Genomic DNA, 54,087 nt, shown 5'->3' with positions numbered 1-54,087 from the left:
GCTTCGACGTCGAGATCGCGCGGGCCATCGCCGAGCGCCTCGGCGTCAAAGCCCAGTTCCTCGAAGGCAAATGGGACGGGCTGATCGCCGGTCTCGATGCCAACCGCTACGATGCCGTCATCAACGAGGTCGGCATCACCGAGGCGCGCAAGGCCAAATATGACTTTTCGGATCCCTACATCGCCTCCAAGGCGGTGCTGATCGTGCGCGGCGACAACACCGACATCAAGGGTTTCGCCGATCTCAAGGGCAAGAAGGCGGCGCAGTCGCTGACCTCGAATTTCGGCAAGCTGGCTGAAACCAATGGCGCCGAGCTCGTCGGCACCGACGGCTTCGACCAGTCGATCCAGTTGCTTCTTACCGGCCGCGCCGACGCCACCATCAACGACAGCCTGTCCTTCCTCGACTTCAAGAAGCACAAGCCCGACGCCAATGTGAAGATTGCCGCCCAGGAAGAAAACGCCGACTATTCCGGCGTCATCGTGCGCAAGGGCGATCCGGAACTGGTGGCCGCCATCAATAAGGCGCTGGCCGACATCAAGGCCGACGGCACCTACAAGAAAATCGCCGACACCTATTTCGGCCAGGACGTTTCGAAGTAAAACGGCTTTCTCGTGTGGGCCGAACGCCGGCCCGCGTCGTTCATATCGCGGCGAGCTGTCTTTTGACGGCCCGCCGCTTTCGCGTGATATGAGCGACGGCAATCTGGCAAGGAGGAGCCTTCGTGCCGCACTGGCTGCAATTGATGCTGGAATCCCTGCCTACGCTGCTATGGGCTGCACTGATCTTCACCGTGCCGCTGACGCTGCTGTCGTTTGCATTCGGTCTTGTACTAGGCCTGGTTGTGGCGCTTGTCCGGCTGTTCGGTCCCAAACCGCTGGTCGCCGTGGTCCGCTTCTACGTCTGGATATTCCGCGGCACGCCGCTTCTCGTGCAACTGTTCCTTATCTTCTACGGCCTGCCATCGGTCGGCATCCTGCTCGACGCCTTTCCGGCAGCACTGATCGGCTTCACCTTGAACATCGGTGCTTATTCGTCGGAAATCATCCGCGCCGTCATCGGTTCGGTGCCGAAGGGTCAGTGGGAAGCGGCCTATTCGATCGGCATGACCTGGGCCCAGGCAATGCGGCGCACCATTCTTCCACAGGCGGGGCGCGTCGCCGTGCCGCCGCTGTCCAACACCTTCATCTCGCTGGTCAAGGACACTTCGCTCGCCGCCGCCATCACCGTGCCGGAGATGTTCCAGGCAGCGCAGCGCATCGTCGCCACCACCTATGAGCCGCTGATCCTCTATGTCGAGGCAGCGGCCCTCTATCTGATCATGAGCTCCGTGCTGTCGGCCTTGCAGGCGCGGCTGGAAACGCGGCTCAACCGTTATGGCGGCTTCCTGGAGGCGCGCGCATGATCGGCCTCACCAACATCGAAAAGCGTTTCGGCGACAATCTTGTGCTGAAGGGCGTGACCGTCACCATCGAGGAAGGCAGCGTTACGGCGCTTGTCGGACCGTCGGGCGGAGGGAAGAGCACTCTTTTGCGCTGCATCAACCTGCTCGAGCTCCCGACTTCAGGCACGGTACGGATCGGCGACGATGCACTCGAATTCCGCCCCGGCGGCAGGGTCTCGACCAGGGATATCCAGCGGCTGCGGCTGCAGACCGGCATGGTGTTCCAGAATTTCCAGCTGTTTCCGCATCGCACCGCGATCGAGAACATCATGGAGGGGCTGGTGACGGTGCTGAAATGGCCCAAGGAGAGGGCGCGCGAACGGGCGCGGGCCCTGCTCGAAAAGGTCGGCATGGCGCACAAGGCCGATGCCTGGCCGGCGACGCTGTCAGGTGGCCAGCAGCAGCGCGTGGCGATTGCCCGGGCTCTGGCGCCTTCGCCGAAAGTCCTGCTCTGCGACGAGCCGACCTCGGCACTCGATCCGGAACTGGCGCAGGAGGTGGTCGATGTGCTCGGCAAGCTCGCCAGCGAGGGCACGACCATGGCGATGGCGACGCATGATCTGCGGCTCGCCTCCAAGATCGCGCGGGAAGTGGTGTTCCTCGATGCCGGCAACATCGTCGAACAAGGCCCGGCCGCGGTGCTGTTCAGCAATCCGGAGCGCCAGCGGACCAAGCGGTTCATCGCCACGCTGAAGCACGAGGCGGAAAGGGAAGGCGGCGGCGAAGGTTAGATATGCCCGTCGCCGGTCAGCCAAAACAAAAAACCCGGCGCGAGGCCGGGTTTTTCTGAATTCGAAGACGAGAAAAGCTCAGGCGGCTTCTTCCTGCTCGGCTTCCTCGTTGTCGGCCTTAGCGCCGCGCTTCGGGCCCTTGTTGAGGTTCACCTCGATGAGGCGGACCGCTTCGGTCTCCGACATGCGGTTAACGGCCGCGATCTCGCGGGCCATGCGGTCGAGGGCCGCCTCGTAGAGCTGGCGCTCGGAATAGGACTGCTCCGGCTGGTTATCGGCGCGGTAAAGGTCACGCACCACTTCCGAGATCGAGATCAGATCGCCGGAGTTGATCTTGGCATCATATTCCTGGGCACGGCGTGACCACATGGTGCGCTTGACGCGGGCGCGGCCCTGCACGACCTTCAGCGCGCGCTCGACATAATCCTCTTCCGACAGCTTGCGCATGCCGATCGAGGTCGCCTTGGCGACCGGCACCTTGAGGCGCATCTTGTCCTTCTGGAAGTCGATGACGAACAGCTCCAGCTTGTGGCCCGCGACTTCCTGCTCATCAATCGAGACGATCTGGCCGACACCATGCGCCGGATAAACGATGTATTCGCCGGTCTTGAAACCGTGGCGCGCTGCGGTGGACTTCTTCTGCGGGGTGATCGTTGCCATTACGCCCTGAACTCCTTGTTGTGGTACCGGCATCGTGCCGGCCCGAACTCGTGCGACCGGGGTGACCGGTCCTTAGCCACACAACGATGAACTCACCGGAAAGGCCAGGACCGGCAAATCGCAACATTGCGACCGCCTGCCCCAGATCGCTCTGGTCCGGATTGAGAAATTCACCTTTCAGTGATTTGGGGCGTTTGCGCCATAAATCGACGTTGTGTCACCGGCATGTTTGGCTCATATAGCACAAAAAGTCGGAAGAATCAAGGTTTTGCTGCACGCGCGAAGGCCGCGCGCCGTCGCCGCCTGTCAAGGCAGTTAATGTATCACGTCTGTTACGCGGCGTCAGGCCGCCGCAGCCGGCAGGCTCGTCAGTCGCCTTCGCCGGGCTCCGGGGAGAAATATTTCTCGAACTTGCCAGTTTCGCCATCGAAATTTTTAGCGTCGGCCGGCGGCTCCTTCTTGGCGGTGATGTTGGGCCATTTCTCGGCATATTCGGTGTTGATCTGCAGCCATTTGTCGAGACCCGACTCGGTGTCGGGCTTGATTGCGTCGGCCGGGCATTCCGGTTCGCAGACGCCGCAATCGATGCACTCGTCCGGGTGGATGACGAGCATGTTCTCACCTTCGTAGAAGCAGTCGACCGGACAGACCTCGATGCAGTCCATGTATTTGCATTTTATGCAATTGTCGGTCACGACATAGGTCATTGGTCGGCTCCGGGACGTCCCATTTTGTTAGGCTTTTTTGGTGAGGTAACGCCTTTGTCCGCTGGTGGCAAGGGCGGCCCCTGCCAGCGGTGCCGCGGTTTCCGGAATGGAATTCCGGAAGGCCGGCAAAGCGGGCGTTCGACCTTGCTCAATCGTCGCCGAGCAGGTGGTCGGTCTGGCGGCGTTCCTTCTTCGTCGGGCGACCGCTGCCGGCCTCGCGCAACGGCGGCACCGCATCCGGAAGCGCCTCGCCCTTGGGCGCGGGGGGCGGCGACATGTCCTCGTAGAGCAGGCGGGCCTCTTCGGCCGGGCCACGCCGTACGCCGGTGCCAAGGACTTTCCAGACGAAGATCCGCCGCTCCAGCGTGATGGTCAAAACGTCGCCCGGCCGGACCGTATCGGAGGCCTGCGCTGCTTTGTCGCGATTGATGCGGACGCGTCCGGCGACGACCAGCTTGGCTGCCAGCGTGCGCGATTTTACCGCGCGCGAGAAGAACAGCCACTTGTCGATGCGCTGGCGGGCATCAGTGACCATTGGACGAGCAGCTTACTTCTTCAGCTGGTCGCGCAACGCGGCGAGCTTGGCGAAGGGCGAGTCCGGATCGAAGCGGACCGGGCGTTCCTCACGCGGCTTTGGCTGGAACGCCGGCTTTGCGCCTTGGGCGCCGCCTTTGCCGTCCTGCCGGCCAGCCTTCCAGTCGGGCCGGTTTTCGCGCCGGTCCGGGCGTTCACCTTGCGGCTTGCCGGCGCGCTGATCTGCCGCGTCGCCTTGCGGCCTGGGCTTGAACTTGCTGCGATCGAAGCGCGGCTTGCCGGCGCCGTCGCGCTGGTCGTGGCGCCCCTGACGGGCGGGCCGGTCGCCCGGCGTCGGTTGCCCGCCGGCATCTACCGGCGCATCGCTGCGGCTGTCCGGCGCAGCTTGACCATTGCGCGCGCGATTGTCCCGATGATTGTCCCGGGGGCGGTTGTCATGCTGGCGATGACGCGGGCGCTGGTCGAAACGACCCTGCCGCCATAACAGGATGGGTTTTGGCTCCTCGGCTTCTGGAGCAGCTTCGCCGGCGACGGCTCCTGCCGTCGCTGCAGGTTCGGCCGGCGATGCTTCCGTAGTGTCGGAAACCGGCGGTTCTGCCGGTGCCGCAGCCTCAGTTTCCGCCCCAGGTTCCGCCCTTGGCTCGGCCGTTGGTTCCGCAGGCGCTTCAGCAGTTGCCTCCGCGGCGGGCCGGGTCTCTTGCGTGACTTCTGCCTCAGCTTCAGGGGCTGGAGCTTCCGCGACAGGCTCTGCCGTCGCTTCGGTCACAGCTTCGGCCGCCGCCTCCGCAACAGGAGCCGCATCCGACACAGGTTCCGAAGCCTCCGCCGGCGGCTCTGCCGCGGCAGATGCTTCCGCCATCCTCGCCTGCTCGACGCGCGCAGTCTCTTCCGCCGCCTGCTTTGCAGCGGCAGCTTCACGCGCGGCATTGTCCTGTGCTTCGAGCCGCGCCTTGACCTCGGCCGCCGGTTTGGCATCGGCGCGATAGCCGAGTCCCTTCAGGATTTCTTCCATGTCGTCGGCGGTGGCGCCGAGAATCGACATCATCGGCGGCGTCACCATGAAGGACTGGCCGTCATAGGCGCCGTCGGGGCGAGGGCCGAGGCCCGGCTTCCAGTTGGTCGCCGGCCGGATCAGGTCGGCCAGCCGTTCGAGAATATCGACGCGTACAGCACGCCGGCCAAGATTGCGGTAGCCGGCAAGCTTGTAGAAGGTCTTGTCGAAGGTCGGATCGATGACCACCGAGGTGCGGCCGGAGGCCAGTGCGTGAACGACATCGCCGAAACCGGGCTTGTCCTTGCCGTCGTTTCTCAGCGCCCACAGCAGCGTTATCAGCCCGGCCGGCGCCGGCTTGATCAGCGCCGGCACGAAGACATGGTAGGCGCCGAAGCGCACGCCGAGACGGCGAAGCGCCGCGCGGCCTTCCTGGTCGAGCGATTTCATCTCGTCGGCGATGTCGCGACGGTTGATGAGACCGAAATGCTCGACGAGCTGGAAAGCAATGCCGCGGCCGATGCCGGTGATCTGCTCGGCATTCTTGAGGTCGACCAGCGGCTTCAGCAGGGATTCGATCTGGAAGTTTACGAAGCGCTCGGCGCGCGCCGCAACCTTGTCGCGTGCCGGGCCGGTGAGTTGCTCGTCGGCCAGCAGAACCAGACGCGGCTTCAAAGCGTCTTCGCCGGCGACCAGCGTGCCGATCGGCGCGCCGATCCAGCGCAGCGTGCCATCCGAACCCAGCGCGATGTCGCCATTGGCCGAGGCGCCGAAGCGCTCGGCCCGCGCCTCGAACTCGGCGGCAAGCGCCTTCTGCGCCGCCGCCCGCACCGCCTTGGCGTCTTCGCCGCCGGCGCTCTGGTCGGCGGTGAAGCGGAAACCTTGCAACTCGCCGACGTGATGGCCTTCGACGAGGACGGTTCCGGTTGGGCTGATTTCGGCTTCAGGCATCGTGTTTTCTCTAAGGCGCCGCATGAGGACGGAAGTCCTGCGGTCTACAAAACGTTTCGTCAACCGCTCATGCAGCGCATCCGACAATCTGTCTTCGATTTCGCGCGTCTTTTCCTGCCAGTGTGCCCGATCGGCCAGCCAGCCGGGCCGGTTGGAAACGAAGGTCCATGTGCGGATCTGGGCAATCCTGTGCGATAACGTGTCGATGTCGCCTTCGGTGGTGTCGGCACGGCGCACCTGCTCGGCCATGTAGTTCTCGTCGACATGGCCATGCCTGGCAAGGTCCATGTAAATGGAGGCAATCAAGTCGGCGTGCTGGGCCGGCGCGATCTTCCTGTAGTCGGGCAGCGCGCAGGCTTCCCACAGCAGCGCCACGCGCCTGGCATCGGTGGTGAGTGCCCGGACGTCCTCGTCGCGCGACAGATGCTCGAGCGCCTGTGCGTCTACTGCCGGCAGCGCGCGCGTCAGGCCTTCGACCGGGGCGTTGGTCTCAATCGACCGCTTCAGCGCATCGAGGTTGGCGAAATCGAAATGCGCGGTGCGCCACTGCAGTACTTTCACCGGGTCGAAATCATGCGCCTCGATTTTGTTGACCAGTTCATCATCCAGCGGATCGACCTGGCCGGTGACGCCGAAGGTGCCGTCGCGCAGATGCCGGCCAGCGCGGCCGGCAATCTGGCCGAGCTCGGCCGCCGTCAGGTTGCGGTACTGGTAGCCGTCGAATTTGCGATTCTGGGCGAAGGCGACGTGGTCGAGGTCGAGGTTGAGGCCCATGCCGATGGCGTCGGTGGCGACGAGGTAGTCGACGTCGCCCGACTGGAACAGCGCCACCTGGGCGTTGCGGGTGCGCGGGCTGAGTGCGCCGAGCACGACGGCGGCACCGCCCTGCTGGCGGCGGATCAGCTCGGCGATGGCATAGACCTCGTCGGCCGAAAAGGCGACGATCGCCGTGCGCCGCGGCAGGCGGGTCAGCTTCTTCGAGCCGGCATAGGCAAGGTGCGACAGGCGTGGCCGGGTCACCACCGACACGCCCCGCAGCAGGCGCTGCAGGATGCCGTGCATGGTGGCCGCGCCCAGCAGCAGCGTCTCCTGGCGGCCGCGCAGATGCAGGATGCGATCGGTGAAGATGTGTCCGCGTTCGAGATCGCCGGCGAGCTGGACCTCGTCGATGGCAACGAAGGCGGCGTCGGTCTCGCGCGGCATCGCTTCCACGGTGCAGACCGAGTATTTCGCGCCAGCCGGCTGGATCTTTTCCTCGCCGGTGATGAGCGCAACCTTATGGGCGCCGACCTTCTCGCAGACGCGCGTATAGACCTCGCGGGCAAGCAGCCTGAGCGGCAGGCCGATGACGCCGCTTTCGTGCGCCACCATGCGTTCGATGGCGAGATGGGTCTTGCCGGTGTTGGTCGGGCCGAGCACGGCCGTCACGTCTCGACCCGACAGGATCAGCGGTTCAGTGTGTTTCGGATGGATGTTCATCGGCCTGGAAATAAGGCTCTCTGCCTCGCATTGTCGGGAGCGCGCCCATATTGGCCGCGTATGACAGGCGACACATAGGGATTTCGGGCGCGAAGCGAAAGCGGAATATGCCGAGGGCAGGCCGATTGGTTGGTTCGAAGCCAGAAAATCTGTTCCCGATTAACAGTTGGAACGAGTCTGGAACGAATCAGCGACGAATCACTGACTCGCGCTGATTCAGGGTTTGTTCACGGCTACATCTGGGTTTTCTGTCGGCGTACCTCACCACATGCTGAATCACGGAAACTGGCCCGATTTATGCAAGCGGCATCCAAGCGAGCACTGCGGTTAACCTTTGCCGGCGAATGGTCGTGGCCGGCCAATCTGCTTCGCACAACGTTGTGAAATTATTGATGTTTCCTAACGCGCTTTAATCATTTCGAGGGTGTTTTCAGCTCTCGCCGTTAACGTTCCGCTCAAAGCCGGAACGAATCGGCGACGAATCAGAGATAGCCGAAGTTTCTTGGTTTGTTCACCGCAACATGTTGTGTTGTGGACAGCTTTTCCACCGAGAATCCACAGGCTGCCGGGCGGCTTTTGCACAAGCTGCGAGTTTGCCGTTAACCTTTGCGTGCCGGATTGGGGCAGCGTGCTGCATCGAGATCTTGCAACGGGAAGACCGCTATAGAAACGGGCCGTTTTGCAGGCCCGTTCGTCCAAGCGCGGATCTGTCTCAACGTAAAGACAAACGATCAGGCGACGTACTGGCCGCCATTGGCTGATATGGTCGAGCCGGTGATGAAACCGGCATCGTCGGAAGCGAGGAAGACGACGCAGCGCGCGATCTCCTCCGGCTCGCCGAGACGACCGACCGGGATGTGCGGGATGACGCGCTCGTTGAGGACCTTCTCGTCCATTGCCTTGACCATCTCGGTGGCGATGTAGCCGGGGCAAATGACGTTGACGGTGATGCCGGCGCGCGCGCCTTCCTGGGCCAGTGCCTTGGTGAAGCCGATATCGCCGGCCTTCGAGGCCGAATAATTGACCTGGCCGACCTGGCCTTTCTGGCCGTTGATCGAGGAGATGGTGATGATGCGACCGAACTTGCGGTCGCGCATGCCGCCCCACAATGGATGCGTCATGTTGAAGACGCCGGAAAGGTTGGTGTCGAGGACCTCTTTCCATTGCTCGCGGGTCATCTTGTGGAACATCGCGTCGCGAGTGATGCCGGCATTGTTGACCAGCACCGAGACGGGACCGAGATCGGCTTCGATCTGTTTGATGCCGGCGGCGCAGGCCTCGTAGTCGGCGACCGACCATTTATAGACCGGGATGCCGGTCGCGGCCTTGAACTTTGCCGCCGCTTCTTCATTGCCGGCGTAGTTTGCGGCGACCGAATAGCCGGCGCTTTTCAAGGCGACCGATATCGCCGCGCCGATGCCGCGCGACCCGCCTGTGACGATTGCAACCTTTGTCATATGTCCTCCCGGGAAATGCAGATGACTGAGCGTTGAAGCGGTGGGGTTTGCCCCCTATTCCCTACTCGCTTTGCGCCAGCATCCTATTCGTATCGCTTATCTCATCACAATGCTTCCACGCACATGGCAACACCCATGCCGCCGCCGATGCACAGCGTGGCAAGGCCTTTCTTGGCACTTCTGCGGCGCATCTCGTAGACCAGCGTGTTGAAGATGCGGGCGCCCGAGGCGCCGACCGGATGGCCGATGGCGATGGCGCCGCCATTGACGTTGACGATGGCCGGATCCCAGCCCATGTCCTTGTTGACGGCGCAGGCCTGCGCGGCAAAGGCCTCGTTGGCTTCGACCAGATCGAGGTCGCCAACCGACCAGCCGGCCTTGGCCAGCGCCTTGCGCGAGGAGGGGATCGGTCCCGTCCCCATGATCTGCGGGTCGACACCGGCGGTCGCCCAGGAAACGATACGCACCAGCGGTGTGATGCCGCGCCTTGCGGCTTCCGCTTCGGTCATCAGCACCACGGCGGCGGCGCCGTCGTTGATGCCGGAAGCATTGGCAGCCGTCACCGTGCCTTCCTTGTCGAAGGCGGGCTTGAGCTTGGTCATGGCATCGATTGTCGCGCCGTGGCGGATGTATTCATCCTGGTCGACTACGGTGTCGCCCTTCCTGCCCTTGACTGTAAAGGCAACGATCTCGTCCTTGAATTTCCCGGCTTTCTGCGCGGCCTCGGCCTTGTTCTGGGAAGCCAGTGCGAACTGGTCCTGGTCGTCGCGGGTGATCTGAAACTGGCGGGCGACGTTCTCAGCGGTGTTGCCCATATGATAGCCGTAGAAGGCATCGGTCAGGCCGTCCTTGATCATGGTGTCGATCAGCTTGAAGTCGCCCATCTTGACGCCACCGCGCAGATGTTGCGCATGCGGAGCCATCGACATCGATTCCTGGCCGCCGGCAACGATGATTTTTGCATCGCCCTGGGCGATCTGCTGCATGCCGAGCGCGATAGCGCGCAAGCCCGAGCCGCAGAGCTGGTTCAGGCCCCAGGAGGTCGCCTCCTGCGGTACGCCGGCAGCCATTGCCGCCTGCCGCGCCGGGTTCTGCCCTTGAGCCGCGGTCAGAATCTGGCCGAGAATGACCTCGTCCACCTCCTTGCCGTCGACGCCGGCACGGACCAGCGCTTCCCTGACGGCGACGGCACCCAATTCATGGGCTGGGGTGTTGGCGAAGGCGCCGTTGAAGGAGCCGACGGGCGTGCGCGCTGCACTGGCGACAACGATGGCGTTGGAAGCGGACATGTTCTTCTCCAGGCTTTCGGGGAATGATTTCGGGTGCCGTCGGGGACTTTTCTTGCCCTTTCCACAACCCGAGTCAAACCCGAAATGGGCATGGCGTCCCACTCCCGCAAGTATGCCGCCCGTCGCTGCAACGGCGGCCCGTCCGTGCTGCGCAGCATAAAATGTTCCCGCACTGCACAAACTGCTTGGATTCATGACGCTTTTGCGCATATCCTTTAAAAAGGCGCAATCGTTACCGGCGGCTTACTTAAGCTGCCCGGTGTCCGGGGAGGATGCAGATGGCCGCAAAAGACGAACCTATTGTTATCAAGAAATATGCCAATCGCCGTCTCTACAATACGGGCACCAGCACCTATGTGACGCTCGAGGATCTCGCTGAAATGGTCAAAAGAGGCGAGGACTTTACTGTCCAGGACGCCAAGACCGGTGACGACATCACGCATCCGGTACTGACCCAGATCATCTTCGAGCTGGAGAACAAGGACGGGCAGAACATGCTGCCGATCCCGTTCCTGCGTCAGCTCATCGCCTATTACGGCGACCAGATGCAGATGATCGTGCCGAGCTTTCTCGAACAGTCGATGCTGGCCTTCTCGAAGGAGCAGGAGCGCTTTCGCGAGCAGATGAAAGATGCGCTCGGCAAGTCGCCGATGGACATGATGAAGATCGCTACGCCGATCAAGGTGCTGGAGGAGCAGACGCGGCGCAACATGGAAATGTTCCAGAACGCCATGCGGCTGTTCACGCCGTTCCCGCCCGCGGGCTCGGCGCCGGCAGCAGCGCCGGCCGAACCGGCCAGGAAGGAAACGCCGGAAAAACCCGACGACCTTCAGGAGCTGAAGGAGCAGATCGCCGCGATGCAGCGCAAGCTCGACACGATGTCCTGACTGCCGGCTGGCGAAGTGCAGCGTCGGACCTTCCTTCAGGTGCTGCTGAGACTTCGCAAGCAGCGCGGCTAGACTAGAGCTGCTCCGGCAGCGGTCCCTGGTAGCGGGCGCGTGGCCGGATCAGGCCGTTGCTCGTCACCTGCTCCACGGCATGCGCGGCCCAGCCGACGCTGCGGCCGAGCGCGAACAGGCGGAACGGCGTATCGGACGGCAAACGGAGACCGCGCGTCAGCGCGGCCAAAGCGAAATCGACGTTCGGGCGCATGCCCGTTGCCGCAAAGGCCGCATCGCAAAGCCGTAACAGCCCATCATCGACATCTATCGCGGCCAGCAACGGTTCCGCACGCGGATCGCCGTCGGGATAAAGCGGATGGCCAAATCCGGGCAGCGGCCTGTCGTGACCGAGCCAGCGTCCGACAGCCGCGTCCGGCCCCAATCTCTGCGCATCTTCCGCCAGCATCATGACCGCCTCCGCGGCGCCGCCATGACGCGGCCCGGAGAGCGTGGCGAGGCCGGCAAGCAGGCAGGCCGAAACAGGTGCGCCGGTGGACGCGGCGACCCGTGCGGCGAAGGTCGATGCGTTCAATTCGTGATCGGCCAACAGTACCAGTGAGCGGCGGATCAAGTCTGCGCCGGCCGCATCGAGCGACCATCCCCGCGCCAGCCTTTCGTGCACGGCACCAGTTCCGGGAATCGCGCCGAGCGCCTGGGCCAAAGCGGCGATGGCGCCGGCCGCATCGTGGTTGAGCGAAGCCGATCTTCGGCCGAGCGAAGGCCGGCCGTTGGCCGCCAACGCGGCCAATTCCGCGAAGGCAGCCGGCCGGCCAGTTGCGCCGTTGCCATGGCGGCTCGCCGAGACGAACGACACCGGTGCGTCAGATGCCCAAAGCAGGTTTGCCGTCTGCTCCAGCGTGGCAGCCTCGCAGAGAGCAACCGCATCCTGGCCGCGATAGACAAGGCGGCCATGCAAAACGGTCGAGATCGTGGTGGCGATCGCCGGCTCACCCCAGGCAATTGCACTTTCGGCGATTGCCTGCGGATTTCGGCCACGAGCCCGGCGACTCGCCAGCGCCGCGATGTCGTCGGCGCGATACTGGCTGCGGCGTGGATCCGCCCGGTCCGGCCGCACGCCGATGCGCCCGCGGCTGACATAGGCATAGAGGGTCTGGGCTCGCACCTTGAGACGCTTCAGGGCTTCGTCCCGCGTCAGCCACTCCGTCATGTCAGCCTTGTCATGTTGATTCCATTGATCAAGATTGATGGTCCAGTCACCAACCCTTATCTACCACCCGGAAAGGGTCAAGGAGAAAACCGATGGCGAATGGGCTCGATGATGTTGTGGCGGCGGAAACGGTGCTCTCCGATGTCGACGGTCTTGGTGGCCGCCTGACCATCCGGGGCCATTCGTTGCCCGAACTGGCAGGTCGCTGGAAATACGCCGAGGTGGTTCATCTGCTGTTCGACGGCTTTTTCGACGATCTTCCCGACGGCAGGGAGCTGGCGAACGCGATCGGTCGGGCGCGCAGCGAAGTGTTCGAGCAGATCAAACCCTTGCTGCCGTTTCTCACATCCGTCGATATCTACAGCGCGATGCGCGCCGGTATTGCCCTGCTGCCGGATGGTGACAAATTGTCGGACGCGCTGCGGCTGGTTGCGGCACCTGCCGTGCTGACGCCGGCCTTGCTGCGCTTGCAGCGCGGCGAACGCCCGATTGCGCCCGATAGCAAGGCCGATCATGCCGCCGACATGCTGCGGATGCTGACCGGCATTGCGGCCTCGCCTAAATTGGCGAAGGCGCTCGATGCCTATTTCGTGACGGTTTGCGACCATGGCCTCAACGCATCGACCTTCGCCGCGCGCGTGGTCTCTTCAACGCAGGCCGGGCTTACTTCGGCGGTGCTGGCCGGGCTCGGAGCGCTCAAGGGGCCGCTGCATGGCGGCGCGCCAGGTCCGGTGATCGAGATGCTGGATGCGATCGAGGCGCATGGCGACGCCGCCGGCTGGCTGCGTAGCGAGATCGCGCGTGGCCGCCGCATCATGGGCTTCGGGCATCGCATCTATCGCGTGCGCGATCCGCGTGCCGACGTGCTGAAAGCGGTGGTGCGCCAGCTCGGCGCCAGGGGCGAAAGCGGCCACCGGCTGGCCTTTGCCGAAAGCGTGGAGCAGGCGGCGCTCGAAGTGCTCCGCATCGCCAAGCCGTCGCGCTCGCTCCAGACCAATGTCGAGTTCTTCACAGCGCTCCTGCTGGAAGCGGCGGGCTTTCCGAAAGAGGCGTTCACCAACGTCTTTGCTGCCGGGCGCGTCGCCGGCTGGATTGCCCATGCGCGCGAGCAGCAGACGAGCGGACGGCTGATCCGGCCGCAGTCGCGCTATATCGGGCCGGTGCCGGACCTCGTCGCCTGAGGATTTTTCCCTCGCATACTTGCGAAAACCGGTCGCAACAGCCGGTGCCGAACACCTCTCTCGTCGGGACGAGAGAGGTCTACATGACAAAAATTTCATGTCATTGCTCCACACATCCGCTGTTCTTGGGTGACAGAGAGCCTATATGTTGCAGTGCAGCATGGTTCACGGGAGCCCGCCTCGAAAGGAATAAAGCCGCCTTGACCGCCAGAAAAACCGCCATCGTCACCGGTTCCACCTCGGGCATCGGCCTGGCCATTGCCCACGCGCTCGCGGCCGAAGGCTGCAACGTCGTCGTCAATTCCTTTTCCGACACCGCCGACGATCACGCCATCGCCGACGCGATCGCGAAGCACCACGAGGTGAAGACCGTCTACGTCAAGGCCGACATGTCGAAGCCGGCCGAGTGCCGGGCTTTGGTGGCGAAGGCAGCCGAGGCATTCGGCTCGGTCGACATCCTGGTCAACAACGCCGGCATCCAGCATGTCGCGCCGGTCGAAAGCTTCCCGATCGAGAAATGGGATGCGATCATCGCCATCAACCTGTCATCGGCCTTCCACACCATCGCAGCCGCCATCCCGTTGATGAAACAGGCCGGTGGCGGCCGGATCGTCAACGTCGCCTCGGCCCACGGCCTTGTCGCTTCGCCGTTCAAGTCGGCCTATGTCTCGGCCAAGCATGGCATTATGGGCTTGACCAAGACTGTCGCCCTGGAGCTGGCGCGCGACAAGATCACCTGTAATGCCATTTGTCCGGGCTATGTGCTGACGCCGCTGGTCGAGGCGCAGATCCCCGACCAGATGAAGGCCAACAAGATGGACCGCGAGACGGTGGTCCGTGAGGTCATGCTCGACAGGCAGCCTACCAAGGAGTTCGTCACCGTCGAGCAGGTTGCGGCGGCCGCGGTGTTCCTATGCTCGGATGCGGCGGCGCAGATCAACGGCACGCACATCTCTGTCGACGGCGGCTGGACCGCTTAGTGAGGCTTCCAGCGGTCAAGGGCCACGCCATGCCGAAAAACGGCAAGGCGGAAGAGCCAAAGAAGATCAATGTCGCGCTGCAAGGCGGCGGCTCGCACGGGGCGTTTTCCTGGGGCGTGCTCGATCGGCTGCTCGAGGACGGGCGCCTCGACATAACGGCGGTTTCGGGCACCAGCGCCGGCGCCATGAATGCCGTGGCGCTGGCCGACGGCTTTGTCCGCGGCGGTGTCGAGGGCGCGCGGCGGAAGCTCGACGATTTCTGGCGTGCGGTGGCGGCAAAGGGCCGCTTCAGCCCGGTACAGCGCATGCCCTGGGACGTCGCCTGGGGCAATTGGTCGATCGAGAACACGCCCGGCTATTTCCTGTTCGATACGATGTCTCGGGTATTTTCGCCCTATGTCGCCAATCCGCTCGCAATCAATCCGCTGCGCGACGTGGTCGAACGTGAGATCGATTTCGACAATGTGCGCGCCTGCAAGTCGATGGAACTGTTCATTTCCGCTACCAATGTCGAGACCGGCCAGTTGCGGGTCTTCTCGGACGGCGAGATCGACCTCGACACAGTGATGGCGTCGGCCTGCTTGCCGCAATTGTTCCGTGCCGTCGAGATCAAGGGCGTGCCCTATTGGGATGGCGGTTATGGCGGCAACCCGGCACTGTTCCCGTTCTTCAAGACGGCGGCCACCGAGGACGTGCTTTTGGTGCAGATCAATCCGGTGGTCCGCGAGGGAACGCCGAAGAGCGCCAATGAGATCCAGAACCGCATCGACGAGATCACCTTCAACGCCGGGCTGTTGCGCGAATTCCGCTCGATCGCCTTCGTCAAGGAACTGATCGCCGCCGGCCGATTGCCGCACGGCGAATATCGCGACATCCGCATGCACCGCATCGATGCCGACGAAGCGTTCAAGGATCTGTCGGCATCGTCCAAGGTCAATGCCGAATGGGCGTTCCTTGCCTATCTGCGCGACCTCGGCCGCACCGCAGCCAGTGATTGGCTGGAAGAAAATTATGACGCCGTCGGCAAGCGGCCGACGATCGATCTGTCCGGCGAACTCGACGACGGCTTGAAGCCTTTGCGCGGGCCGGCGCCGGGTCGGCGGGTCAAGGAGTTTCTTGCGGCGCGCAAGCAGCCCTAGGCCGCCCGCCGTCCGGCCTAGCTGCTTCGCAAAGCAGATGGCATTCGCAATCTGTCCAATCATCCTGACACTTGCTGCCATGCCGCTGTTTTGGCAATCAACAGCCGATGCTGCGGCCGCATCTTTGCGGACAAAGCAACAATCCATCAACTTTTCTGACTATATTGCGATGCAACTTTGAGGTAGAAGCGCGCTTCGCCGATCACGGCAATTTGAATACGGCCTCGCGCGCACCCATATCGGCGACGCGCCCCAAGTAGAAGATGCGGCCTGGCCGAACCCCGCGCACTGGAAAAAATGACGATGCCGAAATTCAGGTTTCACAAGCTTGCAGCCATTGTTGTGCTCATCGGGTTCGCCGGCTGGATGGCGACAGGCGAGTTCTCGTCCGTCGGCAGCGCGTCCGCCGACAACAAGCCCAAGGCAGGAGAGGTCGAGCAGCCCAAGGCAGCCGACGCAGGCAAGCCCCAAACTGGTAAACAGGGGGCTGCCAAGCCGGGGACCGCCGAGGCGGAACAGCCCAAGGCGCCGTTGCGCACGGTCGCGGTCATAGCCCCGCCGCGGCGCACCTATGCACGCGCTATCCGCATTTCCGGACTGACCGAAGCCGACAAGCGCGCCGTCCTGGCGACACGCGTCGCCGGCGTCATCGACAAGCTGCCGGTCAAGCAGGGCCAGCACGTCAAGACCGGCGACCTGATCCTGATGCTTGCCGCCGAGGAAAAAATCTCGGCGGTCGACAATGCCAAGCAGCTTGTCGTGCAACGTGAGGCAGAGCTGGCTGCGGCCCTGGGGCTGATGAAAACCGGCAATCTGCCCAAGTTGCAGCTCGACACAGCCCGCTCCAACCTGACGCTGGCCAAGTCGCTACTGGACGCAGCGCAAGCCGAACTCGACCGCAACGAGGTGAAGGCGCCCTTCGACGGCGTTATCGACCGGGTACCGGTGGAGCTTGGCAGTTCCGTGATGCAGGGCGGCGAGGTGGCGACCATTCTGAAGCTCGATCCGGTGATCGCCCGCGGCGAAGTCAGCGAACGCGATCTCGGCTATCTGAAGATCGGCGACAAGGCCGATGTGCGTCTGGTCAGCGGCCAGAATGTCGAGGGCACGGTGCGCTACATCAGCCGCGATGCATCTTCGGCAACCCGTACCTTCCGCGTCGAAGTCGCCATCCCCAACGCCGATGGTTCCGTACCGGCCGGCATGACGGCAGAAATTGCGCTCAGCGCCCAGCCGACCGACGCCGTCATGCTGCCGCGCTCGGTGGTGACGCTCGGCGACAAGGGCGATCTCGGCATTCGCGCCGTCGACAAGGACGACAAGGTCGTGTTCTTCCCGATCGACCTGGTCGACGACACGCCGACCGGCCTGGTGCTCGGCGGCATTCCGGCCGACGCCCGCATCATCGTCGCCGGCCAGGAACTGGTGAAGGAAGGCGAAGTGGTCAAGCCGGTCGAAGCCGACCAGGCGACCATCCAAAAGCTGTTGGGCGAAGCGACGACCGGGACGCAGTAATCATGGACATCGTCAAACTTGCAATCAGCAATGCCCGGCTGACCATTTCGGTCCTGGTCTTTCTCATCCTTGCTGGTGCGGTCGCTTACCAGTCGACGCCGAAGGAAGCGGAACCCGACGTTCCGATTCCGATGATGTATGTCAGTCTGATCTACCAGGGCATCTCGCCGGAAGACTCCGAGCGCCTCCTGCTGCGGCCGATGGAAGCCAAGCTGAAGAGCCTGAAAGGCCTCAAGGAGATGCGCTCGGCCGCCTTCCAGGGCGGCGGTTATGTGCTCGTTGAATTCCAGCCACAGACGGATCTCGCCACGGCGCTGCAGGACACGCGCAGCAAGGTGCAGGACGGCAAGGCCGACCTGCCGCAAGCGGCTGAGGAGCCCGTGGTCTCCGAGGTCAACATCTCCGAGTTCCCCGTCCTGGTCGTGACGCTGTCGGGCGAGGTGCCTGAGCGTGTGCTGACGGCGGCGGCGCGCGAGCTGCGCGACCGCATCGAGGAAGTGCCTGGCGTGCTCGAGGGCTCGCTGCAGGGTGCGCGCGACGACCTCGTCGAAGTGGTCATCGATCCGATGAAGCTGTCTTCCTACGGGCTGCAGCTCGACCAGTTGATCGGTGCGGTCGGCGCTTCCAACAGTCTTGTCGCCGCCGGCAACATCGAAGGATCCGAGGGCAAATACGCGGTCAAGGTGCCCTCGCTTATCGAGACACCACAGGATGTGGCGGCGCTTCCGGTCGTCGCCGGCCCCAATGCGGTGGTGCAGGCCAAGGACATTGCCACCATCCGCTCCACATTCAAGGACGCCGAGACGGTCACCCGCCTCGACGGCAAGCCGGCGATCGCCATCGAGGTGAAGAAGCGCATCGGCTCCAACCTGATCGATACGATTGGCAAGGTCAGGGAGGTGTCCGACGCCTTCATCAAGACGATGCCGGAGGGCATGCACGTCACCTACACGCAAGACAAGTCGGTCTTCGTGAACCAGTTGCTCGGCGACCTGCAGAACCACGTGATGATCGCCGTCATCCTGGTGTTCATCGTCATTCTCTACGCGCTGTCTGGCCGTGCCTCGCTGCTGATCGGATTGGCCATCCCCTCGTCCTTCCTGATCGGCATCCTGTTGCTGGCAATGATGGGCTACACGATCAACATGATCGTGCTGTTCAGCCTCATCCTGGCGGTCGGCATGCTGGTCGACGACGCCATCATCGTCACCGAATTCGCCGAGCGACGCATGAGCGAGGGCATGCCGAAGGAGCAAGCGTTCGCGCTTGCCGCCAAGCGCATGGCCGGCCCGGTCATCGCGGCGACGATGACGCGCATTGCCGCCTTCTCGCCGCTGTTGTTCTGGCCGGGCATTATCGGCGACTTCATGAAGTACATGCCGATCACGCTGATCGTGACGCTCTCGGCCTCGATGCTCTATGCGCTGGTCTTCGCGCCGACGCTGGGCGCGATATTTGCCAAGGCGCCGGCCCATCACCCCGACGACAATCGCGACGGCTGGTACATGGCCGTGGTCAAGCAGGCGGTGCATTATCCCATCACCGTGCTTGTCCTCACTGTGGCGCTGTTGTTCGGCGTCGGCTACGCCTATTCGAAATTCGGCGCCGGCGTCGAATTCTTCCCGAATGTCGAGCCTGACTACGGCCTGCTCTACGTCCACGCCCGCGGCAATCTTTCGCTTGCCGAAATGGACTCGGCCACCAAGACCGCGGAAAATCGCCTGCTCGGTTGGCCGGGCGTGAAGTCTGTCTATACCCGCGTCGGCAAGACGCAGGGCGGCGGCCAGGATGTTCCGGAAGACGTGGTTGGCGTGATCCAGTACGAATTCGTCGACTGGCGCGAGCGTAAATCGGCGAACTCAATCCTGGACGAACTGCGCGGCGTTATGGCCGGCATTCCCGGTGTTGACGTCGAGGTTCGCGTGCCGGAAGCCGGCCCGCCTACCGGCAAGCCGATCCAGATCAGGCTTTCGGCCGTCGATCCGAAGGGCCTTGACGACAAGGCCCGCGCCGTCGCCGCGCGCATAGCCAAGGTGCCCGGCGTCATCGATATTTCCGACGGCCTGGCGCCGCCCGGCGTCGACTGGGCGCTCGAGGTCGATCGCGCCAAGGCGGCGCAGTACGGCATCAGCCCAACCGCGGTCGGGACGGTCGTGCAATTGGTGACCAACGGGCTGAAGCTCAGCGAGTACCGGCCCGCCGGCGCCGACGATGCAGTCGACATCAGGCTGCGCCTGCCCGAGGATCGGCGCACGCTGTCGACGCTCGACGAACTCAGGGTGCAGACCGCGCAAGGCTCGGTGCCGATCTCGAACTTCGTCGTGCGCAAGCCGGAGCCGACGGTCGGTATCCTCAACCGCATCGACGGTGCGCGAACGGTCGTCGTCCAGGCCAACGTCGCCGCCGGCGCCCAGGTGGCTGCCGTCCAGCAGGAGGTCACCAAAGCTGTCGCCGACATGAACCTCGGCAGCGGCATTCGCTGGAAGCTTGCCGGTTCGAATGAGGACAGCGCGGAGGCTGGTGCCTTCCTCAGCAAAGCCTTCGGTGCGGCGATCTTCCTGATCTTCATCGTGCTTCTGGCGCAGTTCAACAAGTTCACCAGCGTCTGGCTGGTGCTGTCCTGCGTGGTCATGGCGACGATCGGCGTGTTCCTCGGGCTGCTGCTGACGGGAGAGGCATTCGGCATCGTCATGTCGGGCATCGGTGTCATCGCGCTGGCCGGGGTGGTGGTGAACAACAACATCGTGCTGATCGACACCTATGACCGGTTGCGCGAAGAGGGCTGGGACAAATACGAGGCCGTTCTGCAGACCTGCCGCGAGCGTGCCCGCCCGGTGGTGCTGACGGCGGTGTCGGCGATCCTCGGCGTGCTGCCGATCGCCTTCGGCCTCGGCCTCGAAATCTTTCATCACGAGACGACGATCAACGCGCCGTCGACGCAATGGTGGATTTCGCTGTCCTCGGCGATCGTCTTCGGGCTGTCCTTCGCCACCGTGCTGACGCTGGTGGTGACGCCGTCGATGCTGATGGTGTTCACTCGCGCCAAGGTCAAACCCGGTGCGCGTCGGGGCTGGTTCAGCCGCCTGTTCGGGCGTCGCAAGGCCGAAACCCCGTCGAAAGGCCTGGACGCCGATCTGGGCGCCGAACCGGCGATCGCCTTCCCGAAGGCCGCCGAATAGAGTCCGGATCGCGGTCCTGATCAAGCAAGGCCGCCCGGGAACAATGGGCGGCCTTCTGCATTGTTCCGTCATTGCAACCTCAAAGCGAGGATTTTCTGATGACGATCAGCACCATTCTCATCATTATCCTTATTCTTATTCTGATCGGCGCGGTTCCGGCGTGGCCGCATTCGCGGTCCTGGGGTTACGGACCATCAGGCATCGTCGGCGTCATCCTGATCGTTGTCCTGGTGCTGCTGTTGATGGGCCGGATCTGAGCGCAACCTTCCTCCCCGACCAGCGGCGGATGACCGTGAGGCCATCCGCCTTTTTTTTGGTTTGTTGTCAGGCAACTTTTTGCGTCGTTTTGATCGTGGCGATGCCGATATCCTCGAGCGCTTTCGACACTGCATTTTCCAGCGGCGTGTGCGGGATCGTACCGATAACGCTTTCCAGCCTGCCTGAAACCAGCCGGTGCGGCTCGAAGCGGAGATAGGACATCGAAACGATCTCGCGCCACATCGCCACGAACGGGCCGCCGGCACGCAGCACCCACCACGGCATCGACGTCAGTTTCAGCGAGCGCCCGAGCGCCTTCTCCGCGGCCGCCTTGATCTGCAGGTCGGTCACCGCATGGCCGGGAAAGTTCAGCGCCTCGTAGAAGCCGAGTTTGTCGAGATTGTCAGCCAGCCCGACGAAGGCCTTGGCCAGGTCGGGCAGATAGGCCCATTCATGCACGAGATCGACCGGCCCTGGGGCGGTATAGACGCCCTTGGTCATCTTGGCGGCAACAACCAGATCGAACCACGATCCGCTGCCGGTGCCGCCGAAGAAATCACCAGCGCGCAGCAGGATCGTGCGCACCAGACCCGCGTCGGCCTCGCGGCGAAACAGATCTTCCATGGCGACGCGGATACGGCCCTTTTCCGTCGTCGGGCGAAACGGCGTGTCTTCGGCGATCACCGCCGGCATCTGCGAGCCGTAATAGTAGACGGTGCCCGGGAAGAGATGCAGCGCGCCGTTCGCCCGGCAGGCAGCCATCACATTCTCGGCCATCGGCAGGCATTTGCTCCAGTCGGTGTAGAGCGGGTTGAGGCCGTTGAAAATGATATCGACGCCTTCGGTCGCGCGGATCAGCGCAGCACGGTCGAGCGCGTCGCCGGCGATCGCCGTGGCGCCTTTGAGCTCGGCCGGCACCTTGCCGCTGCGGGTGATGGCACGGACATCGTAGCCGGCATCGATGAAGGCCTTGGCCACCGTGCGGCCGAGGCGGCCATTGGCGGCGGATTTCCTCTACGAAGAGTTCAAGCGCTATTCGGCCGGTGCGGGCTCGGCAGCGAATTCGGCGCGGTGAGCGAGGCCGGCCATCAACAGCACGACGACCAGCAGCCCGGACAGAGCGACGAAGATCGGGCCGAAGCTCGAGTGCTCGGCGATGAAGCCAATCGCCGACGGCGCCACCAGAATGCCTGAGTAACCCATTGTGGTGACGACGCTCATGCCGGTGCCGGACGCCATGCCCTCCTGGTTGCCGGCGGCCGAAAAGATGATCGGCACCATGTTGGCAATGCCGAGGCCGCAAAAGGCAAAGGCGGCAATGGCCAGCCAAGGCGAGGGAGCCAGCCCGGCCACCAGCATGCCGGCAGCAGCGGCAAGGGCCGAGGCGCGCAACGTCGTAACGGCACCGAAACGGTTGCGGACGCCATCGCCGAGAAAGCGCATAATGGCCATGACGCCGGAAAAGGCGGCATAGGCCAGGCCTGCGATGGCAAGATCGGCGCCGAGCTCCTGCCTGAGATACAGCGCCGCCCAGTCGAGTACCGCACCTTCGGAGATCATTGTCAGCAGCGCCATGAGCCCAACCAGATAGACCAGCGGGTTTGCCGGCAGCGCGAATTTGTGGTGCTCGGCGACTGGGTGCTTGTCCTCGGCGATCAGGTAGCGGATCGCTACGGCGATTACGGCAAAGGCAAGAGCCGTCACCACTGTCGCATGGGCGAGGTGACCGTAGTTCTGGATGGCGAAACCGCCCAAAGCGCCGCCGGCGAAACCGCCAAGGCTCCAGAAGCCGTGCGAGGACGACATGATGGCACGGGACAGCCGCCGTTCGACTGCCACTGCATTGGCATTCATGGCGACGTCCATGCCGCCGATCGAACCGCCGAAGATGAACATGGCGATGGCTGCAAGGGGCACGTTGGGGGCCAGAGCCACAACCAAAAGGCCGAAGCTGCCGGCAAGTCCGAACCAGCGCAGCACCGTGCGCGAGCCATGCTTCGAGATCAGATGGCCGCACCAGGTCATGGCAGTGACGGCGCCGGCACCGAACAACAGAATCAGCAAGCCGAGCGTGAACCTCGAAATGTCGAGTCGCGTCAGGAACACCGGGATCTGCGGCGCCCAACTGCCGGTCAAGAAGCCGTTGGCGAGGAAGATGCCGGCCACTGCCCAGCGTCCACGAATCGCGATCTGCGTGATTTTCTGCGCGTCCATCGGGTAGAATCCGGTCCGGAAATGGCGTTGCGCGGCAAATTAGATCGATTCAATTCACAGTCAAGCGCTCTTCGCCGAAAGTGCTTGGACCAGACGCTACGTCCTCTCGCGTCGGCCAACCATCTCGGCGGTCCACTCCGAAATCCCTACGGCTCGAGATAAGGCGCGCCATCCTTGTGCACAAACCGGCCGTCAGCGTTGGTGCTCATCATGTCGATGTCGGAGCAGGTGGCGACGTCGTCGGGCCAGCGCGAACCGACTTCGAGATAGATCGCCATCGCGCCCGATTTATTGATCATGTGATGGCCGTTGCCTGATCCTTTCGGAAAGGCCGCGCAATCACCGGCGCGCAGCACCGTCTCGCCGGCATCTTCGACGAGCGTCAGCTCGCCTTCAAGCACGTAGACGAATTCGTCTTCGTGCGAATGCCAGTGGCGCTGGCTCGACCAGTTGCCCGGCGGCAGGCGCATGAGATTGATGCCGAAGTCGGTGAGCCCGCCTGCGTTGCCTAGCCGCTGGCGCACGCGTTCGGCACAGGGTGCATCGAACGGCGGTGGATAGGATGAGCCCTTGCGTCCGGGCACGTCGGCAACGTCAATCTTAGGCACGGCGTCCTCCCTAGTGATCCCTAGGGCGCCTTGCCTCGAACTCGGCCTTCTTGGCGTCGGAGGCTTCGACCTGGTTCAGTGCCTGCCACTCGGCATAGGGCATGCCGTAGATGATCTCGCGCGACTGTTCCTTGCTGAGTTCGACACCTTCGGCTTGCGCCGCATCGCGGTACCAGTTGGACAGGCAGTTGCGGCAGAAGCCAGCGAGGTTCATCAGGTCGATGTTCTGCACGTCGGAATGCTCGCGCAGATGCGCGACCAGCCGGCGGAAGGCAGCGGCTTCGAAATCGCGCTTTTGTTCTTCGCTGAGTTCGGTCATGTCATGTTGGCCTCCCTTGGGCCTCATCATACCGGCCCGGTGCGCGAGCCGAATATTTTCACCGCATGTATATCGGCACGTCGGTCTATCGCGTCAACGATCGGCGCCAGCCGTTCGGCCCAGGCGAGGGCACCCTTGCGGTCGGCGATCAGGTCCTGGCGGACCTCGAGCAACGCATGGGCAAAGCCGTTGACGATGGCGTGCCTGAACATGGTATCGCCGCGCAGTGCGCCGTCATAGGGTTCGTTGTCGCCGACGATGAGGCTCTTGTCCTCGGCGAGCATGTCGATCAGCGGCCGCGCAACGCGGTCGTCCAGGTCCCACAATATGCCGACGTGCCACGGCCGCACGGAGCCCTGCATGGTCGGTGTGAAGGAATGCACCGAAAAGATGAAGGGTGCCTGCGCGGATGCTCGCGCCACAGAGGCGATCATGGCGCCGACGGCATCATGATAGGGGCGGTAAAAGCGGTCCAGCCGTCTTTCGCGCTCCTCCGGGGCCATGGGATGATTTCCCGGGATGATGGTGCCGTCATAGAGCTGACGAATCAGCGTTGGATCGTCTTCGCCGCGATTGGGGTCGATCAGCAGTCGCGAAAAATTGGCAAGCACCGCCGGAACGCCGAGCAGACTTGCGAGTTCGCGGGTTACAGTCTCGACGCCGATGTCGTAGGCGATGTGGCGGTCGAACTCCGCCGCCGGCAGGCCGAGACTGCCATACTCCTCCGGCAGGTCGCGGCGGGCGTGATCGGCCAGAAGCACCATGCCGCGCTTGCGATCGCCTTCGACGATATCGAAAGGCGCGAAAACTGTGGATCGGGTCATTGGCGGGAAAGGTCTGTTCGCTGGCTTTCGGGGAGGGTGGTATCGTCATTCCACGAAGAGAACGCTTGCGCAATGCCGTTGTTTGGCCACGGTTTCTGCCAAAAAACTGAGCAGGGGCGACCGCAAGCGCGCCAGAGCCTTCTAAATCGATTGGAATTGGACAGATCGGCGCGTTGACATGCGTACGGACTTTTCCGAAAAGGGGCGTTGAGAGATGCAAATGTGGTTCTTGAGGGGTTTCAGGATGGGTTTCGCCGGCAGGCTGCGTGTGCGCCACGCCTTGGCCATGCCGCTCCTGGTACCGGCCATGGCTCTTTTCGCGGTGATTTCGGCCTCGCCGGCACGGGCCGATTTCCGGGTCTGCAACGCCACGCAGAACCTGGTCGGCGTCGGCATCGGCTATCGCGCCAAGGCCGGCTGGATCACCGAAGGCTGGTGGCACATCGAAGGCTCGAGCTGCAAGACGCTGATCGAGGGACCGTTGTCATCAAGGTTTTACTATCTTTATGCAGAAGACGCCGAGCGCGGCGGACGCTGGGATGGCCCGATCAACATGTGCGTGGCCGAAAAAGAGTTCAAGATCGCCGGCGTTACCGATTGCGTCGCCCGGGGCTTTCAGCGCGCCGGATTCCAGGAATATGACACGGGCGAGCAGGCAAGCTGGATGGTCCAGCTGACTGACGAGCCCGCAACGGATGGCGCTCCAGCCGCCCCGGGAACAAACAGTCAATGAGACGCAGCCGCAAGGTCAAGATCCTCGCCACCATCGGTCCGGCCTCCTCGTCCGAGGAGATGCTGAAGAAGCTGTTCGAAGCCGGCGCCGACGTGTTCCGCATTAATATGAGCCACACCGACCATGAATTGATGCGGACGCTTGTCGGCCGCATTCGTGCCGTCGAGGAGGCGGTCGGCCGGCCGATCGGCGTTCTCGCCGACCTGCAAGGGCCAAAGCTGCGCGTCGGCAAGTTCGCCAACGGCAAAGAGGTGCTGACCGTCGGTCAGACCTTCACGCTCGACGACAATCCCGAGCCCGGCAATTCGACGAGGGTCTACCTGCCGCATCCCGAAATCCTGCGTTCGGTCGAGGCTGGTCATCGCCTGCTGATCGACGACGGCAAGCTCGAGCTCAAGGCGGTCAGCAGCAACGGCAAGGCGATCGTCTGCACCGTCGTCGCCGGCACCACCATTTCCGACAAGAAGGGCGTCAGCCTGCCCGACACCGACCTGCCGGTCGGCGCGCTGACGGAAAAGGACCGCCGGGATCTCGACGCGGTTCTGGCGACCGGCGTCGACTGGGTGGCGCTGTCCTTCGTGCAGCGGCCCGAGGACCTGGCCGAAGCGCGCAAGATCGCACGCGGCCGGGCGCTGATCATGGCCAAGATCGAAAAGCCGCAGGCCGTCGCCCGGCTGGCCGAGATCATCGAGCTTTCGGATGCGCTGATGGTCGCCCGCGGCGATCTCGGCGTCGAGATGCCTCTCGAAGCCGTGCCTGGCATTCAGAAGCAGATCACCCGCGCCGCGCGCCGTGCCGGCAAGCCGGTGGTGGTCGCCACGCAGATGCTGGAATCGATGATCACCGCGCCGGTGCCGACGCGGGCCGAGGTGTCGGACGTGTCGATCGCCGTGTTTGAAGGCGCCGACGCGATCATGCTTTCGGCGGAGTCCGCCGCCGGCGCCTATCCGGTCGAGGCGGTGGCGATGATGAACCGGATCGCCACCAAGGTCGAAACCGACCCGACCTATGCCGGAATTATCAACGCGCAGCGCTCGGAACCGGAAGCGACCGGAGCCGACGCGATTTCGCTCGCCGCCCGCGAAATAGCCGAGACGCTGAAGCTGTCGGCGATCATCACCTATACCGCGTCCGGCACGACCGGCTTGCGCGCCGCGCGCGAGCGGCCGCAAGTGCCGATCGTGGCGCTGTCGCCGATCCTCAACACGGCGCGGCGGCTGTCGCTGTTGTGGGGCACGCATTGCGTCGTTTCCCCCGACGCCAGCGACCTCGACGACATGGTCGACCGCGCCTGCCGCATCGCCTTCGATGAAGGTTTCGGCAAGCCGGGCGACCGCGTCATCATCACGGCCGGCGTGCCGCTGAGGACGCCGGGCTCGACCAACATGCTGCGCATCGCCTATGTCGGATCGGAAGTCGGCCGCTAATGTCGGCCGCGGCTGCCGGATAGGCCGGCTGCATGGCGCGTCGTAAACGCGGCGGCAGCCCGGTGCATTGACGGCAGTTGGGCTGCGATCAACGCCGAACTCCGCCAGCTTGCATCAGCCTGTGGCCGGCCGTGAAGCGGTTCGAAGGCCCTATCCGATCTTGAGCTGGAAGTCAGTTAAGGTAATCTCTCCTGGGAGAAAGAGGAGGGTGATCCAATGTGGATGCGCACTGATCTTCTGGAACTCCTCGGCATTGAGCACCCGATAATCCAGGCTCCGATGAGCGGCATCACCACGCCGGAACTGGCGGCGGCGGTCAGCAATGCCGGGGCGCTTGGCTCGCTCGGATGCGGCATTCTGCCTGCGGCGGCTATCCGCGAGCAGCTCACGGCGACACAGCACGCCACCAATCGTCCGATCAACGTCAACTTCTTTGCGCACCCGGCGCCGATACACGATGATGCGGCAGCCCAAAGTATGCGAGACCGCCTTCGCGGCTGCTATGAGGAGGTCGGCCTCGGACCGGTGCCCGAGCCGGGCGAGCCCTTCCCCACCTTCGATCGTGAGCGCCTCGAAATTGTGCTCGAGCTGCGCCCCAAGGTGGTCAGCTTCCACTTCGGTCTACCCGACACCGCAATTGTGCAGCAGTTGAAGGCGGCCGGCTGTACTGTCTTGTGTTCGGCCACCACCGTCTCGGAAGCGCGCCAGCTTCAGGCAGGAGGGGTGGACGCCATTATCGCCCAAGGATACGAGGCGGGTGGGCATCGCGGCACATTCACTGGCGACCCTGCTATTGGCACAGCCGGCACTATGGCACTCGTACCGCAGATTGTTGATGCCGTGCGGGTGCCTGTAATTGCCGCCGGCGGTATCTTCGACGGTCGCGGCATTGCTGCCAGCTTTGCACTTGGTGCATCTGGTGTGCAGATCGGCACGGCTTTCCTGGCCTGTCCTGAAGCCAATGTGCAGCCAGTCTATCGCGTAGCATTGCGCTCGGCCAACGACGAGAGCACGTCGGTGACTCGCTGCTTCACTGGCCGCCCAGCGCGCGTGGTGCGCAACCGGTTTGTGATGGAAATGGCTGGTGAGGAAGATGCAGCGTTGGCGTTTCCGCTGCAGGCGAGTCTGGTCATGCCACTTTCGATGGCAAAGGATGAAAGCAAGCGGGCTGACTTCTTGCCCATTTGGGCCGGGCAGGGCGTTGCGAAGCTGCGGGAGATGCCGGCCGCCGCCCTTGTGGAGAAACTCGTCACGGAAGCAAACGGCATAGATCGGGCCTATAGGGGAGTAGGGGGTAGGGGGTAGGGGAGTAGGGGAGTAGGGGAGTAGGGGAGTAGGGGAGTAGGGGGCATGTGTTCCACAGTGCAATCTGCACCTCTCACATACTACCCTATTCCCCTACTCCCTTACTGGTCTCAAATGCCTTCGCCGGCAAGCTCCTCGGAAAGTGCGGCGACCTGGTCCTGGGCGCTGCGCATCATTGGGTAGATGCCGAGCACGCGCTGCCAGGCCTCAAGTGCCGACTGCTTGTGGCCGGTTTCGGCCATGATCTGAGCCAGGCCCGAAAGCGCGCCGAAATGGCGTGGTTCGAGCTGCAGGGTGCGGTCGATGTCCGCCATCGACTTCCCGTAGTTCTTCATCATGAAATGAACAGTGGCGCGCCGGTTCCAGCCTTCCGCATAGGTCGGCTGCAAAGTCACAACCTGATCGAGGAAATCGAGTGCAACATCGAATTTCTGGTTTTCGATCGCCTTCTGCGACCATTGCATCATCAGGTCGATAGAGGCGCTGCCCGACTGGGACCACTCGCTGCCGATCCGTCCGGCGATGCGCTCGGCCGCCTTTTCATTGCGTTCGCGCTTGAGATCGGCAAACAGCTGATCGAGCCGCGCCTGTTTCGTCTTGACGACCGGAGGTGCTGCCGGCGGAGTTGTGGTCGGATCTTCAGCCCACGCCGGCAGCGAGACAGCGCCGGAAACGAGGAGGGCCGTGAAAAATGCAAAAAGAATCCGCATCGCGGGAATCTAGCCCCCGACGCCGGATCGTCAAACTGAATTTAGCGTGAGAGTCGTATCATGCGAACGGAGGCGCGCAGCCTCCGTCGAAAACTCAACCCTGGCGCGCCTTGTAGCGCGGCGCGGTCTTGTTGATGATGTAGACGCGGCCCTTGCGACGAACCAGCTGGTTGTCGCGGTGACGCGCCTTCAACGCCTTGAGCGAATTCTTGATTTTCATGGTCTTGCCCGTCGGTCTGGGCCCGGTCACGGGCCGAATTATTAAGGCGCGCCCACAGACGCGCCTTTGAACTGTGCGTGGCTCATAGACGAGGAGCGTTGCCCGTGTCAACCGCAAGCGCGTTGCCTAAACGATACGGACCGTTTCGTATCATCAATATCCGTCACTGGCGTTGCGCAGGCTTGAGACGGCTGGAATGATGCGGTTGCGAATTGGAGATCGTCATGCGCCGAATTCTTGTGTCCGCCTGTCTTGTCGTCCTCGCGGCAGGTTCTGTTGCCTATGCGCAGGAATGCGATCGCAACGACGACAGCCAGCAGATGATGAACATCTGCGCCGACGCGGACTACAAATCCGCCGACGCCAAGCTCAACAAAGCCTACCAGGATATCATCGGCGGAAGTGACGCAAAAGCCAGGAAGCTGTTGCAGACGGCGCAGCGCGCCTGGATCGCTTTTCGCGACGCGGAATGCAGCTATTCGGCCGCGGACAGCGAAGGCGGCTCGATCTATCCGATGCTGATATCGGAATGCCTGACGCGGCTGACCGACGATCGCACCAAGCAGCTCACCGCCGATTCGACCTGCGCGGAAGGCGATGTTAGCTGCGCCAGCCCCGACGAGGACGAGAGCGGCGAAATCCAGTAAGCGTAGGTTCTAACGTTGTGTTTGAGCATGATCTTTTCCGAAATCCGGATTCCACTTTTCGCTAGCGCGGACCTTCGGTTCGGGATCATGCTCTAGCTGCGGCGGCTCACGCGCGTAAAATGGCCCATCTTGCGGCCGGGCCGCGCCTCGGCCTTGCCATAGAGGTGCAGCATCAGATCGGGCTCGGCGAGCAGCTCAGGAACGCGCCTGACATCGTCGCCGATCAGGTTTTCCATGACGCAGTCGAACTGCCGGGCGGGATTTCCCAGCGGCAGGCCCGCGACGGCGCGGATGTGCTGCTCGAATTGCGAGATGGTGCAGGCGGCCTCCGTCCAGTGGCCGGAATTGTGGACGCGCGGCGCTATCTCGTTGGCCAACAGCGAACCGTCGGCAAGGACAAAGAATTCGACGCCGATGACGCCGACATAGTCGAGCGCTGCAAGGATCTCTGCCGCCGCCGTTTGAGCCGCAGCCGCCGTCTCGGATTTTACTCCGCCCGGCAGCGTCGAGCTGTGAAGAATACCGTTGCGATGGACATTCCACGCTGGATCGTAGGCGGCGAGCGAGCCGTCGCTGCCGCGCGCGGCGATCACCGAAATCTCGCGCTCGAAGGTGACGAAGGATTCCAGGATCAACGGCACGTTGCCCATCGCCTCGCAAGTGCCGGCAAAGCCGCCTGTTTCCATGTTGCGGAAGACACGCTGGCCCTTGCCGTCATAGCCCATGCGGCGCGTCTTCAATATTCCGCTGCCGTTGAACTGTTTCAGCGCAGCCGTCAGTTCCTCGTCATTGTCGACGGGGCTGAAATCCGCGGTCGGTATGCCGATGCCGTTGAGGAATTTCTTTTCCGCCAGCCGGTCCTGCGCCACTTCCAGTGCGCGTGCCGGCGGATAGACCGGCACCGTAGAGGCAAGTGCCGCGGCGGCCGCGACCGGTACGTTCTCGAATTCATAAGTAACGACGGCACTGGCCGCAGCCAGCTCGCTAAGCGCGGCCGCGTCGTCATAGGCGGCGACGATCTGCCGGTTGGCGACCTGTGCCGCCGGGCAATCCGGCTGCGGCTCCAGCACGACGATGCGGTAGCCGAGGCGGGCCGCGGCCATCGCCAGCATGCGGCCAAGCTGGCCGCCGCCGATGATGCCGATGCTCGATCCCGCCGGCAGGCTCACGGCGCGTCCGTAGGCTCGGCGGCCACCTTGGCGGTCTGCGCGGCGCGCCAGCTATCCAGCCGGGCGGCGAGCTTTTCGTCGCTCAGCGCCAGCACCGCGGCGGCCAGAAGGGCAGCGTTGGCGGCGCCGGCCTTGCCGATGGCCAAAGTGCCGACCGGAATGCCGGCCGGCATCTGCACGATTGATAGCAGCGAGTCCTGGCCCGACAGCGTCTTTGATTCCACCGGCACGCCGAACACCGGCAGCGGCGTCATAGCCGCCGTCATGCCGGGCAGATGCGCCGCACCGCCGGCACCGGCGATGATCACCTTGTAGCCGGCCGCCTTGGCGCCCTTGGCGAAGTCATAGAGCCGGTCGGGCGTGCGGTGGGCCGAGACGATCAGCCGCTTATGCGGGATGCCAAGCGCCTCCAGCGTTTCGGCGGCGTGGCGCATCGTCGCCCAGTCGGACTGGCTGCCCATGATAATGGCGACGTCGGCGCGATGATCGTCCAAGCTTCTGCTCCCCGGCGACAAAGGCGCGCATTAGCGGAATTCGGGTGGAACAGCAAGGATGGCCCGAAACGGGTAGTGTCTCAGTTTGAAATTTCACCGCAGCTACGATCTCTCCGATATTCCGAAGCCATCCCGTAACGGAAGCGTATGCCATCGGTTGCGAGCCTTTTTGACATCCCAGACAAAGTCGGCTCCGCAGTTGGAGCGGGCTCGTAGCGGAATCGAAGCACAATCGAAACCTTGTCTGGCGGGGTTTCTGGATATCTCTGGCGAAATTGATCGCTTGTTGCAATCTGCAAGTAGGAGTCCACTCTCGCCGATATGCTTTCGAGATGCGCAGTTATCGCCTCGTCATCTGTCCAAGGCAACGTATCAGTGATGACGAACCGCAGACCATTATTTCCCAAACGAACTTCCAAATCGTCCGAAAAATCATCCCTGATAGCAAAACTCTCGTTATTCATTATCCCTCAATTGTTTTGTACGGCATATAGGAGTTCGGCGCGTCGAGCGACAGTTGGTTGACGACGATTGACGCCGCGGCAAATTCGAACTGAGAGACTACCCGAAACGGGTGGCCGCTTCCACGGTTTCTGTCACTGCGCCGGCACGGTCGCTTCACCGGGCGGCTGCCGCCCGGAAACGCGTGACGAAATCGTCGAGCTCGGGCCGTTCGGTATCGGAAATCGCCCAATAGGAAAAGGCGCTGTCGCTCCAGTGCACCAGCGAGAAGCCACCGGTAGAAAGATCGACCGGCGCGGTTGTCGAGCCGGTTTCCTCGGGCGCCGCGACGAGAGTGATCAGGTGCTCGCGGTGCCTGTAGACCAGTGCCGGCACTGGCTGGTCGGCGATCACCTCGACCCGGCCGCCGAGCAACGCGAAGCCGTCACTGGCAAGGTCAGGTGCCGGCGGCGACAGGCCGACCCTGCCATCCAGCCAGGGTTTGACCGTGTGCCGGTCCGACGAGACGACGTCCACGGGGCTGGCTGCCAGCAGGCTGCGGCGATGGCCGCTGGCGACTGCGGCGGCAAAGCTGTCGGGCGCCCCGCTGAGCATCACCCATTGCGTCACGCCGCTGGCCAGCACGGCGGTGACGAGGATCGATGCCGCCATTGCGCGCCAGTCGAACGCGCCGAAGCGGCCCGGCCGCGTTTGGGTTGGCCGCATGTGGGTTGGCACGGTTTGCGGCGGCCGCGTCGGCGCCGGCCGAGCCTGTGCCTCGCCAGTCGCGCCGATCGCCGCGATGCGCGCATTGAGGGCGTCGCTGACCTGTGGCAGCGCCAGCCTGCCGACAGCGGACTGCAGCGCCACGATGCGGGCATGCTCGGCCGCGAGCGCCGGATCGGCGGCAATGCGCCGCTCGACCGCCAATGCTGCCGCTGCGTCGAGCTCGCCATCGACCAAGGCATGGATCATCAGTTCCACGCCCGCCGGGTCATCGGGCAGTCCATCGTTGTGCGCGCTCATGGCGCCCTCCCAAGTTGGGATATCAGCAGACCGCGCGCTCTCGCCAGCCGCGACATCACCGTGCCTAGCGGCACGCCAAGCAGCGTCGCGATCTCGCGATAGCTGAGGCCGTTGATGTCGCGCAGCACCACAGTCTCGCGAAATTGGTGCGGCAGCGCGGCGATCGCCGCCTCGAGTGCGGCCGTGTCGGCCTTGGCGATCAGGCTTGCCTCAGGACTATCCGTATCCGGCAGGCCGGCGCCATATGCAGCCGTCATGTCATCGAGGTCGCTCAGGTCGCCGACGGCGACGATACTGCGCGGCCGGTTGCGCGCCAGCCAGGAGTAAGAGGCGTTGCGCACGATCGCCAGCAGCCAGGCGCGCGCATTGCCGCCGGCATAGCCGGCGATGCCCGCATGCGCCTTCAAACAGGCCTCCTGCACCACATCCTCCGCGTCGGCGGCGTTGCCGGTCAGCCAGCGGGCAAGCGCAAGCGCATCCGCGAGATGGGGCAGAACCACCTCGCGAAAGCGCTCGGTCGCGGCCTCTTGGTTCAACACCGTCGCATCGCCCGGCATCCCGGGCAGAACCTTCCGAAAATCCTCATGGAGCGACGGTGATCCTGCCCTGCATGTGCGGGTGAAGCCCGCAGAAATAGGCATAGTCGCCCACTTTGGTGAAGGTGAAGGCGTATGTGTCACCGGTGTCAAGCGCCTTGGAGCGAAACGAGGCATCGTTGGCGACCACCAGATGCGGGATGTCGTCGTCATTCTCGAAGGTCACGGTAGTGCCCTGCTTTACCGTCAGCACCGCCGGCGTGAAGGCAAAGTTCTCGATCTTGACCATTGGCTGGCCTGCTGCGTTCAGTGGCATGGCAACCATTGTCAGGATCGCCGCCAAACCGAACGTGACAGGGGATACGACCAAGACGCGGGATGGGAAGCGGATCATCGCATTTCCCCTCAGGCCAGCGTGCTGTCGATGATGGCGAGGTCCTGCCCGCCTTGCGTGACTGTCACGCTGCTTGTGCCGAGCAGGCTGCGCAACTGGCCGGCAGGTACCGTCATCGGCCCGGGTGAGGCTGCGGTGCCCGGCGCCGGTTGCGGGAAAGCGGTCGAGCGCGCGGTATGAAAGGTAACGTTGCCTTCGACCTTCTGCATGATCTGGTGGATATGGCCGTTGAGTACGGTGACAGAGCCGAAGCGCTTGAGCAGGGCCAAGGCCTGCGCCGCGTCGTCGGTGCCCCAGCCCCATTCGGGATAAACAGCCCATAGCGGGATGTGGGCAAAGACGACGATTGGCGTCGAGGCGGTGACCGCCTTCAGATCATCGGCCAACCATGCCAACTGGTCGGCGCCGAGATTGCCCAGCCCGCCAGCCTTCAGGTTGACGACGTTGACCAGGCCGATGAAATGGACGCCGTTCTGGTCGAACGAATACCAGCCAGCGCCCTTGGTGCCCTTGCCGTAGCGGTCGAGATAGGCCTGGCCATTGCCGTCATCGATCAGGTCGTGCTCACCGGGCACATAATGCACGTCGAAGCCTGCGCCGCCGATGATCTGGGCAGCGTTGTCGAACTGCGCGACTTTCGACAAATGGGTGATGTCGCCGGTGTGGATCATGAAAGCGGGCTTTTGCGGCAACGCCTGGATCTTGCCGATGGCCTCCTTCAGCGTGTCGATGGCCTGCGGGTTGGCAGCCTTGTCGAAGCCGATGTGGCTGTCGGAGATCTGGAGGAAGGTGAAGCCGGTGGCCAAGGCCTCGGCGGCTTGCGACGCACCCAGCAGGCTGAGCGAAGCCGGCACGCCGGCCGAAATTGTCCACAGCACTCCCGTGCCGGCCCAGATCATGCATTCCAGTGCATGACGGCGGCTGATGCCGTCAGCTTCATTGTCGTGGTGGTGGGTCATACCGGTCTCCTGCACGCCGGAAATGGCGTCTGTTTGGGAGACCAATGGGCGGGGTGGTTTATTCCGCCCGAAGACTAAAAGTTCATTCACACTGCCGTGATGGCGCACTGGCCCGATGCGAAGCCGGCGCTGGAAGGCACTGGCTCGACCACGCCCTGGCGATGTCTAGTCCGGCCAGCGCAGCGCTCCGGCGGACTGCTTGCGAGCGGGTTTCATCGCATCCGCGGGCCGATCGGCAGCACTCAACACCGCCCGCAGGCGTTCGGCAACGATCTCCGCCTCGCCGGGATGGAGATTGCACGGATCAAGGAAGCAGTGACCGCGCTCGACCTCGTGGTTGCGCACGATCACGGGCGGCGAACCCGCCGCAAGCGCCGAGGCGAGGCCGGCGGCGGTGAAGCGGCTTTCCGGCGCAACAAACACCTGCAGGCGGTCGAGAGGATTTCCGGTCGGATCTGGAATGATACGCGCCTCGATGCCAGGCAGGCCCTGCAATGCGGTTTGCCACAGATGCAGTGCGGCTTCTTCCCGCTGGCGAATGCCGGCATGGTCGCGCCGCTCCCAGGCTTCTAGGGCCGCCATAGTGCCGGCAATGCTCTCCTTGCCGACCTTCATGGCGCGCGCAACGCCGCGGTTCTGGAGATAGGCGGCCCGTACCAGATCCTTGCGGCCGGCAACGATGCCGCTTGTCGGCCCTGAGAGAAATTTGTGCCCGCTGTAGACAACAATGTCGGCGCCGCGCGCCAGAAAGCCACGCAAATCGTATTCCGAGGCGGCGTCGACGATCACCGGCACGCCCTTGGCGTGGCAAATCTCGCAGAACTCCTCAAGCGAGAGCATGCCGTATTGCACGGTGTGGTGCGCAACGACGTAGAGGGCTGCCGCCGTCCGGTCCCGGATCGCCTCGGCAACATGATAATCCTGGGTGACGCTGACCGTGCCGGCAGGCACTGCCTTGGCTCCGGCAAGCCGGATCGACTGGTCGATCGGCGCGCCATAATTGACGATGTGACCAAGCTGAACGATGACCTCCGATTTGAGGCCCTCGGTGTCGTCCGGCAGCCGCTCGATCGCAAGAAGGCTGGTCCCGGTCATCGCGCCGGCAATCGCCATTGTTATGCCGCTGGCGCAGCATGCGGTGATGAAGCCGGCCTCGCCGCCGGTAAGGCGTGCAATCACCCTACTTGCGGCGCGCTGCAGATCGTCCATCTCGACCCATTGCGAGGCCATTTCCGACATTGCGGCAATCGCTTCTGGCACGATGATCGAAGCACCGAGTGCCGTCATCGTGCCGGAGACATTGATGATTGGGCGAAGGCCAAGCCGTTCGCGGATTGTCGTGTTGGAACGGTCAGCGGCATAGGTCGTCATCTCTGTAGATCCTGTTTAAGATTTCAGGCGGCGATCTCGACGACCGCCTCGATTTCAACTGTGATGTTGCCCGGCAGCGAGCCGACACCGATCGCGGAACGGGCATGTCCGCCAAGCGTATCAAAGACGGCCGCGAAAAGATCGGAACAGCCGTTCACCACCTTGGGGTGCTCGCTGAATGTCGGCGTCGCATTGACAAAGCCAAGCAGCTTGACGACGCGCACGATGCGGCCGAGGTCGCCGGCCGCCGCGTGCATGACGGCGAGCAGGTTCAGGCCGGTCAGACGCGCATGCCCGTAGGCCTCTTCAACGCTGACATCCTCTCCGACCTTGCCGGTGCAGAGCGCGCCATCGGCGCGCAACGGCCCCTGGCCGGAGAGGAAGATCAGCCGTCCGCTCTCGGCATAGGTGACGAAGTTGGCGATGGGCTTCGGCGGCTCGGGCAGTGTCAGGCCCAATTCCGCGAGCCGGATGTAAGGCGTCATACAAGCTCCTTGCGACAGCTTTCGCCGTCCGATGTCAAAAATGCGAGGCGCGAAACCGCGCCAGGAAACTGCGAAGACGTTCATTGTCGAACCCCGCCGCCAGAATCTCGGCGGGTGGTCCGACCGCACTGACGCCGCCATCCGCCATGAAAACGATGCGGCTCGATGCGTCGCGTGCAAAAGCCATTTCGTGCGTGACCATCAGCATCGTCATGCCGTCTTCGGCGAGGCTGCGCACGACCTCGAGCACCTCGCCAACCAGTTCGGGGTCGAGCGCCGAGGTTATCTCGTCGAGAAGCAATATCTTCGGCTCCATCGCCACGGCGCGGGCGATGCCGACGCGCTGCTGCTGGCCGCCGGAAAGCTCGGCCGGGAGACTGTCGGCTTTGTGGGCGAGGCCTACGCGGCCGAGCCAGTGCTCGGCAATGGTGCGGGCCTCGGCATTGCTCTTGCCGCGCACCTTGCGCAGGCCAAGCATGATGTTGCCGGCCGCAGTCAAATGCGGAAACAGATTGAAGCTCTGGAACACCATTCCGGTCTCGGCTCGCATCGCCGCCAGGTCGCGCTCGCTGCGTCGCTGGCGCGTTCCCGTCTCGCGATAGCCGACTTCTTTGCCGTCGATACGGATCGAGCCGCTGTCGTAGCTCTCCAGGAAGTTGACGCAGCGCAGCAGCGTGGTCTTGCCGCTGCCGGAGGGGCCGATGACAGTCACGACCTCGCCGCGTGTCACTTGCAGGCTGACGGAGCGCAGGACCTCGACGGATCCAAAGGCTTTGGAAACCTCGGTGACATCGAGAAGTGCCGGATTCTGGTGCGAGGCATTGGACATCGTGCTATTCCCGGATGAAGGAGAAACGCCGCTCCAGGCGCCGGCTGGCCAAGGAGAGGGCGTAGTTGACGGCGAAGTAGACGAGCGCACCGAGAATGTAGAGCGGCATCGCCTCATAGGTGCGGCCGATGACCTGGTTGATAGCCTGCATGAGGTCGGTGATGCCGAGCAGCGAGACCAGCGCGCTACCCTTTACCGCGTCGGTGACGCCATTGATCCAGGGTGGCAGGAAACGCCTGAACGCCTGCGGAAAAATGACGTAGGCCAGCCGCTGGCGAAAGGTCAGTCCGATCGCCAGCGCCGCCTCGGACTGACCCTTGGGAATCGAGCCAACGGCGCCCCTGAGATATTCGACCACCTGTGCGGTCTTGAAGAGGGTGAGGGCGAACACGGCCGCCCAAAAGGATTCCAGATGCAGCCCCACCGCGGGCAGGCCGTAATAGACGAAGAAGATCAGCACCAGGATCGGAATGCCGCGGATGGTGTCGCTGAAGATGCGCACTGCCCAGCGCAGCGGAGAAGGACCATAGACAAGGCCGACACCCATCAGCACGCCGGCGATGAGCGATAACACCACGACCAGCAGCGACACCCACAAGGTTACGGCAAAGCCTTCGGCGAGGAACGGCAAGGCGTAGATGATCTGGCTCAGCATGTCAGCGCGCCGCCTTGAACCGGCGCTCGACGAGCCGCAGCGCGAAAAGCAGCGTGTAGCCGGTCAACAGGTACATTGCCGTCACCACCAGATAGACTTCGACAATGCGGAACGTGTTGAAGTTGATCCACTGGGCGCCATAGGTGAGTTCGGGTACCGAGATGACCGACGCCACGGACGTATCCTTGAAGAGCGATATGAATGTGTTGGAAAGCGCCGGCAGGGTTATGCGCAGCATCGTCGGCAGGCGCACATCGAGCAGCCTTTGCCATGGTGTCAGGCCGATTGCCTTGCCGGCGTCGAGCTGACCGCGCGGCACCGCCTCGAGCCCCGAGCGAAACACCTCGACCAGGTAGGCGCCGCTGTAGAGCGACAGCGTGGCAATGAATGAGGTTTGCGCGCTGTAGGCAATGTCGACCACCGTCGGCAAGCCGTAGAAGACCAGATAGACGAGCAGGATCAGCGGCACGTTGCGGATGAACTCGACATACCCCGCGATGATGGTCCGCACCGCACGTCCGGCCGACACGTACCAGACCGCCAGAACGAGCCCGATGACGATGCCGATCGCAATCGAGATGACGGCCAGTTCGAGGCTTAGCAGCAGTCCGCCCCAGAGCTTGTCGAAATGCCGCCAGATAAGGTTGAAGTTGAGAGTATAACCCATGCGTCCTCGTCATGGAGGGCTGTGATGAGAGAAGGCGGAAGGACGTTGTCCTTCCGCCTGCTTGCATCAAATGACCGGAAAACCGGGATGGCGCGCCGGCGGCTCCTGTCCGAAATAATCCTTGAACGCAGCGTCGTAGAGTGCCGTTTCATGGCCGAACATGGCGATGGTGAAGGTCTGGTTGACGAAGGTCAGCCAGTCGAGGTCGCCCTGCCGCAGCGCGGCACCATAAAGCATCGAGAACCAGCTCTTGCCGGCATCGAAGTACTTATCCGGATTGCGCGAGGCGAGCCAGCGCACCGTTGACAGATCGACCGCGGCGGCGTCGACGCGCTTCGCTTCCAAGGCCTGCAGCACGTTGGCCTGCGTGTCTATCTGCATCACCTGCGACTCCGGCAGGACGATATGTACGTTAGCCTCGGCATCGACATTTTGCAGGATGGAAATCCGCGTCGCCGAACCGCCGGCAAGCAGCTTGTCGAAGGTCTTGTTTTCGGCGTTCGGAAGGGTCAGCAAGGCGATGCCTTCGACGTAGTAGGGTCGGGAGAAGTGGATCAGCTGCGAGCGCTGGGCGGTCATGGTCATGAACTGGATGGTGATGTCGACCTTGTTGGTGGTCACGTTCGGAATGCGCTGAGCCGGATCCTGCATGACGAATTCCACTTTGGTCGGATCGTCGAAAAGCCCCTTGGCGAGAATGCGACCCATGGTGATGTCCATGCCCACCAGTTCGCCGGCGTCGTTCTCGAAATGCCAGGGCGCGTTGGTGCTGCCGGTGCCGACGATTACCTTGCCGCGCTCGAGGACGGTGCGCAGCAGGCTGTCCGGCGCTGCCTGGGCCGCCGCTTTCTGAACGTCGACCGCGGTAGCGGCGGTCATCACTCCGGCCGTTGCAAGCCCGGCCATTCCCAGTTTCAGAAATTCACGCCTTTTGGATGTGTCGTTCACGGCGACCTCCTTTCGTGTTGAGTTCCCCTTTGGACCAGCAGTACAGGCATCGGTTGCAACTGACATCATTGTCCCTTACAAGAGACGCCTGTACTCTGTACAAGACAGATTAACATCAGGGATCGATAATGCAAGATGGCAATGCCTTGGCCGCTCGACCGGACGTCAGTCTGGACGAAGACAAGCACTCGGGCTCTCGGGAGAAGGGTCTCAACCGGGTTCTCCAGATTTTGGAGTTTCTCCACACGACCCAGCGCGCGATCGGCGTCGGCGATCTTGCCAAGGGGGTAAACGCGCCGCGTTCGACGACTTATACGCTTGTGCGCTCGCTGGTCGACGCAGGCCTGCTGGAAATGGCCGGAGACGGCAATCGGGTCTATTTCGGAAAGAAGCTCTATCTCTACGGAATGGACTATGTGCGGGGCAACGACCTGCTCAGGCGAGGGCGCCAGGAAGTCGACCATCTGTCACGCGAGACCGGCGAGACCTCGGAGTTGTGCATGCTGCAAAGCGGCCGCTACACCATCGTCCATTCAAGCCCGGGGACGAGGCCATTCCGGATCAGCTCGGCGACCGGTCTGCAAATACCGCTTCCCTGGACAGCTTCCGGGCGGCTGCTCCTCGCCGGCTTCGACAGGGCAGCGATTGAGGATATGGTCTCCGAGGACGATCTCGTGCTGCCGGACGGCCGCAGGTTGCGTCTCGACGATTTCATAGCCGACATCGCCGTCGCCAAGTCGGCCGGCTACTGCATCACCTCCGGCCTAGTCGATGCCTACACCAAATGCCTGGCCGCGCCGGTCTTTTCAGCGCCGGGCAGGGTCGAGGCGACGATGTGCCTGGTGGTTCCGATCGATACCTCGACCGAAAAGACCGACAACCTGATAGCGTTGTTGCGCGAGCGCGCCGCACGGCTTTCGATCGCGGCATAACCGCTTTTCCAGCAGGCCCCGCCGGCGTTCGTTCAAACAATGGCGTTCGTTCAAGCAATAATGTCTGGAATGATCTTGTCTTCCAGCGCCATCAGCCTGTCCTTCAGGAAAAGCTTCTTTTTCTTCATGCGCTGGATCTGCAGCGGGTCGCAATTCATGGCGATCATCGCATTGATGGCCGCGTCGAAATCGGCGTGTTCCTGCTTCAGCCGGGAATATTCGAGGCGGATATCTGCCTGTTCCTGATCGGACATTTTTACCGTCTGCACGTCTGCGGCGCCCAAACTATGGGCCTGATTGGGCGGGACCGGGTCTTCTTGCACCGGCGCGCAGCCCATATCACATTTCATATTGGCGTGGAATGCTACCACGCAGCATTCGACATCGGTGCGCGATGGTGGCACACTGTCATTATGCCGTCATAGAAGCGAGCCTGCGGTGGACGTGCCATGACGGCTGCAATCCGAGGAAACCATGAAAGGGAGAACCAATCATGTCTCTTGCATCCCATCTTGATGAGCTGCAGCGGAAACACGGCGACATCGAACGGGAAATCGACGATGCGATGACCCATCCATCGGTAGACGACCTCGAAATCGTGAATCTCAAGCGGCGCAAGCTGGCGCTCAAGGACGAGATTGAAAAACTGAAGGCGAAACCGACGACCCACTGAAACCCTTCCAGGACTAGAAGCGCCACCCGGCGCGCGATCTTTCCGGTGGCATGTCTCTATGCTGCCGGAAACGCCCATGGATTTGCGGTAAGCTGCCATCTTGTTGTTTCCGATTTGCTGGGCCTGCGCGCCAGTCGCCATTGACAAGCCATCTTTGCTCCTCCACCTCATGCCCGGACCTTCAAGATTAAAGGCAGCCGGCATGACCGGATATTTTTCCTCACCCTTCCCACGCCGCAGGTCGGTCGGTGTCGATGTCGGCGGCGTGATGGTCGGCGGCGGCGCGCCGGTCGTCGTCCAGTCAATGACCAACACCGATACGGCCGATGTCGACCAGACGGTCGCGCAAGTGGCGGCGCTGCATCGTGCCGGCTCCGAGATCGTGCGCATAACCGTCGATCGCGACGAAAGCGCTGCGGCCGTACCGGCCATCCGCGAGCGGCTGGAACGGCTCGGCATCGACGTGCCGCTGGTCGGCGATTTCCACTATATCGGCCACAAGCTCCTGGCCGACCACCCGGCCTGTGCCGAGGCACTGGCCAAATACCGTATCAATCCCGGCAATGTCGGCTTCAAGGACAAGAAAGACCGGCAGTTCGCGGCGATCGTCGAGATGGCGATCAAATACGACAAACCGGTGCGCATCGGCGTCAATTGGGGTTCGCTTGACCAGGAGCTGCTGACCCGGCTGATGGACGACAACCAGGCCCAGGGCTTTCCGCTGACGGCGCAGGAAGTGACGCGCGAGGCAATCGTGCAATCGGCGATCCTGTCGGCCGGAATGGCCGAAGAGATCGGCCTTGCGCGCGAGAAAATCATCCTGTCGGCCAAGGTCAGCGGCGTGCAGGATCTGATCGCCGTCTACACCGAGCTTGCCACCCGATCCGACCATGCGCTGCACCTCGGCCTGACAGAGGCCGGCATGGGCTCGAAAGGCATCGTCGCCTCGTCCGCTGCCATGGGCATCCTGCTCCAGCAAGGCATTGGCGACACCATCCGCATCTCGCTGACGCCGGAGCCGAACGGCGACCGCACGCGCGAGGTGCAGGTGTCGCAGGAACTGTTGCAGACCATGGGCTTCCGGCAGTTCGTGCCGATCGTCGCCGCCTGCCCGGGCTGCGGCCGCACAACCTCGACCGTGTTCCAGGAGCTTGCCCAGAACATCCAGGCCGACCTGCGCAAGAACATGCCGGTGTGGCGCGAACAATATCCCGGCGTCGAGAACCTCAAGGTCGCGGTGATGGGTTGCATCGTCAACGGTCCGGGCGAATCCAAACATGCCGATATCGGCATTTCGCTGCCCGGCACCGGTGAGACACCGACCGCCCCGGTGTTCGTCGACGGCAAGAAGGCGGCGACCCTGCGCGGCCCATCGATTGCCGCGGATTTCGAGAAGATGGTCGCCGACTATATCGAACGGCGGTTCGGGCAGCACGACAAAGCCGCGGCGGAGTAGTTCGATGCGGCGTTTGCTGGGCGCGGCGCTGGTTGTCATTTGCGGGCTGATCTGGGCGACAGCCGTTCAGGCCGATCCACCACGGCCCGCCAAAAAGAAGCTGATCGACCAGGTTTGCAACCTGATCGAGACGCATGCCGACCAGAACGGGCTGCCCCGGGATTTCTTTGCCCGGCTGATCTGGAAGGAAAGCCGTTTCGATCCCAATGCGGTCAGCCCCGTCGGCGCTGAGGGTATCGCCCAATTCATGCCGGGTACCGCCAAGATGCGCGGGCTCGCCAATTCCTTCGACATCGAACAGGCGATCCCGGCCTCGGCAAAATACCTCGCCGAAATGAAATCCGGTTTCGGCAATCTCGGCCTCGCCGCCGCAGCCTACAATGCCGGCGAGAGCCGGGTGACGCGCTGGCTGAATTCCGGCGGCTTCTTGCCGATGGAGACCGAAAGCTACGTTCTGGACGTCATGGGCGAGCCGGCCGACAACTTCACCAATACCGCCTACGCCGGCGTCATCCGGCCGCTCGACAAGAAGGCGAGTTTCGCTGCCGCTTGCCGCGAGCTGCCGGTGATCATGTCCAGAACCGTGCCGATGTCGTCGATCAACATCAAGCCGTGGGGCGTGCAGGTGGCCGGCAATTTTCGCCGCGCCGCGGCGCTCAACCAGTGGCTGAGAGTGAAAAGCCGGTTCCCGGCACTGCTTGCCGGCCACGATCCGGTGGTCAGCCGGGTCCGCACACCGATCGGCAGGCGCGGCATCTATGCCGTGCGGATCGGCGCCGATAGCAGAGCCAAGGCCGACACAATCTGCGACAAGCTGCAAAGCGTCGGCGGCGCCTGCATCGTGGTGCGCAACCGATAAAGCCATATGTCGGTGCGTTTTGCGCCATTGCTGCCCATCTCGCTCCCCGTGGGCACTTCGTCCTCGATACGTGAATCATATTTTCGGTGAACCGTTAGGCAGGTCTTGCATCGTCGTCGATGCGGGGTAAGGTCCCCGCGATTTTTCGCGAAAGGGATCAGCATGGCCGGCTTCAAGACACTGGACGACATCGGCAATATCAGCGGCAAGCGTGTGCTGGTGCGTGTCGACCTCAACGTTCCCGTCGCCGAGGGCAAGGTCACCGACGCCACCCGCATCGAGCGCATTGCGCCGACCATTGCCGAGCTCTCCGGCAAGGGCGCCAAGGTCATCCTGCTTGCCCATTTCGGCCGGCCGAAGGATGGACCGGCGGCGGAATTCTCGCTCGAGCCGATCGCCAAGGCGACGGCGGAAGTGCTCGGCCGCCCGGTTGGCTTTGCCGCCGACTGCATCGGCGACAAGGCGGGAAATGCCATTGCTGCCATGAATAATGGCGACGTGCTGCTGCTCGAGAACACCCGCTTCCATAAGGGCGAGGAGCAGAACGATCCGGCCTTCACCGAAAAGCTCGCCGCCAACGGCGACATTTTCGTCAACGACGCCTTCTCCGCTGCGCACCGCGCCCACTCGTCGACGGAAGGGTTGGCGCATGTGCAGCCTTCCTTCGCCGGCCGCACCATGCAGGCCGAGCTCGACGCGTTGGAAAAGGGTCTTGGAAATCCCGTCCGTCCGGTTGTCGCCATCGTCGGCGGCGCCAAGGTCTCGACCAAGATCGACCTGTTGATGAACCTGGTGAAGAAGGTCGACGCGCTGGTCATCGGCGGCGGCATGGCCAACACGTTTCTCGCGGCACGCGGCACCGATGTCGGGAAATCCTTGTGCGAGCGTGATCTCGCGACCACCGCCAAGCAGATCATGATCGAGGCGGCCGAGGCCGGCTGCGCCATCATCCTGCCCGCCGACGGCGTTGTCGCCAGGGAGTTCAAGGCCGGCGCCGCCAGCGAGACCGTCGCCATAGCAGACGTGCCGGCCGACGGCATGATCCTCGACGTCGGCGCAAAGACCGTGAAAACCATTGCCGAATGGATCGACCGCGCCGCGACGCTGGTCTGGAACGGGCCGCTCGGCGCCTTCGAGATCGAGCCATTCGACCACGCAACGGTGGCGACGGCCAGGCACGCGGCAGCGCGCACCAGGGCCGGCAGACTGATCTCGGTCGCCGGCGGCGGCGATACGGTGGCGGCGCTCAACCATGCCGGCGTTGCCGACGACTTCACCTATGTCTCGACGGCTGGCGGCGCTTTCCTGGAGTGGATGGAAGGCAAGCCCTTGCCCGGCGTCGACATCTTGAAGCGCTGAGCGCGGCAGCAATAACAGCGCGAAAGAGGGCGCCCGCGACTTTCAATCGATTCGCGCCTACCCGGTGAAATTGTTCGACTTGAACCTGCGTTGCTCTGGTGGTCTGCTGGGCACGGATCAATTCTTTCAGGAGAAGCACGATGAGCGAACGTCTCGAGGACATTGCTGCCGCGATGGTGGCCAATGGCAAAGGCCTGCTGGCTGCCGACGAGAGCTCCGGCACCATCAAGAAGCGCTTCGACGTCATCGGTGTCGAGTCGACCGCCGACAGTCGCCGCGACTATCGCGAGATGATGTTCCGCGCCAGCGATGCAATGACCAAGTACATTTCCGGCGTCATCCTCTACGACGAGACCATTCACCAGAAGGCCGCCGACGGCACACCGCTGGTCGACATCATCAAGGCATCAGGCGCTATCCCCGGCATCAAGGTCGACGCCGGCGCCAAGCCGCTGGCCGGCTTTCCCGGCGACACCATCACCGAGGGCCTGGACGGCCTGCGCGAACGCCTTGCCGACTATTACAAGCTCGGCGCCCGCTTCGCCAAATGGCGCGCGGTGATCGACATCGATGTTGCCAAGGGCGTGCCTTCCGCCACCTCGATCGGCTCGAACGCCCATGCGCTCGCCCGTTACGCCGCTCTTTGCCAGGAGGCCGGCATCGTGCCGATCGTCGAGCCGGAGGTGCTGATGGACGGCGCCCACGACATCGACACCTGCTACGAGATCAGCAAGGCGACACTGACAAAGTTGTACACCGAGCTCTATGCGGCCCGCGTCGTGCTCGAAGGCACTATCCTGAAACCGAACATGGTGCTGGCCGGCAAGAAATCGGGCAAGGTCAGCAGCCCCGAGGAAGTCGCCGAAAAGACCATAAAACTGTTCCGCGAGACGGTGCCGGCCGCGATTGGAGGCATCGCCTTCCTGTCAGGCGGACAAACGGACGAGCAGGCGACCGCCAACCTCAATGCCATCAACGCCATCGGCCCGCATCCGTGGAAGCTGACCTTCTCCTACGGCCGCGCCTTGCAGGCCGCTCCGCAGAAGGCCTGGGGCGGCAAGGCAGCGAACGTCGCCGCCGCACAGGCCGCCTTCGCCCATCGCGCCCACATGAACCATCTGGCAGCGCTTGGACAATGGCAGCTGACGCTGGAGCAAGCCGCCTGACGGAATTCAGGTTGCGTTCCCTCCGACCCGGGCCATGTGCCCAGGTTTGTTTGAAAGCAGCAAGGTCTGTAATTTCCTGCAACTAAAAATGCAGCTCTGTGTCGGCATTCCTCGCTGCCGATCGTCCTCCGTGAAAAGAGGAGCAGACCTATGCCAAACAACAAGACCGTATCGCAGGAAGACTGGTTTCAGGCGCACAAGGCGCATCTGGCGCGCGAAAAGGAATTGACGCGCTTTCGCGACCGCGTCGCCGCCGAACGCCGCGAATTGCCGTGGCTGAAGATCCGCAAGGACTATGTCTTCGAGACCGAGCAAGGGCCAAAGAAACTGCCCGACCTGTTCGGCGGCAACAGCCAGCTGATCGTCTACCATTTCATGTTCGGGCCGGGCGCCGATTATCGTTGCGAGGGCTGCTCGTTCCTTGCCGACCACATTGACGGTGCCAACCAGCATCTCAGGCACCACGACGTCTCGCTCGTGGTGGTGGCGCGGGCGCCGCTGGCCGAGCTTCTGCCCTACAAGCAGCGCATGGGCTGGAAATTCGACTGGGTGTCGTCGTACGCTTCGGACTTCAACTTCGACATGCAGGTGTCATTCACCGACAAGCAGATCGCGGCCGGCGACACGACCTACAATTTCGAGCGGCGCGCGCGGCAATCGAAGGATCTTCCCGGCACCAGCGTGTTCTATCGCGACGAGAAAGGCGACATCTTCCTGACTTTTATCTCGCGCTCCAGAGGCGGCGATCCGCTGATCGGCGCCTATCACTATCTCGACCTGACGCCGAAGGGTCGCAACGAAACCGGTCCCCACCATAGCCTGGTGGACTGGGTGCGGCTGCACGACGAATATGCGGATACGCCCGAGATGCAGGACAGCTGCTGCCATTGACGACGGGCGGTCACCCAAGGTCTTTCGCCTTCGGCCCGACATGCGCTAAGTGCTGTTCGCTATGCCCTAAAAGGGACTTGCCATGCGGCGCTTTCCGACCCTTCTCACCTGGCTCGCCTTTCCGGTTTATGTCTGGCAAGGACTTGGCGTGCGTCGCCGCACCGCCCGCATGCTGCCGGCACAAGGTCCGGTCATGCACGAGATATCTGGCCTGGCGCCAGCAATCTCGGTTCTGGTGCTTGGCGATTCCTCCGCCGCCTCGGTCGGCATCGGCAATTCCGAAAACGGATTGGCCGCGCAACTGGCAGTTCTGATTGCGCAACGCACCGGCCGCACCGTGCGCTGGCGGGCGGCCGGCTTCAACTCGGCAACCTCTGGCCAGATCCGCGATCATGTGCTGCCCAATCTATCGGCCGATCCGTGGACGCATATCGTGCTGGCCATCGGTACCAACGACACCAAGAATTTTCATTCGGTACCGCGCTTCAAGCGCGAGTTTGGCGGCCTGCTCTACGCGCTGCGCGCCAAATGGCCGGAAGCGCGCGTCGTGTGGTCGCCGGTGCTGGAGTTCACCCGGGCTCCGGCAATGCCGCCGCTGCTCGGCAAGATCCTCGAAATCCGCGCCGTCAAAATGAACCGGATGGGCGAGCGCCTTTGCCTCGAACGCGGCGCCATACCGGCGCCCCGGCTGCCGATCACGGATGCCGATGCCGGCTTCGCATCGGATGGATTTCACGCTTCGGAAGCCGGCTACCGAGCCTGGGCGGAACATCTGGTCAGCCTGGTGCTCGCCAACGAACCGGGCGTCGCGTAGCGGGCCGCCCGCACTACGTCCAGTGCCCGAGCACCGCCGTAATCGAAATCGCCGCCATCGCCAGCAGCGCCAGCTTCCAGAAATCGCTGCGCCGCTTCAGCCCGGGCCAGCCAAGCGGCTTGATGAGCTGGATGACCATCATGGCGATGATGACGAGCGCGAGAAGTTTCGACATGCAGCCTTTGATCAGCATCGCGGCTGGCTGTCAAAGCGGCTCCGGAATCGCCGTCTTTCCAGTGCAGCAGGCCTCTTTTCAGCACTGCCTGATCACTTCGGTCGACAAATCGGAACGCCGGTCAGGAGAGACGCACCCTCCTGACAGACTGCTGTCAGCAGGGGTGTGCGATAGTGCCTGCATCGAAAGAGAGGAGACCAGCCATGAACGGTATTACCATTCTGCGTAGCGTGCAGCACTATGTCGGCAAGATCCGGACGATCCGCAATGAGATCCGCACCCAGCGATTCATGAACACCCTGCCGGCGGACATCCGCAAGGATATTGGTTGGCCGGACATGTATGGCGACCGCCGCAATGGCGGCAATTGAGGCAAGCTTTCCGCGTGGCGTTTGGATGCAACCTGGCGACGAGCTGAAATGGGCATGCTGAAGCCTCCTGACAGTATGGTGTCAGGAGGCTCGTGCCATAGTGCAATGGCCGCCGGAGCCGGATGGCCGAGAGGACGATCGATGAAAAGCTGGAACGACAGGCTGAACACGCCTGGCATCAACGGCATAACACCGTCGCCACGCACCATCGGCGACGTCGTCGAAGGCCAGCCGATGCTGGTTCCTACAGCTCGCCAGGTCCATGCATTCATCCGCTCTATCCCCGAAGGCATGGACATGAATATCCGCGCTTTGCGCACCGCTCTCGCCATCGAGCACGGTGCCGAGATGACATGTCCGGTCACCATCGGCTATCATCTGCGCACCGTCGCCGAGGCCGCCAACGAGGATCTTGAGCGTGGCATGGCGCTGGGCGACTTTGCGCCGTTCTGGCGGGTGGTCGACGCAAACACGCCGACAACGAGGAAACTGTCCTTCGGCGCGGCCTTCGTCGCCGCGCAGCGCAAGCGCGAAGGGCTGGAACGATAGACGCCGAGGGACCATACGATGCGCCGCGCCGACAGGCTCTTCCAGATCGTGCAGCATCTGCGTGGTGGTCGTCTGGTCACCGCCCAGAAGCTGGGCACGTGGCTCGAGGTTTCCGAGCGGACGATCTATCGCGACATCGCAGACCTGCAGTCGACCGGCGTGCCGATCGACGGCGAGGCCGGTGTCGGCTACATGATGAGGGAGGGTTTCGATCTTCCGCCGCTGATGTTCACGCGTGACGAGATCGTCGCGCTGGTCGCCGGCGCCCGCATGGTGCGCGCCTTTGGCGGCGCGGCCATGGCGCGAGCCGCCGACGAGGCGCTGGTCAAGATAGGCGCCGTGTTGCCCGACGCCGAAAAGGACCGCATCGCCCGTACCGAGATCCACACGCCGATGTGGGTGGTAAGCGATGCCGCCCGCGAAGCCATCGACCTGATCGAGCGGTCCATCGAGAAACGTCAGGTGCTGACCATCGACTATTCGGATGAGGCCGGCCGCAGCACCGCGCGCGACATCCGCCCGCTCGGCCTGTGGTTCTGGGGCAAGGTGTGGACCTTGGTCGCCTGGTGTGAGATGCGCGGCGATTTCCGCGCTTTCCGCATCGACCGCATCGCCTCGGTGGTCATCGCCGGCCGCACCTTCAAGCCGGAGCGCGGCAAGCAGCTCGCTGATTTCTATCGCGCGGTGGAGCGCAGCGAGGATTACGGCATGGCGCCGGACCGGGCGGCGCGAAGCTGACACGGAAGATCACAAAAAAAGCCCGCTTGAAAGTGGGCTTTTAGTTTTGGATGCCAGACCTATTCCTCTTCGTCGGCGTCCTTGTCCTTCGACTTCAGCGCCGAAAGCTTGGCGAAGACGGCGTTGGCGTCAAGTTCGCGGTCCTCGTCCTTCGGCTTTTCGGGCGCCGGCACCAGCCGTTCGGTCAAGGCGGCCGGCAGCAGCGTATCGCCGACCGGCTGCGCCTGCTCGCGGCCGCGCGAGGCGCGGTTGATTTCCATATCGAGGTCGATCTGCGACGTCAGGCCGAGCGTCACCGGATCCATCGGCTGGAGATTGGCGGAGTTCCAGTGCTTTCTGTCGCGAATCTGGTCGATCGTCGACTTCGTTGTGCCGACAAGGCGGGCAATCTGCGCATCCTTGAGCTCGGGATGGTTGCGCACCAGCCAGAGGATGGCGTTGGGCCGGTCCTGGCGCTTCGACAGCGGCGTGTAGCGCGGACCCTTGCGTTTGGATTCCGGCACCCGCACCTTGGGATCGGAGAGCTTCAGCCGGTGGTTGGCGTCCTTCTCGGCGCGCGCGATCTCGTCGCGAGTGAGCTGGCCGGTCATGATCGGGTCCATGCCCTTGATGCCTTGCGCCGACTCGCCGTCGGCGATCGCCTTGACCTCAAGCGGATGCAATCCGCAGAACTGCGCAATCTGCTCGAAGGAAAGCGCTGTGTTGTCAACCAGCCAGACGGCGGTCGCCTTTGGCATCAGCAGCGTATTGGCCATTACAAAAATCCTTCTCGTTCGCCCGCGTTCCCGCGCGGGCGGTGGTTTAGAGCCACCAAAATGGGAAAATCGCGGTCTATATAACCGCTCGCTCGCCGTTTCGCAATGTTTTTGGCAGGCGCGCGTCAAGGACGGCACGGCAGCGCGACCAGCAGACCGCGAAGGGTCGGCAGATGACGCCATGCAGTCGAAACCTTCAAAAAGACAAAGCCCGCCAGACCAAGGTCGGGCGGGCTCGGAACCGGCGACGGAAATCCGTCTGCTGCGGCTCTGGCTTCTAAAGCTTGATCCCGAACCGCGGCTCGGCGTTGCCGAAAAGCGGCGCCCGGTCTTCGAGCGGGATCGTGCTCGAGATCAAAGCCCTTTGCGGGCGATTCTCTCGATGTCGCCGCGGTTGATGCCGAGGTCGTTGAGCTGACGAGCATTCAGCCGGTTCAGTTCGCGCACGGTTTCGTTGTACATGCGCCAGTTACGGAAAGCGCGGATCGGGTTCATGATAGTCCTCCATCGTTTTGATGCCGCGTAAATAGGCATCGGCGATGAAAAATTGAACAGACGCTTTTGCATGGCCGCAATGCGTTTGTTGCATTGCACCATTAAGCTTTCGTTCAGCCTGCTTGCGGGCCGTCAGGCGACATCGAGCACAATCTTGCCGATGTGCTCACCCTCCTCCATCCGCTCATGCGCCCGCCACGCTTCCTTGAGCGGGAAGATCGTATCCATCACCGGCGCAACCTTGCGCGTGCCGAGCAGCGGCCAAACCTGCGCCTCGAGCGCAGCCGCAACTGCCGCCTTGAACTCCACGGTGCGTGGCCTGAGCAGCGATCCTGTGTGCACGAGCCGCTTGGCCATGATCTTGAAGAAATCGGCGCTCGCCACTGCCCCGCCCTGCGTCGCGATCTGGACGATGCGGCCTTCCATGGCTGCAGCCTCATAGTTTCGCGCCACATAGTCGCCGCCGACCATGTCGAGGATGACATTGGCACCCTTGCCGCCGGTTGCCTCCTTGACTGCGGCGACGAAGTCCTCCTCGCGGTAGTTGATCGCCCGGTCGGCGCCGAGCTTGAGGCAGGCGTCGCATTTCTCCTTGCTGCCGGCGGTGGTGACGACATAGGCGCCGAAAGCGGCAGCAAGCTGGATCGCCGTGGTGCCGATACCCGACGAGCCGCCATGCACGAGCAGTGTCTCGCCGCTCTTCAGGCCGCCGCGCTCGAAGACATTGTGCCAAACAGTGAAGTAGTTTTCCGGCAGCGCCGCCGCTTCGGTGTAGGTAAAGCCGGCGGGCAGCGGCAGCACGCTGCCGGCGTGCACTCTGACATATTCGGCATAGCCGCCGCCCGCCGTCAGCGCACAGACCCGGTCGCCGACGCGCCAGCGCGATATCTCGTCACCAAGGGCAGCGACTTCGCCTGCTGCTTCCAGGCCCGGCAGATCCGACGCTCCCGGCGGTGGCGGATAGGCGCCCTTGCGCTGTTGCACGTCCGGCCGGTTGACGCCGGCGGCCCGCACCCGGATCAGGATCTCGCCGGGACCGGGAACCGGTACGTCGCGGGTTTCCGGTTTCAGCACCCGCGGCCCGCCCGGTTCCGATATGGCGATCGCCATCATCTTCGCCGGAATTTTCTGTGCGTTCGCCATGAATTTTCCCGTCGTGCTCCGCCGGTTTCTCGTGCCAGCTCTTGCCCGCCATTTGCATCCATACCCTTGCCCTATGTATGCTCATTGGCAAATCAGGCAAATGGGCAATCACGGAGGAGCGACGATGGCGATCTTCGACGACGAACCCAAGAAGAAGGCGCGCCCGCACGAGATCGGGCAGGATCTGTCGCTGCTTTCCGTCGATGAATTGTCCGAACGGATCGGTATCCTGCGCGACGAGATCGCCCGGCTGGAAGCCGAGCTCAAGACCAAGGGCTCGACCAAGTCGGCGGCAGAGGCGCTGTTTCGCCGCGGGTAGTTACTGCGGGTAATTCCAAAAGCTCGGGCACGCCGCCGAAAAGCCGAATGCCGCTGTCTCCAGACTTGTGCCCTAAACCCCAGCCGGATTGAAAAATGTTCGCAAGCTACAGACCGATCCTCTCGCTGCTGCGCGGCACCGCGTTCCTGTTGGCGGCATCCGGACTGCACGGTCTGCTGTTGCCGCTGCGTGGCCAGGTGGAGGGCTTCTCGACGGCATCGCTCGGCCTGATGGGCACGGCTTGGGCCGGCGGCTTCGTCACCGGCTGCTTCTTTGCGCCACGCATCGTGCGCCGCGCCGGTCATGTCAGGGCTTTCGGCGCCTTTGCCGCATCGGGAGCGATCGTCGCACTGCTCACCGGCCTGATCATCGACGAATATACCTGGATCCTGCTGCGCGCCTTCACCGGCTTCACCATGGCCGGCGCCTTCATGGTCATCGAAAGCTGGCTCAACGAGAAGGCCACCAACGAAAACCGCGGCACCGTCTTCGGCCTCTACATGATGGTCACCTATGCCTCGATCATGGGCGGTCAGATGATCGTTGCCGGCGGCGATGTGAGATCGGCGTCGCTGTTCATGATCACCGGCATTCTGTTCTGCCTGTCGCTGATCCCGACGGCGGTCTCGACGGCGTCTCACCCCAAGCCGCTGCAGGACGTGTCGCTTGACGTCAAGGGGCTCTACGTCAATTCGCCGGTGTCGGCGATCGCTTGCGTGCTGATCGGCATCGCCAACGGCGCCTGGGGTACACTTGGTGCCGTCTATGGAGCGCGCATCGGCATCTCGACAGCCGAGATCGCGCTGATGATGAGCCTCGTGGTCATCGCCGGCGCCGCCATGCAGCTTCCGGCCGGGCGGCTCTCCGACACGACGGACCGTCGTTTCGTGCTGGCGGGCGCGGCCTGCGGCGCTGCGCTGTTTGCCATCGCCATCTTCCTGTTCGAACCGCGCTCCGGCGTCTTCGTCATCGTCTGCACCGCCGCCTACGGCGCCTTCGCCTACACGCTCTATTCGATCGCGGTGGCGCATGCCAATGACCATGCGCGATCGGAGGACTTCGTCAAAGTGTCGGGCGGCCTGCTGCTGCTTTATGGCTTCGGCACGATGATCGGTCCGCTGGTGGCCGCCGGCCTGATGGGCTGGATGCGCCCTGAGGGGTTGTTCTTGGCCACTGCGCTCGCGCATCTCAGCCTGGCTGGCTATACGCTGCTGCGCATCAGCCGTCGCGCGCCGGTGCCGATCGAAGGCCGCGATGCCTTCAAGACCCAGCCGGCCGATCGTTCGGTGACGCCGGAAGCGTTGCGGCTCGACCCGCGCAGAAAAGCTGAAGCCGACAGTTGAGATTCGAGGCGCTTTGCCCCACAAATAAGGCATGATGCTTTCCGACGCCTTCATGGCGATTGCCGATCCCAACCGGCGCCATCTCTTGGAAGAGCTCCGGCGCGGACCGAAGACCGTCAACGAATTGGCATCCGGCTTGCCGGTGTCCCGCCCGGCCGTTTCGCAGCACCTGAAGGTGCTGCTTGATGCGGGGTTGGTCAACGCCAAGCCGGAAGGCACCAGGCGCGTCTATACGGTCAGCAATGCCGGCTTCCTGAAGCTCAACATCTGGCTTGACCAGTTCTGGGATGCGGAGCAGCTCGGTTCACCCGGAAGCTGAGAGGCATCGTCAGCGCGTCGAGCAACTAGGCAGCATCGGGCCTAGAGTATCCGTGTTGGTCAAGGGAGAGATGGTGTCCAGGTCCGATTGTCCCTGAGTAGTGCGTTTGCGAGGATGATGAGCTTTCGCATGATGGCTGTGATGG

Annotated in this window: 61 protein-coding genes (1 of these 61 only partly in view); 29 read left to right on the top strand and 32 right to left on the bottom strand. The window is 63.2% G+C overall.

The features are described from left to right. The 3 genes from NKH93_RS21745 to NKH93_RS21735 all read left to right on the top strand — a co-directional run. Positions 1-602, top strand: partial view of an amino acid ABC transporter substrate-binding protein gene (locus NKH93_RS21745; protein WP_352471184.1) — the 3' portion only. It extends 172 nt beyond the left edge of the window; only the last 602 of its 774 coding nucleotides appear in the window; the start codon falls outside the window, past its left edge; it ends in the stop codon at positions 600-602. A 122-nt stretch (positions 603-724) separates the two neighbouring features. Further along, positions 725-1,405: an ABC transporter permease subunit gene (locus NKH93_RS21740; RefSeq protein WP_352471183.1), complete on the top strand. Its 681-nt coding sequence runs from the start codon at positions 725-727 to the stop codon at positions 1,403-1,405. Beyond that, on the top strand, positions 1,402-2,175 hold the full coding sequence (locus NKH93_RS21735) for an amino acid ABC transporter ATP-binding protein (RefSeq protein WP_352918469.1): 774 nt from the start codon (positions 1,402-1,404) through the stop codon (positions 2,173-2,175). The genes NKH93_RS21740 and NKH93_RS21735 overlap by 4 nt, the downstream gene beginning before the upstream one ends. Positions 2,176-2,253: 78 nt before the next feature. Here NKH93_RS21735 and NKH93_RS21730 read toward each other — a convergent pair whose 3' ends face one another. The 6 genes from NKH93_RS21730 to NKH93_RS21705 all read right to left on the bottom strand — a co-directional run bounded on the left by NKH93_RS21730 (position 2,254) and on the right by NKH93_RS21705 (position 10,243). Continuing rightward, positions 2,254-2,835: a CarD family transcriptional regulator gene (locus NKH93_RS21730; RefSeq protein WP_006327799.1), complete on the bottom strand. Its 582-nt coding sequence runs from the start codon at positions 2,833-2,835 to the stop codon at positions 2,254-2,256. Between the two features lie 368 nt (positions 2,836-3,203). Continuing rightward, a complete protein-coding gene (fdxA, locus tag NKH93_RS21725) occupies positions 3,204-3,542 on the bottom strand; it encodes a ferredoxin FdxA (RefSeq protein ID WP_292664799.1) in 339 nt (112 codons plus the stop codon). A gap of 148 nt (positions 3,543-3,690) precedes the next feature. Further along, positions 3,691-4,077, bottom strand: coding sequence for an RNA-binding S4 domain-containing protein (locus NKH93_RS21720; protein ID WP_023680553.1), 387 nt, complete (start codon positions 4,075-4,077; stop codon positions 3,691-3,693). Between the two features lie 12 nt (positions 4,078-4,089). Beyond that, positions 4,090-7,497: a helicase-related protein gene (locus tag NKH93_RS21715; RefSeq protein ID WP_352767639.1), complete on the bottom strand. Its 3,408-nt coding sequence runs from the start codon at positions 7,495-7,497 to the stop codon at positions 4,090-4,092. Positions 7,498-8,228: 731 nt separating this feature from the next. Further along, entirely contained in the window at positions 8,229-8,954 is a 726-nt protein-coding gene (gene phbB / locus NKH93_RS21710) for an acetoacetyl-CoA reductase (RefSeq protein ID WP_352767641.1), read from the bottom strand. Positions 8,955-9,058: 104 nt separating this feature from the next. Beyond that, positions 9,059-10,243, bottom strand: coding sequence for an acetyl-CoA C-acetyltransferase (locus NKH93_RS21705; RefSeq protein WP_352452508.1), 1,185 nt, complete (start codon positions 10,241-10,243; stop codon positions 9,059-9,061). Positions 10,244-10,521: 278 nt separating this feature from the next. Here NKH93_RS21705 and phaR point away from each other — a divergent pair, with 278 nt between their 5' ends. After that, positions 10,522-11,130 carry a polyhydroxyalkanoate synthesis repressor PhaR gene (gene phaR / locus NKH93_RS21700; protein WP_023678449.1) on the top strand — a complete coding sequence of 203 codons (609 nt, stop codon included), beginning with the start codon at positions 10,522-10,524 and terminating at the stop codon, positions 11,128-11,130. 73 nt (positions 11,131-11,203) lie between these two features. On the opposite strand, the gene NKH93_RS21695 is transcribed toward phaR, so the two are convergent. Continuing rightward, the gene (locus NKH93_RS21695; RefSeq protein WP_352849960.1) at positions 11,204-12,352 is read right to left on the bottom strand and encodes a citrate/2-methylcitrate synthase; all 1,149 of its coding nucleotides are present in this window, start codon (positions 12,350-12,352) and stop codon (positions 11,204-11,206) included. A gap of 92 nt (positions 12,353-12,444) precedes the next feature. Here NKH93_RS21695 and NKH93_RS21690 point away from each other — a divergent pair, with 92 nt between their 5' ends. The 7 genes from NKH93_RS21690 (at position 12,445) to NKH93_RS21660 (ending at position 20,603) form a co-directional block, all read left to right on the top strand. After that, entirely contained in the window at positions 12,445-13,533 is a 1,089-nt protein-coding gene (locus NKH93_RS21690; RefSeq protein WP_352452506.1) for a citrate synthase/methylcitrate synthase, read from the top strand. A 200-nt stretch (positions 13,534-13,733) separates the two neighbouring features. Continuing rightward, the gene (locus tag NKH93_RS21685; RefSeq protein WP_352452505.1) at positions 13,734-14,513 is read left to right on the top strand and encodes a 3-hydroxybutyrate dehydrogenase; all 780 of its coding nucleotides are present in this window, start codon (positions 13,734-13,736) and stop codon (positions 14,511-14,513) included. Between the two features lie 29 nt (positions 14,514-14,542). Further along, on the top strand, positions 14,543-15,652 hold the full coding sequence (locus NKH93_RS21680) for a patatin-like phospholipase family protein (RefSeq protein WP_352817817.1): 1,110 nt from the start codon (positions 14,543-14,545) through the stop codon (positions 15,650-15,652). A gap of 37 nt (positions 15,653-15,689) precedes the next feature. After that, positions 15,690-15,833 (top strand): hypothetical protein, encoded by a 144-nt coding sequence (locus NKH93_RS21675; protein WP_352452504.1) that lies wholly within the window; start codon positions 15,690-15,692, stop codon positions 15,831-15,833. A 122-nt stretch (positions 15,834-15,955) separates the two neighbouring features. Then, a complete protein-coding gene (locus NKH93_RS21670; protein ID WP_352817707.1) occupies positions 15,956-17,167 on the top strand; it encodes an efflux RND transporter periplasmic adaptor subunit in 1,212 nt (403 codons plus the stop codon). A 2-nt stretch (positions 17,168-17,169) separates the two neighbouring features. Further along, a complete protein-coding gene (locus NKH93_RS21665) occupies positions 17,170-20,346 on the top strand; it encodes an efflux RND transporter permease subunit (protein ID WP_352918466.1) in 3,177 nt (1,058 codons plus the stop codon). 98 nt (positions 20,347-20,444) lie between these two features. Then, entirely contained in the window at positions 20,445-20,603 is a 159-nt protein-coding gene (locus NKH93_RS21660; RefSeq protein WP_023678456.1) for a DUF3309 family protein, read from the top strand. A gap of 67 nt (positions 20,604-20,670) precedes the next feature. On the opposite strand, the gene NKH93_RS21655 is transcribed toward NKH93_RS21660, so the two are convergent. The 5 genes from NKH93_RS21655 to NKH93_RS21635 form a co-directional block, all read right to left on the bottom strand. Further along, on the bottom strand, positions 20,671-21,582 hold the full coding sequence (locus NKH93_RS21655) for an SDR family oxidoreductase (RefSeq protein WP_352817712.1): 912 nt from the start codon (positions 21,580-21,582) through the stop codon (positions 20,671-20,673). Between the two features lie 54 nt (positions 21,583-21,636). Continuing rightward, on the bottom strand, positions 21,637-22,818 hold the full coding sequence (locus NKH93_RS21650; protein ID WP_352817715.1) for an MFS transporter: 1,182 nt from the start codon (positions 22,816-22,818) through the stop codon (positions 21,637-21,639). A 146-nt stretch (positions 22,819-22,964) separates the two neighbouring features. Next, a complete protein-coding gene (locus tag NKH93_RS21645) occupies positions 22,965-23,426 on the bottom strand; it encodes a cupin domain-containing protein (RefSeq protein ID WP_352613450.1) in 462 nt (153 codons plus the stop codon). A gap of 10 nt (positions 23,427-23,436) precedes the next feature. After that, positions 23,437-23,745 carry a DUF1244 domain-containing protein gene (locus NKH93_RS21640; protein ID WP_352471171.1) on the bottom strand — a complete coding sequence of 103 codons (309 nt, stop codon included), beginning with the start codon at positions 23,743-23,745 and terminating at the stop codon, positions 23,437-23,439. A gap of 26 nt (positions 23,746-23,771) precedes the next feature. After that, positions 23,772-24,569 (bottom strand): N-formylglutamate amidohydrolase, encoded by a 798-nt coding sequence (locus NKH93_RS21635; protein WP_352817717.1) that lies wholly within the window; start codon positions 24,567-24,569, stop codon positions 23,772-23,774. Between the two features lie 286 nt (positions 24,570-24,855). Between NKH93_RS21635 and NKH93_RS21630 the strand changes: the two genes are divergently transcribed. The 3 genes from NKH93_RS21630 to NKH93_RS21620 all read left to right on the top strand — a co-directional run bounded on the left by NKH93_RS21630 (position 24,856) and on the right by NKH93_RS21620 (position 28,034). Then, positions 24,856-25,302, top strand: a complete 447-nt coding sequence (locus NKH93_RS21630) for a DUF1036 domain-containing protein (protein ID WP_352489443.1) — start codon at positions 24,856-24,858, stop codon at positions 25,300-25,302. Then, a complete protein-coding gene (pyk, locus tag NKH93_RS21625; protein WP_352454861.1) occupies positions 25,299-26,729 on the top strand; it encodes a pyruvate kinase in 1,431 nt (476 codons plus the stop codon). The genes NKH93_RS21630 and pyk overlap by 4 nt, the downstream gene beginning before the upstream one ends. Positions 26,730-26,945: 216 nt before the next feature. Next, positions 26,946-28,034 (top strand): NAD(P)H-dependent flavin oxidoreductase, encoded by a 1,089-nt coding sequence (locus NKH93_RS21620; protein WP_352971989.1) that lies wholly within the window; start codon positions 26,946-26,948, stop codon positions 28,032-28,034. 110 nt (positions 28,035-28,144) lie between these two features. Here the strand turns inward: NKH93_RS21620 and NKH93_RS21615 are convergent, their stop codons facing one another. Next, the gene (locus NKH93_RS21615; RefSeq protein ID WP_352918461.1) at positions 28,145-28,744 is read right to left on the bottom strand and encodes a tetratricopeptide repeat protein; all 600 of its coding nucleotides are present in this window, start codon (positions 28,742-28,744) and stop codon (positions 28,145-28,147) included. Positions 28,745-28,838: 94 nt separating this feature from the next. Beyond that, positions 28,839-28,964: a type B 50S ribosomal protein L36 gene (ykgO, locus tag NKH93_RS21610; protein ID WP_006327841.1), complete on the bottom strand. Its 126-nt coding sequence runs from the start codon at positions 28,962-28,964 to the stop codon at positions 28,839-28,841. A 224-nt stretch (positions 28,965-29,188) separates the two neighbouring features. Here ykgO and NKH93_RS21605 point away from each other — a divergent pair, with 224 nt between their 5' ends. Continuing rightward, positions 29,189-29,611 (top strand): lysozyme inhibitor LprI family protein, encoded by a 423-nt coding sequence (locus NKH93_RS21605; RefSeq protein WP_352471167.1) that lies wholly within the window; start codon positions 29,189-29,191, stop codon positions 29,609-29,611. A gap of 92 nt (positions 29,612-29,703) precedes the next feature. Here NKH93_RS21605 and NKH93_RS21600 read toward each other — a convergent pair whose 3' ends face one another. The 13 genes from NKH93_RS21600 to NKH93_RS21540 all read right to left on the bottom strand — a co-directional run bounded on the left by NKH93_RS21600 (position 29,704) and on the right by NKH93_RS21540 (position 39,585). After that, a complete protein-coding gene (locus tag NKH93_RS21600; RefSeq protein ID WP_352471166.1) occupies positions 29,704-30,780 on the bottom strand; it encodes a 5-(carboxyamino)imidazole ribonucleotide synthase in 1,077 nt (358 codons plus the stop codon). After that, positions 30,777-31,274: a 5-(carboxyamino)imidazole ribonucleotide mutase gene (purE, locus tag NKH93_RS21595; RefSeq protein ID WP_023678468.1), complete on the bottom strand. Its 498-nt coding sequence runs from the start codon at positions 31,272-31,274 to the stop codon at positions 30,777-30,779. Before purE ends, NKH93_RS21600 begins: the two co-directional genes overlap by 4 nt. Before the next feature lie 80 nt (positions 31,275-31,354). Then, positions 31,355-31,738: a DUF6572 domain-containing protein gene (locus NKH93_RS21590; protein ID WP_352613460.1), complete on the bottom strand. Its 384-nt coding sequence runs from the start codon at positions 31,736-31,738 to the stop codon at positions 31,355-31,357. Between the two features lie 154 nt (positions 31,739-31,892). After that, positions 31,893-32,741, bottom strand: a complete 849-nt coding sequence (locus NKH93_RS21585) for an anti-sigma factor family protein (protein WP_352613462.1) — start codon at positions 32,739-32,741, stop codon at positions 31,893-31,895. Beyond that, the gene (locus tag NKH93_RS21580) at positions 32,738-33,298 is read right to left on the bottom strand and encodes a sigma-70 family RNA polymerase sigma factor (protein ID WP_352817726.1); all 561 of its coding nucleotides are present in this window, start codon (positions 33,296-33,298) and stop codon (positions 32,738-32,740) included. The genes NKH93_RS21585 and NKH93_RS21580 overlap by 4 nt, the downstream gene beginning before the upstream one ends. Before the next feature lie 25 nt (positions 33,299-33,323). Next, positions 33,324-33,671, bottom strand: a complete 348-nt coding sequence (locus tag NKH93_RS21575; protein WP_352918459.1) for a cupredoxin domain-containing protein — start codon at positions 33,669-33,671, stop codon at positions 33,324-33,326. 11 nt (positions 33,672-33,682) lie between these two features. Further along, positions 33,683-34,630, bottom strand: coding sequence for a metallophosphoesterase family protein (locus NKH93_RS21570; RefSeq protein ID WP_352971984.1), 948 nt, complete (start codon positions 34,628-34,630; stop codon positions 33,683-33,685). A 165-nt stretch (positions 34,631-34,795) separates the two neighbouring features. Further along, positions 34,796-36,001 carry an aminotransferase class V-fold PLP-dependent enzyme gene (locus NKH93_RS21565; RefSeq protein ID WP_352971981.1) on the bottom strand — a complete coding sequence of 402 codons (1,206 nt, stop codon included), beginning with the start codon at positions 35,999-36,001 and terminating at the stop codon, positions 34,796-34,798. A gap of 23 nt (positions 36,002-36,024) precedes the next feature. After that, entirely contained in the window at positions 36,025-36,486 is a 462-nt protein-coding gene (locus NKH93_RS21560; RefSeq protein ID WP_023678474.1) for a RidA family protein, read from the bottom strand. Positions 36,487-36,520: 34 nt separating this feature from the next. Continuing rightward, the gene (locus tag NKH93_RS21555; protein WP_292655694.1) at positions 36,521-37,315 is read right to left on the bottom strand and encodes an amino acid ABC transporter ATP-binding protein; all 795 of its coding nucleotides are present in this window, start codon (positions 37,313-37,315) and stop codon (positions 36,521-36,523) included. Positions 37,316-37,319: 4 nt separating this feature from the next. Next, the gene (locus NKH93_RS21550; protein WP_352831376.1) at positions 37,320-37,970 is read right to left on the bottom strand and encodes an amino acid ABC transporter permease; all 651 of its coding nucleotides are present in this window, start codon (positions 37,968-37,970) and stop codon (positions 37,320-37,322) included. A 1-nt stretch (position 37,971) separates the two neighbouring features. Then, positions 37,972-38,637: an amino acid ABC transporter permease gene (locus tag NKH93_RS21545; RefSeq protein ID WP_023678477.1), complete on the bottom strand. Its 666-nt coding sequence runs from the start codon at positions 38,635-38,637 to the stop codon at positions 37,972-37,974. A gap of 66 nt (positions 38,638-38,703) precedes the next feature. Next, a complete protein-coding gene (locus NKH93_RS21540; protein ID WP_352613468.1) occupies positions 38,704-39,585 on the bottom strand; it encodes a transporter substrate-binding protein in 882 nt (293 codons plus the stop codon). Between the two features lie 128 nt (positions 39,586-39,713). On the opposite strand from NKH93_RS21540, the gene NKH93_RS21535 reads away from it, so the two are divergent. Beyond that, a complete protein-coding gene (locus tag NKH93_RS21535; protein ID WP_352971976.1) occupies positions 39,714-40,517 on the top strand; it encodes an IclR family transcriptional regulator in 804 nt (267 codons plus the stop codon). 50 nt (positions 40,518-40,567) lie between these two features. On the opposite strand, the gene NKH93_RS21530 is transcribed toward NKH93_RS21535, so the two are convergent. Further along, entirely contained in the window at positions 40,568-40,771 is a 204-nt protein-coding gene (locus NKH93_RS21530) for a YdcH family protein (protein ID WP_023678480.1), read from the bottom strand. 239 nt (positions 40,772-41,010) lie between these two features. Between NKH93_RS21530 and NKH93_RS21525 the strand changes: the two genes are divergently transcribed. The 7 genes from NKH93_RS21525 (at position 41,011) to NKH93_RS21495 (ending at position 47,735) form a co-directional block, all read left to right on the top strand. Continuing rightward, positions 41,011-41,190 carry a YdcH family protein gene (locus NKH93_RS21525; protein WP_023678481.1) on the top strand — a complete coding sequence of 60 codons (180 nt, stop codon included), beginning with the start codon at positions 41,011-41,013 and terminating at the stop codon, positions 41,188-41,190. Positions 41,191-41,392: 202 nt separating this feature from the next. Continuing rightward, the gene (ispG, locus tag NKH93_RS21520) at positions 41,393-42,646 is read left to right on the top strand and encodes a flavodoxin-dependent (E)-4-hydroxy-3-methylbut-2-enyl-diphosphate synthase (protein ID WP_352452483.1); all 1,254 of its coding nucleotides are present in this window, start codon (positions 41,393-41,395) and stop codon (positions 42,644-42,646) included. A gap of 4 nt (positions 42,647-42,650) precedes the next feature. After that, positions 42,651-43,505, top strand: coding sequence for a transglycosylase SLT domain-containing protein (locus tag NKH93_RS21515; RefSeq protein WP_352452482.1), 855 nt, complete (start codon positions 42,651-42,653; stop codon positions 43,503-43,505). Between the two features lie 162 nt (positions 43,506-43,667). Then, the gene (locus NKH93_RS21510) at positions 43,668-44,864 is read left to right on the top strand and encodes a phosphoglycerate kinase (RefSeq protein ID WP_352540261.1); all 1,197 of its coding nucleotides are present in this window, start codon (positions 43,668-43,670) and stop codon (positions 44,862-44,864) included. A gap of 140 nt (positions 44,865-45,004) precedes the next feature. Then, positions 45,005-46,030: a class I fructose-bisphosphate aldolase gene (locus NKH93_RS21505; RefSeq protein ID WP_352971973.1), complete on the top strand. Its 1,026-nt coding sequence runs from the start codon at positions 45,005-45,007 to the stop codon at positions 46,028-46,030. Between the two features lie 150 nt (positions 46,031-46,180). Further along, on the top strand, positions 46,181-46,921 hold the full coding sequence (locus NKH93_RS21500; protein ID WP_352574799.1) for a DUF899 domain-containing protein: 741 nt from the start codon (positions 46,181-46,183) through the stop codon (positions 46,919-46,921). An 82-nt stretch (positions 46,922-47,003) separates the two neighbouring features. Further along, positions 47,004-47,735 carry an SGNH/GDSL hydrolase family protein gene (locus NKH93_RS21495; RefSeq protein WP_352971970.1) on the top strand — a complete coding sequence of 244 codons (732 nt, stop codon included), beginning with the start codon at positions 47,004-47,006 and terminating at the stop codon, positions 47,733-47,735. Between the two features lie 13 nt (positions 47,736-47,748). Here NKH93_RS21495 and NKH93_RS21490 read toward each other — a convergent pair whose 3' ends face one another. Beyond that, on the bottom strand, positions 47,749-47,910 hold the full coding sequence (locus NKH93_RS21490; RefSeq protein WP_008873884.1) for a hypothetical protein: 162 nt from the start codon (positions 47,908-47,910) through the stop codon (positions 47,749-47,751). Positions 47,911-48,113: 203 nt separating this feature from the next. Between NKH93_RS21490 and NKH93_RS21485 the strand changes: the two genes are divergently transcribed. The 3 genes from NKH93_RS21485 (at position 48,114) to NKH93_RS21475 (ending at position 49,568) form a co-directional block, all read left to right on the top strand. Then, positions 48,114-48,281 carry a hypothetical protein gene (locus NKH93_RS21485; protein ID WP_023678489.1) on the top strand — a complete coding sequence of 56 codons (168 nt, stop codon included), beginning with the start codon at positions 48,114-48,116 and terminating at the stop codon, positions 48,279-48,281. Positions 48,282-48,422: 141 nt separating this feature from the next. Next, on the top strand, positions 48,423-48,830 hold the full coding sequence (locus tag NKH93_RS21480; protein ID WP_352471152.1) for a hypothetical protein: 408 nt from the start codon (positions 48,423-48,425) through the stop codon (positions 48,828-48,830). An 18-nt stretch (positions 48,831-48,848) separates the two neighbouring features. After that, the gene (locus NKH93_RS21475; RefSeq protein ID WP_023678491.1) at positions 48,849-49,568 is read left to right on the top strand and encodes a helix-turn-helix transcriptional regulator; all 720 of its coding nucleotides are present in this window, start codon (positions 48,849-48,851) and stop codon (positions 49,566-49,568) included. 59 nt (positions 49,569-49,627) lie between these two features. On the opposite strand, the gene NKH93_RS21470 is transcribed toward NKH93_RS21475, so the two are convergent. The 3 genes from NKH93_RS21470 to NKH93_RS21460 all read right to left on the bottom strand — a co-directional run bounded on the left by NKH93_RS21470 (position 49,628) and on the right by NKH93_RS21460 (position 51,961). Continuing rightward, complete coding sequence (locus NKH93_RS21470; RefSeq protein ID WP_023678492.1) at positions 49,628-50,323, bottom strand: DUF1013 domain-containing protein; 696 nt, start codon at positions 50,321-50,323, stop codon at positions 49,628-49,630. A 354-nt stretch (positions 50,324-50,677) separates the two neighbouring features. Next, positions 50,678-50,818 (bottom strand): DUF1127 domain-containing protein, encoded by a 141-nt coding sequence (locus tag NKH93_RS21465; RefSeq protein ID WP_023678493.1) that lies wholly within the window; start codon positions 50,816-50,818, stop codon positions 50,678-50,680. A gap of 132 nt (positions 50,819-50,950) precedes the next feature. Then, positions 50,951-51,961 (bottom strand): NAD(P)H-quinone oxidoreductase, encoded by a 1,011-nt coding sequence (locus tag NKH93_RS21460; protein ID WP_352454845.1) that lies wholly within the window; start codon positions 51,959-51,961, stop codon positions 50,951-50,953. A 124-nt stretch (positions 51,962-52,085) separates the two neighbouring features. Here NKH93_RS21460 and NKH93_RS21455 point away from each other — a divergent pair, with 124 nt between their 5' ends. From NKH93_RS21455 to NKH93_RS21445, 3 genes are all read left to right on the top strand, one after another. Further along, positions 52,086-52,280: a DUF1192 domain-containing protein gene (locus NKH93_RS21455; protein WP_023678495.1), complete on the top strand. Its 195-nt coding sequence runs from the start codon at positions 52,086-52,088 to the stop codon at positions 52,278-52,280. 95 nt (positions 52,281-52,375) lie between these two features. Then, positions 52,376-53,623: an MFS transporter gene (locus NKH93_RS21450; RefSeq protein ID WP_352683429.1), complete on the top strand. Its 1,248-nt coding sequence runs from the start codon at positions 52,376-52,378 to the stop codon at positions 53,621-53,623. A gap of 31 nt (positions 53,624-53,654) precedes the next feature. Continuing rightward, positions 53,655-53,942 (top strand): ArsR/SmtB family transcription factor, encoded by a 288-nt coding sequence (locus tag NKH93_RS21445; protein WP_023678497.1) that lies wholly within the window; start codon positions 53,655-53,657, stop codon positions 53,940-53,942. Positions 53,943-54,087 lie beyond the last annotated feature (145 nt).

The sequence above is a fragment of the Mesorhizobium sp. M0954 genome, assembly GCF_040319155.1.
Classification (GTDB): Bacteria; Pseudomonadota; Alphaproteobacteria; order Rhizobiales; family Rhizobiaceae; genus Mesorhizobium.
The sequence above is the reverse complement of the archived record's forward strand: the minus strand, read 5'-3'. Positions and strand labels throughout refer to the sequence as shown.

Coding starts and splice junctions, on each gene's coding strand:
- NKH93_RS21735 (WP_352918469.1), top strand. CDS start 1,402: ATGATCGGCCTCACCAACATCGAAAAGCGTTTCGGCGACAATCTTGTG.
- NKH93_RS21730 (WP_006327799.1), bottom strand. CDS start 2,835: ATGGCAACGATCACCCCGCAGAAGAAGTCCACCGCAGCGCGCCACGGT.
- fdxA (WP_292664799.1), bottom strand. CDS start 3,542: ATGACCTATGTCGTGACCGACAATTGCATAAAATGCAAATACATGGAC.
- NKH93_RS21720 (WP_023680553.1), bottom strand. CDS start 4,077: ATGGTCACTGATGCCCGCCAGCGCATCGACAAGTGGCTGTTCTTCTCG.
- NKH93_RS21715 (WP_352767639.1), bottom strand. CDS start 7,497: ATGAACATCCATCCGAAACACACTGAACCGCTGATCCTGTCGGGTCGA.
- phbB (WP_352767641.1), bottom strand. CDS start 8,954: ATGACAAAGGTTGCAATCGTCACAGGCGGGTCGCGCGGCATCGGCGCG.
- NKH93_RS21705 (WP_352452508.1), bottom strand. CDS start 10,243: ATGTCCGCTTCCAACGCCATCGTTGTCGCCAGTGCAGCGCGCACGCCC.
- phaR (WP_023678449.1), top strand. CDS start 10,522: ATGGCCGCAAAAGACGAACCTATTGTTATCAAGAAATATGCCAATCGC.
- NKH93_RS21695 (WP_352849960.1), bottom strand. CDS start 12,352: ATGACGGAGTGGCTGACGCGGGACGAAGCCCTGAAGCGTCTCAAGGTG.
- NKH93_RS21690 (WP_352452506.1), top strand. CDS start 12,445: ATGGCGAATGGGCTCGATGATGTTGTGGCGGCGGAAACGGTGCTCTCC.
- NKH93_RS21680 (WP_352817817.1), top strand. CDS start 14,543: ATGCCGAAAAACGGCAAGGCGGAAGAGCCAAAGAAGATCAATGTCGCG.
- NKH93_RS21675 (WP_352452504.1), top strand. CDS start 15,690: ATGGCATTCGCAATCTGTCCAATCATCCTGACACTTGCTGCCATGCCG.
- NKH93_RS21670 (WP_352817707.1), top strand. CDS start 15,956: ATGCCGAAATTCAGGTTTCACAAGCTTGCAGCCATTGTTGTGCTCATC.
- NKH93_RS21665 (WP_352918466.1), top strand. CDS start 17,170: ATGGACATCGTCAAACTTGCAATCAGCAATGCCCGGCTGACCATTTCG.
- NKH93_RS21660 (WP_023678456.1), top strand. CDS start 20,445: ATGACGATCAGCACCATTCTCATCATTATCCTTATTCTTATTCTGATC.
- NKH93_RS21650 (WP_352817715.1), bottom strand. CDS start 22,818: ATGGACGCGCAGAAAATCACGCAGATCGCGATTCGTGGACGCTGGGCA.
- NKH93_RS21640 (WP_352471171.1), bottom strand. CDS start 23,745: ATGACCGAACTCAGCGAAGAACAAAAGCGCGATTTCGAAGCCGCTGCC.
- NKH93_RS21635 (WP_352817717.1), bottom strand. CDS start 24,569: ATGACCCGATCCACAGTTTTCGCGCCTTTCGATATCGTCGAAGGCGAT.
- NKH93_RS21630 (WP_352489443.1), top strand. CDS start 24,856: ATGCCGCTCCTGGTACCGGCCATGGCTCTTTTCGCGGTGATTTCGGCC.
- pyk (WP_352454861.1), top strand. CDS start 25,299: ATGAGACGCAGCCGCAAGGTCAAGATCCTCGCCACCATCGGTCCGGCC.
- NKH93_RS21620 (WP_352971989.1), top strand. CDS start 26,946: ATGTGGATGCGCACTGATCTTCTGGAACTCCTCGGCATTGAGCACCCG.
- NKH93_RS21615 (WP_352918461.1), bottom strand. CDS start 28,744: ATGCGGATTCTTTTTGCATTTTTCACGGCCCTCCTCGTTTCCGGCGCT.
- ykgO (WP_006327841.1), bottom strand. CDS start 28,964: ATGAAAATCAAGAATTCGCTCAAGGCGTTGAAGGCGCGTCACCGCGAC.
- NKH93_RS21605 (WP_352471167.1), top strand. CDS start 29,189: ATGCGCCGAATTCTTGTGTCCGCCTGTCTTGTCGTCCTCGCGGCAGGT.
- NKH93_RS21590 (WP_352613460.1), bottom strand. CDS start 31,738: ATGAATAACGAGAGTTTTGCTATCAGGGATGATTTTTCGGACGATTTG.
- NKH93_RS21585 (WP_352613462.1), bottom strand. CDS start 32,741: ATGAGCGCGCACAACGATGGACTGCCCGATGACCCGGCGGGCGTGGAA.
- NKH93_RS21580 (WP_352817726.1), bottom strand. CDS start 33,298: ATGCCGGGCGATGCGACGGTGTTGAACCAAGAGGCCGCGACCGAGCGC.
- NKH93_RS21575 (WP_352918459.1), bottom strand. CDS start 33,671: ATGATCCGCTTCCCATCCCGCGTCTTGGTCGTATCCCCTGTCACGTTC.
- NKH93_RS21570 (WP_352971984.1), bottom strand. CDS start 34,630: ATGACCCACCACCACGACAATGAAGCTGACGGCATCAGCCGCCGTCAT.
- NKH93_RS21565 (WP_352971981.1), bottom strand. CDS start 36,001: ATGACGACCTATGCCGCTGACCGTTCCAACACGACAATCCGCGAACGG.
- NKH93_RS21560 (WP_023678474.1), bottom strand. CDS start 36,486: ATGACGCCTTACATCCGGCTCGCGGAATTGGGCCTGACACTGCCCGAG.
- NKH93_RS21555 (WP_292655694.1), bottom strand. CDS start 37,315: ATGTCCAATGCCTCGCACCAGAATCCGGCACTTCTCGATGTCACCGAG.
- NKH93_RS21550 (WP_352831376.1), bottom strand. CDS start 37,970: ATGCTGAGCCAGATCATCTACGCCTTGCCGTTCCTCGCCGAAGGCTTT.
- NKH93_RS21545 (WP_023678477.1), bottom strand. CDS start 38,637: ATGGGTTATACTCTCAACTTCAACCTTATCTGGCGGCATTTCGACAAG.
- NKH93_RS21535 (WP_352971976.1), top strand. CDS start 39,714: ATGCAAGATGGCAATGCCTTGGCCGCTCGACCGGACGTCAGTCTGGAC.
- NKH93_RS21530 (WP_023678480.1), bottom strand. CDS start 40,771: ATGTCCGATCAGGAACAGGCAGATATCCGCCTCGAATATTCCCGGCTG.
- NKH93_RS21525 (WP_023678481.1), top strand. CDS start 41,011: ATGTCTCTTGCATCCCATCTTGATGAGCTGCAGCGGAAACACGGCGAC.
- ispG (WP_352452483.1), top strand. CDS start 41,393: ATGACCGGATATTTTTCCTCACCCTTCCCACGCCGCAGGTCGGTCGGT.
- NKH93_RS21515 (WP_352452482.1), top strand. CDS start 42,651: ATGCGGCGTTTGCTGGGCGCGGCGCTGGTTGTCATTTGCGGGCTGATC.
- NKH93_RS21510 (WP_352540261.1), top strand. CDS start 43,668: ATGGCCGGCTTCAAGACACTGGACGACATCGGCAATATCAGCGGCAAG.
- NKH93_RS21505 (WP_352971973.1), top strand. CDS start 45,005: ATGAGCGAACGTCTCGAGGACATTGCTGCCGCGATGGTGGCCAATGGC.
- NKH93_RS21500 (WP_352574799.1), top strand. CDS start 46,181: ATGCCAAACAACAAGACCGTATCGCAGGAAGACTGGTTTCAGGCGCAC.
- NKH93_RS21495 (WP_352971970.1), top strand. CDS start 47,004: ATGCGGCGCTTTCCGACCCTTCTCACCTGGCTCGCCTTTCCGGTTTAT.
- NKH93_RS21490 (WP_008873884.1), bottom strand. CDS start 47,910: ATGTCGAAACTTCTCGCGCTCGTCATCATCGCCATGATGGTCATCCAG.
- NKH93_RS21485 (WP_023678489.1), top strand. CDS start 48,114: ATGAACGGTATTACCATTCTGCGTAGCGTGCAGCACTATGTCGGCAAG.
- NKH93_RS21480 (WP_352471152.1), top strand. CDS start 48,423: ATGAAAAGCTGGAACGACAGGCTGAACACGCCTGGCATCAACGGCATA.
- NKH93_RS21475 (WP_023678491.1), top strand. CDS start 48,849: ATGCGCCGCGCCGACAGGCTCTTCCAGATCGTGCAGCATCTGCGTGGT.
- NKH93_RS21470 (WP_023678492.1), bottom strand. CDS start 50,323: ATGGCCAATACGCTGCTGATGCCAAAGGCGACCGCCGTCTGGCTGGTT.
- NKH93_RS21465 (WP_023678493.1), bottom strand. CDS start 50,818: ATGAACCCGATCCGCGCTTTCCGTAACTGGCGCATGTACAACGAAACC.
- NKH93_RS21460 (WP_352454845.1), bottom strand. CDS start 51,961: ATGGCGAACGCACAGAAAATTCCGGCGAAGATGATGGCGATCGCCATA.
- NKH93_RS21455 (WP_023678495.1), top strand. CDS start 52,086: ATGGCGATCTTCGACGACGAACCCAAGAAGAAGGCGCGCCCGCACGAG.
- NKH93_RS21450 (WP_352683429.1), top strand. CDS start 52,376: ATGTTCGCAAGCTACAGACCGATCCTCTCGCTGCTGCGCGGCACCGCG.
- NKH93_RS21445 (WP_023678497.1), top strand. CDS start 53,655: ATGATGCTTTCCGACGCCTTCATGGCGATTGCCGATCCCAACCGGCGC.